Origin of the sequence: Pseudomonas sp. B21-021 (genome assembly GCF_024749205.1) — a bacterium.
GTDB lineage: Bacteria > Pseudomonadota > Gammaproteobacteria > Pseudomonadales > Pseudomonadaceae > Aquipseudomonas > Aquipseudomonas paraglycinae.
Genome location: NZ_CP087192.1, coordinates 5746514 through 5801499 on the forward strand (window position 1 = coordinate 5746514; position 54986 = coordinate 5801499).

Genomic DNA, 54986 nt, shown 5'->3' on the forward strand with positions numbered 1-54986 from the left:
CGGCGCATCACGGCAAACCGGCGCGCAGTTTTCCCGCGCGCCTGCCGCTGCTGCGCCTGGACCGGATCTACGTACGCAACCTCAAGGCCAGTCAGCCCAAAGTGCTGGCGAACCGTCCCTGGTCACACCTTTCCGACCACGCGCCGCTGTCGGTGGAGATAGAACTATGAGCAGTGCACCGTTGGAGAAATCCGCCGTGGAGCCGGTCAGCATCACCCCGCCCGTGCGCGAGCCTGGCACCGTCGATGTCGAGTATCGCTGGCAGGGCAACAACCGGCTCGAGCTGCTGGAAAACGGCGAGGAATATTTTCCCCGGGTGTTCGAAGCGATGCGCGCGGCGAAAAGCGAAATCCTGTTGGAGACCTTCATCGTCTTCGAAGACAAGGTCGGCAAGGAATTGCAGGAGATCCTGATCGATGCCGCCCGGCGTGGCGTACGCACCACCGTCAGCCTCGACGGCTTCGGTTGTGGCGAATTGAGCACCGGTTATCTGACCGCGTTGAGCGATGCCGGCGTGCATTTGCAAATCTTCGATCCGGCCCCGAAACGCTTGGGCATTCGCACCAACTGGTTCCGCCGCCTCCACCGCAAGATCGTGGTGGTCGACGGGTTGATTGCGTTCATCGGCGGGATCAATTTTTCCGGCGATCACCTGGCCGATTTCGGTCCCGAAGCGAAGCAGGATTATTCGGTGGAAGTTCAGGGCCCGGCCGTGGCCGACATCCATCATTTCGCCCTGCTGCAAAGCGGCCGACCGGGACGCGCACGGTTCTGGTGGCAACGGCGCCGGCAGCGTCGTGCCGAGATGGCGTTCGATGATCACGACGGCCAGGTGCGGCTGGTGTTTCGAGATAACGACCGGCACAACACCGACATCGAAGACGTTTATTTGCAGGTACTGCGCCGCGCCCAACGGCGGGTGGTGATCGCCAACGCCTACTTCTTTCCCGGCTATCGCCTGCTGCGCGAAATCCGCAACGCGGCCCGGCGCGGAGTCGAAGTGCGGCTGATTCTGCAGGGCCAGCCGGACATGCTGGTGGCCAAACTCGCCGCGCGCATGACCTACGACTACCTGCTCAAGGCCGGGGTGCAGATTCACGAATATTGCGAGCGGCCACTGCACGGCAAAGTGGCGCTGGTGGACGAGGAATGGAGCACCGTCGGTTCGAGCAATCTCGACCCGCTGAGCCTGTCGCTGAACCTGGAAGCCAACGTGCTGATCCGCGACCGCGCCTTCAATCGCCACTTGTTCGAGCGCCTCGAAGACCTCAGCCACAACCATTGCAAGGCGATGGACGCCGCGAAGTCGCCGCGCGGGCGAATCTGGCACATGACCGTGGGCTTTCTGGTGTTTCACTTCCTGCGGCATTTCCCGGCGATGGCCGGCTGGCTGCCGGCGCACAAGCCACGGCTCAAACCCTTCACCCACGCCGCCGGGAGCGATCCGTCATGAGCCATTCCGAAGCCCACGCGGCGGTGCATCCGGCACCGGCGGGCAAGTCCCGCTGGAGCCGCTGGAAGCGTCCGCTGACCCTGCTGTTTTTCCTCGCGCTGATCGTGCTGCTGACGATGTTCGCCAGCCGCATCGAATGGGCCGAGGTGCTGCAAACTCTCGCCGACTTCAAGGTGCGCACGCTGATCATTGCCTCCAGCCTGACCCTGCTGAGCTTTCTGGTGTACGCCAGTTTCGACCTGATCGGCCGCACCTACATTCGTCAGGATCTGACCTGGAAACAGATTCTGCCGGTGGGCGTCATCAGCTACGCCTTCAATCTCAACTTGAGCGCATGGGTCGGCGGGATCGCCATGCGCTATCGCCTGTATTCGCGGCTCGGGGTGAGCAAAAGCAACATCGCCAAGATCCTCGGCCTGAGCCTGGCGACCAACTGGTTCGGCTACATGACCATCGCCGGCGTGGTGTTCGCTAGCGGGCTGGTGCGGATGCCACCGGGCTGGAAAATCAGCAGCGGTGCGTTGCAGGGCATTGGCGTGTTGCTGCTGTTGGTCAGTGTCGGCTATCTGGTCGCCTGCCAGTTTTCCCGGCGGCGCGAGTGGTCGATTCGCGGGGTAGAAATCAACCTGCCGTCGCTGCGCATGGCGGTCCTGCAATTACTGCTCGGGGCGCTGAACTGGTCGCTGATGGCGGCGGTGATTTTCACCTTGCTGCCGAGCAAGCTCGACTACCCGCTGGTTCTCGGGGTGCTGTTGATCAGCGCGATTGCCGGTGTCATCACCCACATTCCCGCCGGGCTCGGCGTACTGGAAGCGGTGTTCGTGGCACTGCTGCAACACGAGGCTTCGCGCGGCAGTCTGGTGGCGGGGTTGCTGGCGTACCGGGCGATCTATTTCCTGCTGCCGCTGCTGATCACCGTGCTGATGTACCTGGTGGTGGAAGCCAAGGCCAAGGCGTTGCGGATCGAGAAGAAACCCAAATCTGATCAGCGCGACTGAATGATGCTCAACCGCTCGCCCACCACCATTTCGGTGATCCAGTCGACCAGGATCGAGGTGTAGGCCTGCTGCGAGGTCGGATCGCTCAGGGCATGGTCGGCGCCATCGATGATGCGGTGAGTCAGCGAGTGGGTCTGCTGGCACGCGGCGCGGTAACTCATGATCGTCGCGTGGGGCACGTAGTCATCGGTTTCCGATTGCACCAGCAGCACGTCCCCGGTGAATTGCGAGCAGGCGTGTAAGGCGCGGTTGCTGTCGGCGCGCACCAGGGTGCCGCGATAATCGCGCAGGTCGGCCTTGTCCAGATCTCGCTTGGGCGTGTGCCATTGCTCGTCGCGGTACAACGCCGGCACCCGCAGCGCCAGCCAACGCACCGGGCGCAGCGAGGTGAGGATCGAGGCGAGATATCCGCCATAGCTGGTGCCCACCACCGCAATGGCCGAGGTATCCAGCGCCGGATGAGCGAGCAGTCGGTCGTAAGCCGCCAGCAAGTCACGCAGGTTATCTTCGCGGGTCACCCGGCTCAGCGGAATGCCGGTGCCGCCGGTGTGCCCGCGCAGGTCGAACGTCAGGCACACACAACCCAGGCCGGCGATACCTTTGGCCCGTTCCAGATCCCGCTCCTGACTGCCGCCCCAGCCGTGCACGAACAACACGCCGGGGACTTTCGATTTGGGACTGAGGAACGTCCCGCTCATCTGTTCATCATCAATGTCGATTTGAATGCTTTCGCTTCTAGCCGTCATAGGATTTGACCGTTACATATTTGAGGAGAAAGTCGCTGTTCTCGGCCGGCCCGCGATACACCTCGATGGCATCCGCCGGCAGGGCCTGATCGATATAGGTTTCCACCGACGACACGCGGATCGCGCGCATCGAGGGATCGTTGACGAAACTTTGCAGCGCCGCCACTTCCGCGCTGCTGGCGCCGCCCATGCGCCAGGACTGTTCGAGCACGCCACTGCGCGGCCGGCCTTCGCTGTCCAGGCCCTGGGCGATGTCGTAATTGCGCCGCGAGGCATAAAAACGCGGATAGGCTTCGTCCGCCGCCCGGTCGAAGACCTGCGCCTGCTGGATCGCCAGACGCACGTCGTCGGGCAGATCCAGCGTCAGCAGATCCTCATAACCGCCCTGCACCACGAGCAGGTTCGAGCCGCCGTACACTTCCTCGCCGTGGGCATCTTTGGTCAAGTATTGATCACCGCAGTAACTCAGCACCCGGTCGCCGATGAACGACTGGCCAACGCTGTGGGTGACCACCTGACTCAAATCCTGCTCCAGCACCACGCCATCGCTGAACAGTTCTCCGGCCTCGGGTCGGGCGAGGATTTCGTCGAACGCATCCAGGCTCTTGATTACTTCCTGACCGCGCCCGGCGCAGGCGTGGATCGGCTTGATCCGGATCGGCCCGCTGTACAACAGATGTTCGGCGGCGGGCCGTGCATCCTCCAGCGCAAAGACGCTGAGCCCGTCCAGCACCACGGTGCGCACCCGCTCGGAAAACAGCGGCGACCAGCCTTGCGGCGCATGGGCCTGATGGCTGCGCAAACCGTGGCTGATGGCTTTGGTGCAGATGAAATCGTGCTCGACGAAACCGCCCCACAGATCATCCGGACCGCTCACGCCCAGTTCGCGGGCCGCCGCGCCGACGAGGGTCTGGGTCGGCAACAGATAAATATCCCGGCCGCGATGCTTTTCGGCGTCGTAACTGCCGCCGAACTTGAGGCCAAGGATCTGCGCCAGCCATCGCGCGAGGGCTTTGTTGGTCTGCACTTCATGTTGTGGCGCGCCGGGTCGAACCGAGTGGGCGACGACCACTTTCCTGCGGGATGTCGGGGTCATGCGTCCCCCTTCCAACGGCGGGTTGAATGTAGGTCAGAGGGTGCAGAGATCAGGCCAACCGGGGCTTGCCTGAAACGCCCTGCAAATCAGCCACTTGAAAAACCCGTGCTGGCACCGCGCCTGTTTCAATCTGCACGACTGCACTGTGGGCTCCGGCATTTTGCACGACAGGTGCTTACTACTTCGCCACGGCCGGCGGCGGACTGACGCCGAATCGCGTGCGGTATTCACTCGGCGCCAGCCCGGTGATTTTCTTGAACGTCGCGCGAAAGGCTCCCGGATCCTGATAGCCCACCGTCCACGCAATGTTGTCGATGGTGCCGTTGGTGAACTCGAGCATTTCCCGGGCCTTGCCGACCCGCAGGTGCTGGCAGTATTCGGTGGGTTTCAGGCCGGTCGCCGCGCGGAAACGGCGCAGGAAAGTACGTTCTTCGAGGCCCGCGCGTTCGGCCATCGCCGTCAGCGAGACATCGGTCGCGCCATTGCCTTGCAGCCAGTGCTGAACCTTGAGAATCGCCCCGTCGCCATGATTGAGGATCGGGGCGAAATTGCTGCCGCAGGCACTGGCGCTGTCGCTGTGTTCCACCACCAGGAATCGCGCGGTCGCGCTGGCGATGCTCGGCCCGAGCAGACGATCGACCAGCCGTAGCCCCAGTTCCGACCAGGCCATCAAACCGGCCGTGGTGATCAGGTCGCCGTCATCGACAATCGGTGTGTCGGCTTTGAGTTTAATGTGTGGATATCGCTCCGCGAACGCCTTGGCTGACGTCCAGTGCGTGGTGGCGCTGCGGCCGTCGAGCAGACCGCTTTCGGCCAGCAGCAGAGAACCGACGCACACCCCGCCGAGGGTGGCGCCGCGGGCGTGTTGCTCGCGCAGCCAGTGAATCAGCCCGGTGGGCACCTGGGCTGCCGAAAAACCGCCAATGGACGGCGGAATCACGACCGCCACCAGACCCGCTTCGGCGCCAGGGTCGCTGTCGTGGACCCGCACCGGCGATTGATCGCCCTCGACCTGCCAATGGCTGACCCGCAAGCGCGGCAACTGCGCACTCTGGTGCTCGGCAGCGACCCGGTTGGCCACCGCGAACAGGTCGGTCAACCCATGCACCGCCGCCAGCTGCGCGCCGGGATAGATCAGCACACCCAGTTCGACGACTGCCGGTTTCGCGTCCATTGTCAGTTTTCCCCTGTGTATTGTCGGTGCGGCCAATCCTCGAAAACGTGGTCGGCGCCAATACTGAGCCCACACCCAACGTTCACTTCGAGGACACACCCATGGCCAAGCAAGCGCTCATCGTAGTCGATATCCAGAACGACTACTTCCCCCAAGGCAAGTGGCCGCTGGCCGGTGCCGACGCCGCCGCCGACAACGCCGCCCGGCTGATCGCGGCGTTCCGCGAGGCCGGTGATTCGGTGGTGCACATCCGCCACGAATTCACCTCGCCCGAAGCGCCGTTTTTTACTCCGGGCTCCGAGGGCGCCAAGCTGCATCCGAAAGTGCTCAACCGCGCCGACGAGCCGGTGGTGCTCAAGCATTTCGTCAACTCGTTCCGCGAAACCGAGCTGCAATCGATCCTCGACGAACAGGGCATCAAGGAGCTGGTGGTGGTCGGCAGCATGAGCCACATGTGCGTCGACGGCATCACCCGTGCGGCGGCAGATCTGGGCTACAGCGTCACGGTGATTCACGATGCCTGCGCCAGCCGTGACCTGGAATTCAACGGCCTGACCGTGCCGGCCGCCCACGTGCATGCGGCATTCATGTCGGCGCTGGGGTTTGCCTACGCCAGCGTGGTGTCCACCGACGAGTTCCTCGCTGCCAGCCGCTAAGCCCTGCTCTGATACAACCAGAAAAATCTGCGCCCGCCTCGCTGCGGGCGTTTTTTCGCGTGTCATAAAAATCTCACGCGTGAGCCATTGATGGCACTTTGAATTGGTTGTAGTGTTGCTCACGCGTGAGATGTTCATAACGGAGTCATCGCCATGAAAAGCCGCTCCCCTGCCACTAAGTCAGAGAGCCCAAAGGGAGTGCGCTCGACACCGTCCGCAAAAAAACCGTCGAGCTTCTATATGAAGCAGATGCGCGCGGGCCTGGCTGCCGCCGGTTATGTGAAACACGAAACTTGGGTGCTTCCGGAAAACCGAAGCTTGCTCAAGCAAATGGAGCAACAGCTACGCCAACCGATTCTGGCTGGCTCATTCATGTCGGAGAATTACATGAGCGCAGGCAACAACTGGAACATCGATAGCCTCTACAACGCTTTCAAGGCGCTGGACGAGGTGGCTTCGCAAGAGATCACGCTGTCTCTGATCCAGAGCTCCGAACCCAGCCTCAAGCTGGAAATGAACGAATTCGGCGGTCTGCCGATTCACATTGCCCTCGCCGGTCAGCAGATCATCGTCGACACCGTGCTGGTGGACATCGATTCGATCACCGACGTGCGCGCGTTCAACGACGCCGTGCTGCGCAGCCGGGAAATGTTCCCGCTGTCGTCGATCGGCATCGAGACCATGCCCAACGGCCAGACCGTCTACAACATGTTCGGTGCACTGAGTGCCGACTCGAGCCTGACCAACGTGGTCACCGAGGTGAAAACCCTGGTCGACAACGTGCAGCGCGCCAGCGAAGCCTTCGAACACTTCTTCAAGTAATCAACAGGGAATATCCAATGACTCAGTCCATCTGGAGCAAGTTGTTCACCGCGCTGCGCGGCGGCGCCAACGAAGTCGGCGAAGCGATCGCCGACCAACAGGCCCTGCGCATCCTCGATCAGGAAATCCGTGACGCCGACAGCGCGCTGTCCAACGCCCGTCGCGAACTGGTCACCATCATGGCCAAGCACAAACTGTCCGCCGACCGCGTGAGCGAGTACGAAGCCAAGATCAGGGACCTGGAAGCCAAAGCCGTTTCCGCCCTGAACGCCGGCCGTGAAGACCTGGCGCTGGAAGTGGCCGAAGCGATCTCGACTCTGACCAACGACCTGGGCGTCGAGAAGAAGCAGAGCGACGAGTTCGGCACCTACGCCGACAACATGCGCAAGGACATCAACAAGGCCGAAGCGCGGATCAAGAGCCTGCGCCAGCAAGTGGACATGGCCAAGGCCCGTGAAAGCGTGCAGAAAGCGCAGGTCAGCGCCTCGATCGCCAGCGGCGGCGCCAACGGCAAGCTGGAAACCGCTGTCGGCACCTTGAACCGTCTGCAAGCCAAGCAGCAGCAACGCGCTGCCGAGCTGAGTGCTGCCGACGAGCTGGCCGATGCTTCGACCGGCAACGATCTGGATCGCAAGCTGCGCGAAGCCGGCATCACGCCGAACGAAGGCAGCGCCAACGCTATCCTCGAGCGTCTGAAGCAAAAGTCCGCCCAGTAACGGCGGCGAGAAAAAAGAAGGGCACCGGGTGCCCTTCTTTTTTGCCTGCTCGTTCGCCACGAGGCCGGTACACTAGCGGCGTTTTGCCAACGAATATCTTCACCCGCTTCAAGGAATGTACCCATGGGATGGTTCAAAGATTTGCTCGGCACCAGCAACTGGCAGTCGGCCGCGCCGGCGTCAGAGTCTGCCGGCGGCCCGCTCGGACTGGCGCAGGGCAAGGCGATCCGCTTCGACACGACCCTCGGCCTGTTGCTCGACGGCAGCACTTCAGTGCGGGTTCCCGACGCTCAGGCCATCTGGAGCGCCGGCTGGATCGATCTCGGCCAGTCGAACAAACTGCATCGCTACTATCTGAACGACGAAGAATTCTGGGTACAGATCCATGTCACGGGCGACGACCAGATCGAGTCGGTGACGCTGTTCAATTACGTCAGCTATGTGACGGTCAACAGTGACGCCGAACTGCAGCGTCTGGCCGGTCCGAACAGTCAGATCGGCCTGCCGACCTATCGCCATGAAGGTGTCGAATACACCCGTGAATGGGGCACCGAACGCGGCCAGACCGAACTGGTGCCGCTCACCGAACAGGTGATCAACCCGGACGAGTCCTACACCATCAACCATCACTCGATGCTGTACGCCCGCGAGACCGGCCTGACCGATCGCCGCGAACTCTTGCTGTTCTCCGTCGAACAGGACGAAGAAGGCACTGTCAGCCTGAGCACCTCGCTGGGCATCTCGCTGTACACCACCGATTTGAGCACCATCTAAAAGGAAGTTTTCCATGCTGGAAGCGTTGTCCATTTCCCTGAACAAAGCCGCGCTGGTCGGTTTCGTTGCCTACCTGATCGGCGCCGTGCTGCTGTTCATGCTGTTTCAGTTCGTCTACACCCGCGTCACGCCGCACAAGGAATTCGAGCTGATCCGTTCCGGCAACGTCGCCGCCGCCATTGCCCTGTCCGGCGCGATCATCGGTTTCGCGATTCCGGCCAGCAACGTGATCGCTCATTCGATCAACGTCCTCGACTTCGTTCTCTGGGCAGTGATCGCGGCCGCGGTGCAATTGTTGGCCTTCCTGGCGACCGGTCTGGTGCTCAAGGGCACGTCCCAGCGCATCGCCAACGGTGAAATCGCCGCGGGCATCTATGTGGCGGCGGTGGCGATCAGCGTCGGCATGCTCAACGCCGCGTGCATGACCCCGTCCTACTGATCGGCAGGAAGCCTGAGATGAAACGAAGCAAGTACGTTCAACTGTCGCTGGCCGCTTCCGTGGCCCTGGCGATTTCCGGTGAAGTGGCCGCCCAGGAACAGCAACGCAACTTCCAGAGCGTCGAACAATGCGTCGACGCCGAAGTGGCGCCGGATGTCTGCTCGAACGCCTACGTCGCGGCCCTGGCCGAACACCGGCGAATCTCCCCGGCCTACGACGACAAGGCTGCCTGCGACGCGGACTTTGCCGCTGACTGGTGTCAGAAAAATTCCGCCGGCCGTTTCGTGCCGAAACTCGGTGGCTTCAAGGTGCCGCAGGACGGTGAGCCGGCGCAGAACCTCGATGCGATCGCCAATGCGCAGATGCCTGCCGGCGATGCGGCTGCCGTACAGAGCAATCAGACCAGCACTTCGCACTCGTCCAGCGGTGCAGGCAACGGCTGGCTCACCGGATGGCTGATCGGCAATGCCATGAGCAACAACCGCGCGAGCGACTCGCGGCCGGTTTATCGCGAGCGCAATACCCGCCAGACCTACGACACCTCGACGCTGAACCGTCGGATCGAGTCGGCACCGAGCCGCAGCCAGCGGGACTATGACAGCGATTACCGCAAACCGGTCAACGTGGCTTCGTCCACCTCTCGTGGCGGTTTCGGCAGCCAGTCCAGCGCACGCAGCGGTTGGGGCGGCTGGGGCCGTTCGAGCAGCTGACCATGAAGAAGATCCACTGCGCCGAGCGCCACGACTGGAAACAGACCGCCGAAAGCCTCGGTTTTCTGTTTCACACCATCGACGACGAGCCGTACTGGGACGAGCGCGCCTACTACCAGTTCACGCTCGCGCAGATCGAAAACGACCTGGAAGATCCGACCACCGAGCTGCATGAGATGTGCATGGACCTGGTCGACCGCGTCGTGCACAGCGAAGAACTGCTGGATCGTCTGAGCATTCCGGCGCCGTACTACGACATGATCCGAACGTCCTGGCTGGAAGGTCATCCGCATCTGTACGGGCGCATGGACTTCTCCTACAACGGCAACGGCCCGGCGAAGCTGCTCGAACTCAACTACGACACGCCGACCAGTCTTTACGAAGCGTCGGCGTTCCAGTGGGGCTGGCTGGAACAATGCATCGAGCGCGGGATGCTGCCGCGCCATGCAGACCAGTTCAACAGCATCGACACCCGGCTGCACGAAGCCTTTGCCCAACTGAAACTCACGCGGCCGTTTTACTTCGCCTCGATGAAAGACTCGGTGGAAGACAAGGGCACCACGGATTACCTGCGGTTGATCGCAGAGAAGGTCGGCATCGAATCGCGGCACATCGACATCGAAGACATCGGCCTGAGCGCTGAGGGTCGTTTCGTGGATCTCGAGGATCGCTGGATCCCGCACCTGTTCAAACTGCACGCCTGGGAGTTCATCTTCCACGAACCGTTCGGCGCGGCAATTGCCGAATGCGACACCCAGTTTTTCGAACCGGCGTGGAAGTCGATCCTCTCCAACAAGGGCGCCCTACCCCTGCTGTGGGAGTTGCACAAGGGCCACCCGAATCTGCTGGCCGCGCACCTCGATCCGAACCCGGGCAGTGCGGTGCCCAAGGGCTGGGTACGCAAACCGTACTTCTCCCGGGAAGGCGCCAACATCGAGTTGCAGACCGCCGAAGGTCTGATCGTCAAAGAGGATGGGCCCTACACCGATGCGCCCTTCATCCTGCAGAAATTTGCCCCTTTGCCGAAGTTCGACGACAGCTACACGTTGATCGGTTCGTGGGTAATCGGTGATCAGGCGGCGGGGATTGGTGTGCGGGAAGACAATAGTCTGATTACCAAGGATTCGAGCCGGTTTCTGCCGCATCTGATTCTTGACTGAAAAAACCTGCGCGCATGAAAAAGGCCCGTCGCATTCAGCGACGGGCCTTTTTTGTTTAACGTGTCTCGTCCTGAATAAGGTTTACACCTTCTGGCTTCTTATCAGGAGGATGCAATGGATTCGGGCGCAAAACGCAGTCAACGCGATTACACGCTGACTTTTAAATTGTCGGTTGTCGACCAAGTCGAAAAAGGCGAGTTGAGTTATAAAGAGGCTCAACGGCGCTACGGAATTCAGGGTCGGTCGACGGTGTTGGTTTGGTTACGCAAGCATGGTCGGCAAGACTGGAGCCAAGGCGCCTCCATTTCGTTCCCAAAGGAACCGACCGATGGACGAGCCCACTTTGCCCTTAACTCCCGAGCAGAGAATCAAAGAGCTTGAGGAGCAGTTGGCGCTGGCGAATCAGAAAGCCAAGTTTTTTGAAGACGTGGTGGATGTACTGAAGAACGACTACGGCGTCTCTGTCGTAAAAAAGCGGCCCGGCAAGTCGTTGCGCAAACCCAAACCCTGAGTGTCAGCAGGGCTTGCCAGTTTATGGGGATCAGTCGCCAAGCCTTTTACAAACGTAATCGCGTCTATCGGGCTCGCATCGAGCAAGATCAGAAACTCATCCAGTTTGTGCAGACAATCCGAGTACGCCAACCCTGCATTGGCGCCCGCAAATTGCACTCGTTGATGCACGCGGAGCGTGAGAAACAGGAGCTGCATGTCGGCCGCGATCGGTTATTGGCGGTCTTGCGTGATTACCGCCAACTGGTCCGCAGGAAGCGGGCTTATCACAAAACGACCGACAGTCATCATCACTTCCGCTGCCATCCCAATCTGCTCAAACCAGGCCCGTCGCAAGTTGTCGCTACCGGTCCGGAACAGGTTTGGGTGGCCGATATCACTTATCTGTCCACCAAACGTGACGATCCGGTCTATTTGAGTCTGGTGACGGATGCCTTCTCAAGAAAGATCGTCGGCTATCACGTGCATGGCAGCTTGCATGCCGACTCAGTGGCTCAAGCCTTGCGTATGGCCTTGAAGACGCGTCGAACACGCCAGAAACTGGTTCATCACTCGGATCGAGGTGTGCAGTACTGCTCGGCGCTATATCAAAAGCTCCATGCCAAACATGGCATCACGTGCTCAATGACTGATGGCTACGACTGCTACCAAAACGCCTTGGCAGAGCGGGTCAATGGCATCTTGAAGACAGAGCTCTTGCTCCATCGGCCAACAGACCTGGCGCAAGCGGAGCAAATGGTGCGGGAGGCGATCTTGATCTACAACCAAGAGCGCCCGCACCTGTCCTTAAAATACAAAACGCCCGATGCGGTGCATCGGGCGTTAGGGTGAAACAGGTGTAAACCTATTTCGGGACTAGACAACGCGGATACTGCAGCGAATCAGAACGGGGGTACCGATAAAAGCTATTAACAGATTGATCAGCAACGACTTTTCCTGAATTTATCGAGTTTTAGATCCAATTTTGTAAAGAAAACCTAGGAGAAATCAAGATGATAGATCGGCGTGAGAAACTGTAAAGCTACCATTTTCTCCCTCTGTAAAGATTGAGACTTAGACGCCAAACACGAAAATTGCCTGAAAAAGGCACTGATAAAACTTACTCGTAAAGCTTCGTGTAAAGCAGCAGTACGGCCATATGGCGGCAAAATGAGGGCCATTGAGGGGACAGCCAAACGGTGTCATCATCTGGCCATCAATCGGACAGGGATTTCTACGATGACGCCTTTCGGATCAACCGACTTTCAAGCCATTAGCGATGCCCGCTTCAATGGCTGAGCCTACGCTTCTCTGCCGCCATACCGGGCAGCAGATCCCCTATCAAATTAACCAGGGGTTGGTTCCCGCCTATGTGCTCCAGTTACAGGAGCAGTGGGAGGCCGAGAAAACCAAGATCGTGCGGCAGCTCTTGGCTGACTTCCCTGCGGCTGCTGCCGACCGGGATTTATTCTTTCAGCAGCTACCAAGCTATGGCCTATCGGATATCGGTTGGCGGTGGCTCGACAAAGCCATGGTTTTAAACACCGACGAGTATCACTGGTTTTTTCTCAGTGCCCAAGGACGCATCCAAGCGACTTGTGTGATCTACCATCCGAAGGAAAGCCGGATGGATGGTGAACGAATTTTCTATGTCGATTACGTAGCATCAGCGTACTGGAATCGAGATCGTCCGAATTATGTGAAGCAGTTTGGGAGCGTCAGCCGGATCCTGATAGCCCACGCTGCGCGCTTTGCAATGAATTCCCTAGGCTACCGACCAGGGTTCTGTCTGCATTCGCTTCCGACAGCCGAAGGCTACTACCGATTCCTCGGAATGGTTGAGTACGAAGCGGACGCCGACAAGGAAAACCTTCGCTACTTTGAGGCTCCCGCTCACGTTGCTGGGAAATTAGCTGGGGAGGCGCATCATGTCTGATGTCCCAAATGGCATCCCAGAAGATTTCGAGGTCTACCCATCCTCGCGGGCCGCTGCGGAGGACTTCACGGCAGCGCTCACAAGTCTGCGGCAAGCGTTGAAGCCAGCCGATGCTAAATCGCATGCACGACCTGGCGAAGCGTATGAAGACTTCATCATCCGGCTTGCCCTCAACGCGACCAGCAGCAATGCCGTGCTCTATCGAAAGAATGACTCCGCTGAAGAAACCAAGATCCAAGCTTGGTTGTCGCTGATCAGCGAGAAATCTAAGATCGCCGTCTTGAGCCGAGTCATCCCTCGGTTCCAAGGTTTGAGCTTAGAGCAGCTTCGTGAAATCGCGCTTATCAGTAAGGAACCTGACCGCATCACCACTCTTATCGATCACTTAGCCAGCGTTTATGGGGTTCTCTTGGTGGTGGAGCCTGGTTTCAAGTCTATGAAGATGGACGGTTGCACATTCAAACTCTCGGGAGGTACACCGGTTGTGGGAATAGCGATTCGATACAATCGCTATGACAATTTCTGGTTCACGCTTATGCATGAGTTGGCCCATGTTCATAAGCACTATGACTACCTAGATAGTCCTATCTTGGATAACCTGGAAGAGGATGCCGACTCTGATCGGGAGGTCGAGGCAAACATCATTGCTAAAGACAGCCTGATTTCCAGGCAGTATTGGCGGATGGCTTGGAATGTTAGGGCTGAAAAAAGACAGTTGCTGGATCTCTGTGGTAAAGCAGAAATTCACCCGGCTATCATGGCGGGTATGATTCGCCATCAGTCCAGAAACTATAAACTTTACCCTGAGCTGCATCACAGCATGGACGTTAAACGTGCTTTCGGGTTCGCCAATGATTAAGTATGTTCCATTTCTGAAGTTCAAGCAGAACGAAATTCAAGGAGTAGGAGTGCTCGATGATGCGATTCGTAATCAGATCGCACCAATGTACGACATTCCTCGCTCTCAGAAAGTAATGACTGAGACGGAGATTCTTGAACGTCTTAGAATTGCGGATAAGACTCTAAAGGCCACGCAGAAGGGAACTGTAGCCTACAAGTTTTTTGTCGACAATTTTGATGTCGATGACAGCATCGATTTGGGCGGTGTTCCCCAATATCGCACTATCCTGAGTAAACTTTCACATTTCCCAATCATGCCTGTTCTCGCTTTTGATCGTCATGCGGATCATAACCTTGCTGCCCTCGATTTCATTAAGTCACGGCCAAATTCTGAGGTTGGGATTCGGCTACAGATGGTGGACATTGATAGCTATAACCTTACGAAAAGCAACCTGCAGGCCCTGTGGGTTGACTTGTCCGCTGCCAAGCCTCAGTCAGTGATTTTGCTAATTGATTTGCGCATCATCGATGACCCTATTAACGCCAAGAAAAAAGTAGAAAAGTTCCTAGCTGGGTTCCAAAAAGATTTTCAGGTGACTGCTGCTGTCGTGAGTGGCTCAGTCGTTCCGGCCTCAATTGCGGGATTGGTCAAAACCAACGCTGAAGCTCATATAGATCGCGAGGAGTACAAGCTCTGGCGAGCTCTTAATTCGACCCCTGAATTCGACAAGGTTTTGTTTGGAGATTACGGAATAATTAGTCCGGAATATTCTGATCTGGATATCGAACCAGAACTGATAAGCGGCATGGCGGCCCCTAAGGTGTTCTATACCTACCACGAAAAATTCTTTATTGTTCGGGGAAGGCGGTTCAAAACTCACAAATACAGCCAATACTTTGATATCTCGGATAACATTGTTAGACAGGCTTTCTTCAGGCTTCCAGGGGACTCGTATGGGGAGCAATACATACATGACCGTAGCTTCAAGGCTGCGGTACGAGCGCCCAAGACGGGCAACCCTGGTACGTGGATCAAATGCTCAACGGCTGCTCACATCACATTCGTTGTCAATAATATTTGAACGCCTTTCCACGAGGGCGCTTTGGATTCCTGCCAAGGCGTCGTCGCGGCTCAGCTGAAAACTGATCTGCTCTGCAATCGTATCTCGGTTGAACGACTTTTTGAAAATAACCCTTGGATGTGCAGTTGCCAGGGCTGTCAGTTCTGCCTTCCAAAGCATAAGAAGTGCATCTTTCTTAGAGAACATGGGGTTGGTACCCGCTTTGCGGAGATAGCGTAAGGTTGTTCGGTCTTTTCCAGGTGCGGCGAGAATCACCCCCCAGTAGGTTGGAATTCTCTCCATCGCAAATCTAATATGATTTTCAGTAGTTACTAAGGTCAACTTAGGGAACGACCGAGAGTAAAATTCCGATTGCAATAAAACGCGTCGAACGTTGTCAGTTTCGCCTTTTATCTCGTAGCAATGCATTTGGCGGTAGCACGCAACCACATCAGCAATAGCATTACCATTATCTATGGTGAGCTCTTCGAGCACCCGAGCAGGTCTTGGCGACCGCTTCATCAGATGGTCAACTAAAGCGCTTCGAATTTCTTTATCTCTGAGCACTCTGAGCTCCAGGCGGATGCAAACGCAAGATTTTAGCCTATGAGCCCCACGGTTGGGAGCGTGATCAGTCTCGGTATTGCCCATTCCGACTGGCGACACCATGCGGAATGCAGGACGCTCTAGCAGTGTCGCCTGGATAAAGGACTTATCCAAATGAGTGAATCTCTAGGTCGTGCACGGTGGCCCGGGGTTACTCATTATGCGGGTTGGTGAGATGCCATGGTTTGGGCGCGCCCCTACCGGGGGCGGCTGTCGTAAACCAAGCCCACACGCAAGCGTTGGTCTTGGCGGTTGAAGGCTTACATCCGCACGTCACGCGCTCCGCTTATAGGCACTCGCGCAACAGGCCAAGCAAGCCCGACACGCGTCTGCCTACCCTCCACAGAGACCTGAATGAAGATCAGGGTTAGGGTCGCATCACCCACGCGTTTTCTTGCGATCTCGATACATTGCCAACCCTAAAAGCTCCTCGGAAAACTGTTTATGCACCCTCTCACGAATCGAGTCCTTACGGGTTTGCATTGCACTCGAAAGATGCTCGACCGTAAATTCATACTCCCCATAGCCTTGCGAGAGTTTTTGCATGGCATCCGAGATGGCAACAATCGAGCATGCCAACTGCCGGCAACCTTCAGGGGATGCTGCATTCCACGCAAAACGCGGCGAATAGCGGAGCATGGTATGGCATGACACCAGCTTTTCTATCGCAGGCCGTAACGTCAATCTATCCCGCGAAAGCTCCAGTATCGGCTCTGGCGAGTACCAAAGCCATTCGTCCACAGTTTCACCCACTAGAGGATTGATGAGCGCCTGAAAAGACTCGTGAGGGCGCTTGAAAAGGATTTCAGAGGCGGTGTCTGAATCTGTGAAAATCCGCATCCCTTTGCCCATCGTCTCGTAGGTAGCAGCCCGTGTCACAGCATCGCCAACAATGAAGGCACCAATAGAATGATCGATTTTGTTAGGCTCGTGGACATCTCCAAATGCAAGACCCCCGCGACATAATAAACCTGCCTCAATTGCTTCGTGCATCAAGAAGCGTCCCGCATCCGTTACCGCGCATATATCTTCTGACCAAAGAAATGCACAATCAGATAGTTGCGCCAGCTTCACCGCCTTAAACCGTCGGCCTGTTCGCATCAATGCCTTTCGAAAGGCCAACAAAATCTGCGCAGCGAGCAGTTGATGTGGAAATTTTCCTCCAGGCTTAATTTTCCATGGCATGTATTCTGACTCGGTCAGCTTGAGCCTCCCTCGAGTAAGGGCGCTGAATCCGAGCATATCTACAAACAGCACCGCTCCCTGAAAACTACGCATACATTCTTTCCTGCATTCTTGTGTTTTTGATAATTTGAGCGACCGATCTGGCGCAACATCACGCTCCAAGGCGGGCCTCAAATACTCTGGTTGGTCAAAACCCCAATGCTAGCCACTCCTCGAGCTAGACGTCTTCTGAAGTAGCCTAGGATTAACGTCAACCAATAGTTTTTTTGGATGTCATCTCCTATTTCCCTCCGCCGAATACAGGAACACGATGGACTCTTATTTGAATGCGACGCTGGGCACGTTCTTCACCCCACGTATGGAAATCAGACTATTCGACAAAGCAGAGAAATTTGCTGGGGACACTGCCACGAACGGCAGCGTGCTCACGTATTTTCATGAACACGTCCACTACTTCCAAACGCTATTCACTGGCTATGGACACATCCAGTGGAGCAGCTATCGACAAGCCACGGGATTCACTCACAGGATGTGGGAAAAGCTGCGCCAAGCCATGGGTGCACCAAGAATCCCCTTGTCTAACTGCAACACCCGACCGGACATCCACCAGTACGCCCAGTTTCTTGGACAGGTCTTTGCAGAGCAGAATAAGCTCAGCCAAGCTCGTTTCGTTAGCATCCCTGGCATCAAGACTTTAGATGCTCTCAAGCTGGTACTCATCAAAGAGCCATGGCAAATCAATCCTGTAATTGAATCAGCGAACGGCCAGCGAGAGCTCTGCACGAAGGATATTTTGGAAGGTCACGCGTTTTTTCTAGAACGTTCCTTCGCGGAAAATCTGCTCTCATTTCCTGAAGCCGCCGCTTGGGTCAGAGAAGGGATATCTGACGTCTACACTGCTGCTTACGACTGGTTCATTACGGAGTGCGGGCAGGACACCAGGAGTCTTTTCCCAGTCATCTGCGATCTATCACTGCAGATCAGCTGGAAACCCGTGAGTCCAACCACAGCTCATGAATGGCAAGCATCTAACCCTTCGTGGCGATTTTATCTGCTTACCAAGGCACTAGCTGCTGCGCCGGAAATCGCCGCCGAAATGAACAGCGATTGGAGTAAAAGCTACCTAGCAATCTGTGATCGGCTGCTGCACGCATGTAATTTCATAGGTCTCAGCCAAATTCTGGCAGAACGGCTTCAAGCGCTCTTGGATCTCGAGCAGTCCCCTGGATTATCCCCAATGCAGCACATCATGAAGAGGGCAATGGAGCAGAGGGTTCAGCAGCCCTGGATATCGGTGAACCCGATGCAAAACACTGCAGAGCTCGAGATGCTATTTAATGAGTTCCGCATACCCGCAGTATTGGTCGAAGGGCGGTACCAAGCTCAATCAACCCTTGACGACGCTGTCGTTACCGAATTGATAGGCGAGCTCCACTACCAAGCGTTCATGGATCAATTGCTCGGCAACCCATCTTCATTCGCACGCAACACTAACAGCCTTGAATGTGGATTCGCGAAGTATGGGGTACACAATGGCTGTCCTCACCAGGTTAGTGGCGAATGCATCGGACGCTTTGATCCGAAAGAAGGGCTACCTATGCCCATGCTCATCGATGAACATGGAAATATCGATGGGTGTACTTTTGGTGCGTTCTTCAAATTCTCTGGCATGAACGTAGAGGAGCTGGTCGTTGATTACGATGCAAAATTCTTGAAATGATTTCCTCCATTTCCAATGGCAGATAACCATCATCTGCACGCCCCTCGGTGACACATGAAATCAACATCTGCTTGTGAACATTGAGTATCTGCAAGGACTTTTGCCACCAGGTCACCGTCCGGCCAAGTCACATTTCGGCGCCAGAGGTCAATGACACGCATAGGGGGCAGGATAAAACCGCAAAAGACAGACAGCAGCGAGGGTCAGAACAGGACGGAGCAAGGTGCACCGTCCCATAGCCCTCCTCTCCGGATATGCGAAACACTGACCCAAGTGCCAGTGATCCGCATCGCCTTCACACCCAGATGACCCTGCCCTCTCGCAGCCAAAAATGCGACTTACAGCCATTTTTTAGCCACACTGATGGGTGCAGCGTTGGCCGTCCTAAGAAATCGGTACTGCATGTCCACCTTGGCGTCACATCTTGCGGCAGTGATAGCTCTATCGTCCGACCACAACCGCATGGACATCTGAACCCAACGCACCAATCCTCCGAGCCATCCTGAACTAGAGTTAGGGTGCGAAAAGGCAACCGGCTAGGCAGGACATCGCCCTGAACCACCTGTAATTTCCTAGCGGGCAGCAAGCCATCGACCCAGCGATACAGAGCTCTTTTTACGGCTTTGAGCATCACACACCACCTGCCAAGTCAGCGATCCCGAGCAGCGGCTCAGCGGCGCCAAGCGCAAGCCCTGGATCTGAGGTCTTCGGAAAGTCATTTTCAGCGGTGAACTCCTGCTCCGCTTCTCTGAACTTAATCAAGGTTCGCGCGTAGTTGCAGTTTGGCTCTTCACGCATTGGAAATGCTCTGGCCAAAAACTCCATCACGCATGAAGATGCCGCGAGCATGTTCAGGGAAATCACAGCGGGAGCTTCCTCATGGAACCCTCGAATGTACCCATGCTGAAGCTGCTGCTGATAGGCGTCAGGATTCGCAGCCAGAAGACTCTCGGCGCGAAGCGATTCACCGGTGTAGACCTCACGATCAGAGAGGGATGATCCACCAGGCTGCACGTAATCTATGCGGCCATAAACTCCTGCGATCATCACTCCCAACTCATCTTTCATCGTAGGAATGAGCACGCCAACATCAAGGAGCGGGATGAGAAAACGGCTAGCGATTCGATCAGCGATCATCCTGGCGTATCGCGTGTCCACACAGCAGAAGAGAATGTCCGCATCAGCGGCCGCTAATACTGCCTCACGAGTCCCAATCGATTTTGCAATCGGGCGGGCCACTCCTTTACCCCGCACACGTTCGATGGAGCTCGCGAACATCTCCACCTTGGATACCGAGGAGGCCGCGTCCTCCAGGGTGCTGTTGAGTATCCGGTTGAGATTGCGCTCCTCAACGCGATCATGGTCAATCAAGATGATCTCGCCAAAGCCCAAACGGGTAACTTGCTCGGCCACAACTGAGCCCGTGCCAGAGACCCCGATGACGGCCACACTCAGCTTCGCCAACGCCTGAGTCATTTCAGAAGTGAATGCCATCGGCGCTCCAGATCTATCGTCCAGGACTGCATGGCCTTCGACTCCGTCGAAATACAACCGTATGTCGTCACCGATTACTGAGACCAGCCGTACATTGGTAGGGCGTTGCGAATCATCGTACGTACGAGCCACCACCCTGCCGTCTGGGATCATGACACCAGAGCCATGGATGACCTCCACTCCAGCGTACAGCGATCGCATGGTGATTTGATCGCTTTCATCATCCAGTTCTGAAAAGCCCAAGAAGCCGCCTGGGTGAGAATGGACGAGCATGATTGAAGATTGAGTTTCCTCACTCTGCGCTATAGCAAGTTCAAGGTACTCGCCAGGCCAATTCAGAAAATCCTTCTCCCTGACGCACGCTCCATGGGGTACCGGGATCACAGATTTAGCGAGCAACTTGGTGCGTTCACCTTCGTGTCGCGTGCAGATAAGGATGGCCGCTGCTTCCAAACCGTCCCCCGGGAACAGATGTTCCCGGAGTACGGAGTGCAGGGCTTCGGTCATTACGAGCGTCGCCCCAGTTTTCATTGACCAACCTCCTTGTGAAGGCAGCCTTCGACCAGAGCCAGTTGCGAAATGATGTTATCGGCATGCGGATTCCACGGGACAGTTGTCCGGTGACGTGACCACCCCTGGAAGCCCAAACCATCGATCTGAGCCGTCAGTTGCACGTTGGGAGGGAGCACACCTGTGGCCAGCGACACATGGGGGTACAAGTAGAAGCTGTCCAACGGCTCGACCGGGTAACCTGCCAGGACTTGAATTGCCAGCTGGACATATTGGTGGTTGTAGCCCGTCGGCAGTTCATAGTCGTGGATCACCAAATAACGCAGACCATCTGTGCCGATGCAGGTTTCCCAGCGCAAGCCAAGCTGGTCAAGGTACACCGTGTCAGCTGGCAGCAAGTTGAAAACACGACGGGCCGCTGTTGCGACTTCACCGTTCCCAACATCCTTAGGAGTGAACCGCAGCTTCTCAATGCCCGGAGCGCTGAGGTCAACAATCGCGTCCATGCTAGTCAGTTCGGAATGATGCCCTGCAGCCGTGAGGGTAATCTTCCAATGCTGGGAGACATCCAGCCCAGCGCGCAAAGCAGCTTCACGAACACTGATCTGTGGCTTGTCGAACTCCAAGGTACGACCTTGGATCTTGAGCTTCCAGATTGCCTTACGGATGACAAAGCGCTCAATGCCCTCCTCACCCAGGTTGATAACGTCAGCGTCTGCGATTTCACGATCAGCTTCTTCTTCCAGCTGCTGCACTAAGCGCATGTTCTCAGCAATCTGTGCCAGCTTCCGCACTGTGTGGCCATTGATGATCTTGCACGGCCATTCGTAACGCTGACCATCGACCGCGAAGAAGTAGGAGCGATCGGATTCGACCACGATGAAGCGGCGCGACGTTGCAGCCAAATCCACAAGCTCGTCCGGGCGAACATCTTCGAAAGCCCCGGATGGAAGTGCCTGAAGAATCGTAGGCATCTGATCGGGGAGAAACCCTCCTGCACGGGCAATCTGTGTACCGATCGGCGTCTCGTCGTTGAGGGGAACTGGTTTGAACTCGAGATCCAAACCAGCGATGAAAATATGATTCTGAGTAAATTCGTTCATACGTATCTCCACACGCCTTTTCTCAGGCGTGGACAGGTGCCCTGACGGGCGTCATGAGTGCGTCAGAGCATCGAGTAGCCTTGACTACCCGACGGCGCATGAAGATACTGAATTTGTGCTTGCATTCTTCACGCACTCGCTGGGGCGCAATTGCAGTTGCGTTTCCCAGCACCTCCGACTCGGTTATCGGTTAGGTTCTTTCTTCGCTAGTCCATTCGTTCCCCCCTTGATTCCCCTTCCGTCGTAGCGTCTCCGCTCATCCGGGCGTTAAGCCTATTCTCATTGTCATACGGTCAAGCTGACCGATTACACGCTTCGGCTTGCCTAAACATAGAGCTCAATCCAACAATATTGCCAAGCTCTACATCCCTTCCCACCGAACGCTGGCATATCAGGCCACCGAACGACGACCTCACTGTGCGCCTGATCAAGCCACCCTGTCAACAGGGTTTTTTTCGTTCGGTACAGTGGTACACTCACCGAACGACTTAGGAGGTGATTACGGTGGCATCAAGCCTTGGAATGAAAATCGGCGCCAGGAGGCGAGAGCTCGGCATATCATTGGAGCGACTTGCGGAGCTAACGGACTCCAGTAAAAGCTACCTGTGGGAGCTCGAGAACCGAGACAAACCTAATCCGTCAATGGACAAGGTGAACAAGATTGCACTCGCGTTGAATCTCGCGCCTGAAACACTGCTCGGAAGCGCAACAGAAACTTCCCAAGATGTGGAAACCGACAGCGCTTTCTTTAGGAAATATCAAGCGCTTGACGAAGGTGACAAGAAGCGCCTTCGAAAAATCGTGGACGATTGGTGGGAAGACTGACGATGCAAAAGAACCCGAAGAATGAAGCAAACAAAATCACGAAGGTTCTACGTACTGCTGGATTCGACCAGTTCCCGATCAAGGTTAGGGAGGTTGCGCTCGAGTACTCGAAAGCTGTGTGCCCTGAAGCACCTATTTCGGCTATCAAGCCGGTACCTATCCCTAGCTTTGAAGGCATGCTCAAAAAAAACCCCAAGGGGGACAAGTGGATCATTGGCGTCAACGAAGATGTGGCGTCATCGGGGCGGATTAACTTCACGATCGCTCATGAGTTCGCTCACTACATTCTTCATCGCGATCTGCAGCAGGATTTCCAATGCGCCCCCAAGGACATGCACACCTGGGATGCACTTGGGAAGAAAATTGAAGCAGAGGCAGACGTATTTGCCTCCTATCTCCTCATGCCCGCTGACGACTTCCGTAGCCAAGTGTCCGGTCAGGAGCTTTCCATAGATTTGCTCAGACATTGTGCGGATCGATATGACGTATCTCTCACCGCTGCAGCCCTCAAGTGGCGGGAGATTGCTCCTGGGCGGGTAGTCGTACTTGCCGCCAAGGATGGGTTCCTTGATTGGTCATCTTCGAATGATCGGGCATTCAAAAGCGGAGCCTACTTAGCTACCTCGAAGCATCTCATCGAAGTGCCAGCGACATCAGTGCTTGCACGCTCTATTCGATCAGCGTCGGGAGATAAGGCGCGAATTGATGCGCGAGCTTGGTTCCCGAAAGAGCCCGAAGGGCTGGAAATCATAGAGCACGCATTTGTGGTAGAGGGGGATGGGTACAACTACGCCCTGGGAATCTTGACTCTGCCCGGGCGGGATCGCGAGGCGGATGACGAAGAAGATTTACTGGTCCCTCTGACGGGAGAACCTACATTTCGCTGATACTGGCATGCCATTTTCTAGACAGAGGGCATGACCGCGCTAACCTGAAAATTCGAGTACCTGAATCGAGCGGTCGGTACGCATAGGCGAAAGCTTCAGGTTGCTTTACCTTCTCCTTGCACGCATTTCGACGATAGTCAGCGGGCAACCGACACCTTGACGCTTTGGAGAAGTGCTATGCGCGTTCCAATTCATCCAGACGATCTAAACCCGAAGTACGGCTTCAAACGCATCGCTAAAAACTGCAGCGAGAGTGGCCTGGATTCAGCCCAATCCGACTTTCTTACGCTCGTGAGATTCTTTCCAAAGGATTAGGCTACCGCGACTACCACGATGTAGTGCAGTCATCAAAAAAATTGCAACCCGAAGCTGTCCCCTCCTCCAAAGAAGAGGTGAACGTTGCCCTCATGTCGGCGATTTCAGCCGCGATTCAGGTCGACCATAAGCTCGTGCAAGCCGACTCAAACCTCCTGGCTCTCGTGCGGTCTTTACCTGCATACGTTAGTAGCTCTGAGAGGTGATCAATCGGACAAAGCTAGTGATTATCCACTTCTCGAAGCATCAAATCCCTACTTCAATATTCCATTGAGCGTTGCTTTCGTTGCTACCAAAATTGGTGTTTGCAGCAATATTTTCCATGGCAAAACTTGTGAAAGTCATTGGAGCTGCGGAATTTGCCCAAACTACTCCTGGTCGAGCGACTGGCACGCTTGATCGAGGATCGCCGGAGTTAACTGCTCCACTCCCCGGTTCCTCGCAGTCGCTCGACCAGGCTGGTTATCTCAGCTTCAGTAAATTGCCGCCCAGACCGCAGACGCTCATAAAGATCAATTCTCCTAGCTCTCGCCCAGTCATGAACAACTAACAGCTCTTGCATGTAGCGTGACTGCGTGGCGAAGGCGCGTTGGCGGCGTGACAACATCCAGTCACAGGCCTCAGGTACCGGCAAGTCTTGATCGTCCAAGAGCATGGGCAACCGATCACCAGTGGGAAAGATCACTTGTTCTACGCGCATGACCTACCTCCGAATCCTTTACATTCGGTTTAGCGCGTTTCCTTTGCTTGTCAAAAACCGTTTATCCGGTTTTCAGAGTCGTGCTTTACAGTCACAAAAAGAAAGCCCCCAGGTTTCTTTACAAACCTGAGGGCTTCCTATTTTAAATCTTAGTAAAAACAGCTAGTTATATAAAATTCTTTACATAACTAGGTTTTATCCGGGCTAGAACGGAATGTCGTCATCGAAGCTGTCAAAATCCGGAGCCGGTTGCGGTGCGGCCTGCTGTGGAGCCGGGGCCGGACGCTGCTGAGGTGCCGACTGCTGCGGACGCGGAGCCTGTTGGCGTGGCGCCTGCTGCTGATAGTTGTTGCCACCGCCTTGTTGGTCGCCCTGTTGTGGACGGCCGCCGAGCAGTTGCATGGTGCCTTGCATGTCGACCACGATTTCGGTGGTGTAACGCTTGATACCGTCTTTTTCCCACTCACGGGTCTGCAGCTTGCCTTCGATGTAAACCTGCGAACCCTTGCGCAGGTATTCGCCGGCGATTTCGGCAACCTTGCCGAACATCGATACGCGGTGCCACTCGGTCTTCTCGACCTTCTGACCGGTCTGCTTATCGGTCCACTGCTCGCTGGTCGCCAGACTCAGGTTGGTCACGGCGTTACCGTTGGGCAGGTAGCGTACTTCGGGATCCTGGCCGCAAGTACCGACCAGAATGACTTTGTTAACCCCACGGGCCATAACGTTCTCCTAGGCTTCGCACGCAGTCTGCGCCGGGTTGTTCACCAGGCGTTCGAGAGTGGTGCGATCCATTAATTCGGTGTCCAGTTTGATGTAGATCGCCGCTTCATCAGCGACTATCACCGCATCAGTTACCCCTACGAGGGCCTTGAGACGCTCGACCAGACCCGCTTCGCGGATCGCTTCGGGCGACAACGGCAGGCGCAGGCTCGTCACGTAGGGAGGTTCGCGCATGGTAACAGCAAAGGCCAGCCAAAGTGCAGCCAGCCCGGCACATCCGAGGAACACAACCGACAGACCGCCATGCTGGAACATCCAGCCGCCGAGAATCCCGCCGAGTGCCGAACCGAGGAACTGACTGGTGGAGTACACGCCCATGGCCGTGCCCTTGCCACCTGCCGGTGAAACCTTGCTGATCAGCGACGGCAGCGATGCTTCCAGCAGATTGAACGCGGTGAAGAACACCACCGTCCCGATCACCAGAGCCCGCAGGCTGTCACCGAACTGCCAGAAGAATAGCTCAGTGAGCATCAGCGTCATCACGGCGCCGAGCAAAACTCGTTTCATTTTGCGTTTCTTCTCGCCGTAGATAATGAACGGGATCATGGCGAAGAAAGAAATCAGCAGCGCGGTGAGGTAGACCCACCAGTGTTGCTCCTTGGGCAGACCGGCTTTTTCAACCAGTGCCAGGGGCAGTGCGACGAAGCTCGACATCAACATCGCATGTAACACAAAAATGCCCAGGTCCAGCCGCAGCAGATCCGGGTGCTTGAGCGTCGGCATCAACGCCTGGCGCGCGACGCCGGACTCCCGATGACTCAGCGGCCCGGTGGATTTCGGCACCATGAACATCACGATCACGATCCCGACCAGTGCCATGCCCCCGGTGGCGAGGAACAGGCCGGACAAGCCGAACGCACGGGTCAGCAGCGGGCCGACCACCATCGCCACGGCGAACGACAGGCCGATGGTCATGCCGATCATGGCCATGGCTTTGGTGCGGTGCTGTTCGCGGGTCAGGTCGGAAAGCAAGGCCATGACCGCTGCGGAAATAGCGCCGGCGCCCTGCAGGATCCGCCCGGCAATCACGCCCCAGATCGAATCGGCCTGAGCCGCCAGCACGCTGCCAAGGGCGAAGACGATCAGCCCAAGGTAAATCACCGGACGCCGGCCGATGCGGTCGGAAATGATCCCGAACGGAATCTGGAAAATCGCCTGGGTCAGGCCGTAAGCGCCGATCGCCAGCCCGATCAGGGCCGGGGTCGCTCCCGCCAGATCCATGCCGTAGGTCGCCAGTACCGGCAACACCATGAACATGCCAAGCATACGGAAGGCGAACACCAGGGCCAGACCGCTCGCCGCGCGGGTCTCGCTGCCACTCATGCGTTCGCTGTGGGGATCGTGCATGGAAAAACCTCGTGTGAACCGGCGGCGATTCTACCAGTCCCATCGAGAGACGGGGTATATCGCGACGCTTTGACGCGTACAGATGAAACTCTCTTCATGTAAGGCAAAAAACCCTTCATTTGATAGTGTGCATCCATCCAGTATTTGGCCGTATACTCCTGTGTTTTCGACGCCCGCCGAGCGAGGCCATTTTGGACAAGATCCTGATTCGTGGGGCCCGCACCCACAACCTGAAGAACATCGACCTGACCCTGCCACGGGACAAACTGATCGTCATCACCGGCCTGTCCGGATCCGGCAAGTCGTCCCTGGCCTTCGACACGCTGTACGCCGAAGGTCAGCGCCGCTATGTCGAATCCCTGTCGGCCTATGCCCGGCAGTTCCTGTCGATGATGGAAAAACCCGACGTCGACACCATCGAAGGCCTGTCGCCGGCGATCTCCATCGAACAGAAGTCGACCTCGCACAACCCGCGCTCCACGGTCGGCACCATCACCGAAATCTACGACTACCTGCGTCTGCTTTATGCACGCGTCGGTACGCCGCGCTGCCCGGATCACGACATTCCGCTGGAAGCCCAGACCGTCAGCCAGATGGTCGACCTGGTGCTGGCCCAGCCGGAAGGCAGCAAGCTGATGCTGCTGGCGCCGGTGATCCGCGAGCGCAAGGGCGAGCACCTGTCGGTATTCGAAGAACTGCGCGCCCAGGGCTTTGTCCGGGCCCGGGTCAACGGCCGGCTCTGCGAGCTGGACGAACTGCCGAAACTGGATAAACAGAAGAAGCACACGATTGAAGTCGTGGTCGACCGCTTTAAGGTTCGCGCCGACCTGCAGCAGCGTCTGGCGGAATCCTTCGAAACCGCACTGAAGCTGGCCGACGGCATCGCGCTGGTGGCGCCGATGGACGACGAGCCGGGCGAAGAGATGATCTTCTCCGCGCGCTTCGCCTGCCCGATCTGCGGCCACGCGATCAGCGAGCTGGAACCCAAGCTGTTTTCCTTCAACAACCCGGCCGGCGCCTGCCCGACCTGTGACGGTCTGGGCGTGAAGCAGTTCTTCGACATCAAGCGACTGGTCAACGGTGAGCTGACCTTGGCCGAGGGCGCGATCCGCGGCTGGGACCGGCGCAACGTCTATTACTTCCAGATGCTCGGCTCACTGGCCGCGCACTACGGTTTCAGCCTGGAGCAGCCGTTCAACGAGCTGCCGGCCGATCAGCAGAAGTTCATCCTGCACGGCAGCGGCTCGCAGAACGTCGACTTCAAATACCTCAACGACCGGGGCGATATCGTCAAGCGCTCGCACCCGTTCGAAGGCATCGTGCCGAACCTCGAGCGTCGCTACCGCGAAACCGAATCGGCGAGCGTGCGCGAAGAACTGGCGAAGTTCCTCAGCACCCAGTCCTGCCCGGATTGCCGTGGCACCCGCCTGCGTCGCGAAGCGCGGCACGTGTGGGTCGGCGAGAAAACCCTGCCGGCGGTGACCAACCTGCCGATCGGCGACGCCTGCGATTACTTCGGCGCGCTGAAGATGACCGGGCGCCGTGGCGAGATCGCCGACAAGATTCTCAAGGAAATCCGCGAGCGCCTGCAATTCCTGGTCAATGTCGGTCTCGACTATCTGTCGCTGGATCGTAGTGCCGACACGCTATCTGGCGGCGAGGCACAGCGGATTCGTCTGGCCAGCCAGATCGGCGCGGGCCTGGTGGGTGTTCTCTATATCCTTGATGAACCGTCCATTGGTCTGCACCAGCGCGACAACGATCGCCTGCTCGGCACCCTCAAACACCTGCGCGACATCGGCAACACGGTGATTGTGGTCGAGCACGACGAAGACGCGATCCGTCTGGCCGACTATGTAGTGGATATCGGCCCGGGCGCCGGCGTTCATGGCGGACAGATCGTCGCCGAAGGCACGCCGGACGAAGTCATGGCGCATCCAGATTCGCTGACCGGTAAGTACCTGTCGGGCCGGGTGAAGATTGAAGTGCCGGCCAAGCGCACACCGCGCAACAAGAAGCAGGTGCTGTCGCTCAAGGGTGCGCGGGGCAACAACCTGCGCAACGTCGACCTGGAAATCCCGATCGGCCTGCTGACTTGCGTGACGGGTGTTTCCGGTTCCGGCAAATCGACGCTGATCAACAACACGCTGTTCCCGCTGAGCGCAACGGCACTCAATGGCGCGACCACCCTGGAAGCCGCAGCCCACGACAGCATCAAAGGCCTGGAACATCTGGACAAGGTCGTCGATATCGACCAGAGCCCGATCGGCCGTACGCCACGCTCCAACCCGGCGACCTATACCGGGCTGTTCACGCCGATCCGCGAACTGTTTGCCGGGGTTCCCGAGTCCCGCTCCCGTGGTTACGGCCCGGGGCGGTTCTCGTTCAACGTCAAGGGCGGTCGTTGCGAAGCCTGCCAGGGCGACGGTCTGATCAAGGTGGAAATGCACTTCCTGCCGGACATCTACGTTCCGTGCGATGTGTGCAAGAGCAAGCGCTACAACCGCGAAACCCTGGAGATCAAATACAAGGGCAAGAGCATCCACGAAACCCTCGAAATGACCATCGAGGAAGCGCGGGTGTTCTTCGACGCGGTGCCAGCGCTGGCGCGCAAGCTGCAAACGCTGATGGATGTGGGCCTGTCGTACATCAAGCTCGGGCAGTCGGCGACCACGCTGTCCGGTGGTGAGGCCCAGCGGGTCAAGTTGTCTCGCGAGCTGTCCAAGCGCGATACCGGCAAGACCCTGTATATCCTCGACGAGCCGACCACCGGTCTGCACTTCGCGGATATCCAGCAATTGCTCGACGTACTGCATCGCCTGCGCGACCACGGCAACACCGTGGTGGTGATCGAGCACAACCTCGACGTGATCAAGACGGCCGACTGGCTGGTGGATCTCGGCCCCGAGGGTGGTTCGAAAGGTGGGCAGATCATCGCCACCGGTACACCGGAGGAAGTGGCCGAGATGAAGCAATCTCACACCGGGCACTACCTCAAGCCGCTGTTGATCCGCGATCGGGCCTGATCGGCGGGCATGAAAAAGCCCCTGTCACTTCGTCAGTGACAGGGGCTTTTTTGTATCGGCTGTCTCGTCCTGAATAAGGTTTACACCTTCTGGCTTCTTATCAGGAGTGTGCAATGGATTCGGGCGCAAAACGCAGTCAACGCGATTACACGCTGACTTTTAAATTGTCGGTTGTCGACCAAGTCGAAAAAGGCGAGTTGAGTTATAAAGAGGCTCAACGGCGCTACGGAATTCAGGGTCGATCGACGGTGTTGGTTTGGTTACGCAAGCATGGTCGGCAAGACTGGAGCCAAGGCGCCTCCATTCGTTCCCAAAGGACCCGACCGATGGACGAGCCCACTTTGCCCTTAACACCCGAGCAGAGAATCAAAGAACTTGAGGAGCAGTTGGCGCTGGCGAATCAGAAAGCCAAGTTTTTTGAAGACGTGGTGGATGTACTGAAGAACGACTACGGCGTCTCTGTCGTAAAAAAGCGGCCCGGCAAGTCGTTGCGCAAACCCAAACCCTGAGTGTCAGCAGGGCTTGCCAGTTTATGGGGATCAGTCGCCAAGCCTTTTACAAACGTAATCGCGTCTATCGGGCTCGCATCGAGCAAGATCAGAAACTCATCCAGTTTGTGCAGACAATCCGAGTACGCCAACCCTGCATTGGCGCCCGCAAATTGCACTCGTTGATGCACGCGGAGCGTGAGAAACAGGAGCTGCATGTCGGCCGCGATCGGTTATTGGCGGTCTTGCGTGATTACCGCCAACTGGTCCGCAGGAAGCGGGCTTATCACAAAACGACCGACAGTCATCATCACTTCCGCTGCCATCCCAATCTGCTCAAACCAGGCCCGTCGCAAGTTGTCGCTACCGGTCCGGAACAGGTTTGGGTGGCCGATATCACTTATCTGTCCACCAAACGTGATGATCCGGTCTATTTGAGTCTGGTGACGGATGCCTTCTCAAGAAAGATCGTCGGCTATCACGTGCATGGCAGCTTGCATGCCGACTCAGTGGCTCAAGCCTTGCGTATGGCCTTGAAGACGCGTCGAACACGCCAGAAACTGGTTCATCACTCGGATCGAGGTGTGCAGTACTGCTCGGCGCTATATCAAAAGCTCCATGTCAAACATGGCATCACGTGCTCAATGACTGATGGCTACGACTGCTACCAAAACGCCTTGGCAGAGCGAGTCAATGGCATCTTGAAGACAGAGCTCTTGCTCCACCGACCGACAGACTTGGCGCAAGCGGAGCAAATGGTGCGGGAGGCGATCTTGATCTACAACCAGGAGCGCCCGCACCTGTCCTTAAAATACAAAACGCCCGATGCGGTGCATCGGGCGTTAGGGTGAAACAGGTGTAAACCTATTTCAGGACTAGACAGGCTGCAATCAGGACGCGTGGGACTGCAGGTAGTTCTGGATACCGATCAGTTTGATCAGGCCCAACTGCTTTTCAAGCCAGTAGGTGTGATCTTCTTCGGTGTCATGCAACTGAAGCTTGAGGATATCGCGGCTCACATAGTCGCCATTCTTTTCACACAGCTCGATGCCTTTGCACAGTGCAGCACGAACCTTGTACTCAAGGCGCAGATCCGCTTCGAGCATGGTCTCTACCGTGGTACCGACATCCAGGTCATCCGGGCGCATGCGCGGAGTGCCTTCGAGCATCAGAATCCGGCGCATCAACGCATCGGCGTGACCGGCCTCTTCTTCCATCTCGTGGTTGATTCGTTCGTAGAGCTTGGTGAATCCCCAGTCCTCATACATCCGCGAGTGAACGAAATATTGGTCACGCGCGGCCAGTTCGCCGGTCAGCAACGTGTTGAGGTAATCGATAACGTCTGGGTGGCCTTGCATCGCCCTACATCTCCCTGCTTGAAAGTCTGTAGTTTGAACCAACCTGACTGGAAGGTCACTCACTTCACGCAATAAAAGCGAAGATATTCTGAGAAAAGCAGCCTAAATAACGCAAAAACCGCCCTAATGAGGGCGGTTCTGCTTCTCGTTTAGACTTCGTTAAGCTGTACGTTGAGCAGCTTTGCGATTGCTTCTCCGTACGCCGGGTCGGCCTTGTGGAAATGCTGCAACTGACGGTCGACGACATCACTCGACACACCCGCCATCGCGCCGGCAATGTTGCTGACCAACAACGCTTTCTGTTCGTCGCTCATCAAGCGGAACAGCGCACCGGCGTGGCTGTAGTAGTCGGTGTCTTCGCGGTGATCGTAGCGATCAGCCGCGCCGCTCAGGGCCAGCGCAGGCTCGGCATAATGTGGCGCTTGTTTCGGCGACTCTACGTAGCTGTTCGGCTCGTAGTTAGGCGCTGCACCACCATTGCTGCCAAAAGCCATCGAACCATCACGCTGGTAAGTATTCACCGGGCTGCGCGGAGCATTCACTGGCAGCTGTTGGTGGTTGGTGCCTACACGGTAGCGGTGGGCATCGGCGTATGCGAAGACACGACCTTGCAGCATGCGATCCGGTGACAGACCTACGCCAGGCACCATGTTGCTTGGACCGAACGCAGCTTGCTCGACTTCCGCAAAATAGTTGAGCGGATTACGGTTCAGTTCCAGCTCACCCACTTCAATCAGCGGGAACTCCTTCTGCGACCAGGTTTTGGTCACGTCGAACGGGTTCTCGTAGTGAGCAGCAGCCTGGGCCTCGGTCATGATCTGGATGCACACGCTCCATTTCGGGAAGTCACCACGCTCGATGGCTTCGAACAGATCACGCTGGGCGTAATCGGGATCTGTGCCCGCCAGACGTGCCGCGTCTGCCGGCGCGAGGTTCTTGATCCCTTGCTTGGTCTTGTAGTGCCACTTCACCCAGTGACGCTCGCCTTGAGCGCTGATCAGGCTGTAGGTGTGGCTGCCAAAACCGTGCATGTGGCGATAGCCGTCCGGGATACCCCGATCAGAAAACAGAATGGTGACCTGGTGCAGCGCTTCAGGCGAATGCGACCAGAAGTCCCACATCATCTGCGCACTTTTCAGGTTGCTCTGCGGCAGGCGTTTCTGGGTGTGGATAAAGTCAGGAAATTTCAGCGGATCGCGAATGAAGAACACCGGCGTGTTGTTGCCGACGATGTCCCAGTTGCCTTCTTCGGTGTAGAACTTGAGGGCGAAGCCACGCGGATCGCGCTCGGTGTCGGCCGAGCCACGCTCACCACCGACCGTTGAAAAACGCAGGAAGGTCGGCGTCTGTTTGCCGACAGCAGAGAACAGCTTGGCGCTGGTGTACTGCGTAATGTCGCGAGTGACCGTGAAAGTGCCATATGCGCCCGAACCCTTGGCGTGTACACGACGCTCGGGAATGTTTTCCCGGTTGAAGTGAGCAAGCTTCTCGATCAGGTGGAAATCATCGAGCAGCAACGGACCACGAGGGCCGGCGGAGCGAGAGTTCTGGTTATCAGCGACAGGTGCGCCACTGGCGGTCGTAAGCGTCTTGTTCTGGCTCATGCGATCTTCATCCTCTATCGGTCTTGAACTGCCGGCTAATCGGCTTGTTGGGGAGTATCGATCATCAATATGACAGCCACAAATTCATTAACTTATGGTCATCAATAGAGAAAAACTAACACCAAATCCCCGCACATAGTGCAGACCCAAACAGGGTAGAAGCTTGTACGAACCGCGCATTTCTTACAGGCACAAAAAACCGGGCACTAGGCCCGGTTCCTTGTTTCAGACTGATGTCTTACTCAGCGGATACAGCTTCACCGCCGACAGCACGATCAACCAGTTCGACGTACGCCATAGGCGCGTTGTCGCCAGCGCGGAAACCGCACTTGAGGATGCGCAGGTAGCCACCCTCACGGGTAGCGTAACGCTTGCCCAGGTCGTTGAAGAGCTTACCAACGATAGCTTTCGAACGAGTACGGTCGAAAGCCAGACGACGGTTAGCAACGCTGTCTGTCTTGGCCAGAGTGATCAGCGGCTCGGCAACGCGGCGCAGTTCTTTGGCTTTTGGCAGAGTAGTTTTGATCAGCTCGTGCTCGAACAGCGACACCGCCATGTTCTGGAACATGGCCTTGCGGTGCGAGCTGGTGCGGCTCAGGTGACGCCCACTTTTACGATGACGCATGGTTCATTCCTTACCAAACACTACGTTCGGTGATTACGACGATCAGGCAGTCGCCTTGTCGTCCTTCTTAAGACTTGCAGGCGGCCAGTTGTCGAGGCGCATGCCGAGGGACAGACCGCGGGAGGCCAGAACGTCCTTGATTTCAGTCAAGGATTTCTTGCCCAGGTTCGGAGTCTTCAACAGCTCTACTTCGGTACGCTGAATCAGGTCGCCGATGTAGTAGATGTTTTCCGCCTTAAGGCAGTTAGCCGAACGTACAGTCAGTTCCAGATCGTCAACCGGGCGAAGCAGGATCGGATCGATCTCGTCTTCCTGCTCGACAACCACTGGCTCACTGTCACCTTTGAGGTCGACGAACGCAGCCAACTGCTGTTGCAGAATGGTTGCAGCGCGGCGGATAGCCTCTTCAGGATCCAGAGTACCGTTGGTTTCCAGATCAATAACCAGCTTGTCCAGGTTGGTACGCTGTTCGACACGGGCGTTTTCCACCACGTATGCGATACGGCGAACCGGGCTGAACGAAGAGTCAAGCTGCAAGCGACCGATGCTGCGGCTTTCGTCTTCATCGCTCTGACGCGAGTCTGCTGGTTCATAACCACGACCACGAGCTACGGTGAGCTTCATGTTCAGGGCGCCGTTAGACGCCAGGTTAGCGATTACGTGATCGGGATTAACGATCTCGACATCATGATCCAGCTGAATATCGGCAGCGGTAACCACCCCCGAACCCTTCTTCGACAAGGTCAGCGTAACTTCGTCACGACCGTGCAGCTTGATGGCCAGACCTTTAAGGTTCAACAGGATTTCAATTACGTCTTCCTGTACACCTTCGATGGCGCTGTACTCGTGGAGCACACCGTCAATCTCGGCCTCGACTACTGCGCAGCCGGGCATTGAGGACAACAGGATGCGGCGCAGCGCGTTGCCCAGGGTGTGGCCAAAACCACGCTCGAGAGGCTCGAGAGTGATCTTGGCGCGGGTTGGACTGACAACCTGCACATCAATGTGGCGGGGTGTCAGGAACTCATTTACCGAAATCTGCATGGATGCACCTATTTTCTAGCCCTTACTTGGAGTAGAGCTCGACAATCAGGCTTTCGTTGATGTCGGCGGACAGATCACTGCGAGCAGGAACGTTCTTGAAAACGCCCGACTTCTTCTCAGTGTCTACTTCTACCCATTCTACGCGGCCACGTTGGGCACACAGATCGAGAGCTTGGACAATGCGAAGTTGGTTTTTTGCTTTCTCGCGAACAGCAACCACGTCACCAGCACGAACCTGGTAGGACGGAACGTTTACGGTCTGACCGTTAACGCTGATCGACTTGTGCGATACCAGCTGACGGGATTCGGCACGAGTCGAACCAAAGCCCATACGGTATACAACGTTGTCCAGACGGCATTCGAGCAGTTGCAGCAGGTTTTCACCGGTTGCACCTTTCTTGCCAGCAGCTTCTTTGTAGTAGCCGCTGAACTGACGCTCGAGAACGCCGTAGATACGACGGACCTTCTGCTTTTCACGCAGTTGGGTGCCGTAGTCGGACTGGCGACCGCGGCGTTGGCCGTGGATACCAGGTGCTGCTTCAATGTTGCACTTCGATTCGATCGCGCGCACGCCGCTCTTCAGGAAGAGATCGGTGCCTTCGCGACGAGCGAGTTTGCATTTTGGACCAATGTAACGAGCCATTCTTTACAATCTCCTGGATTACACGCGGCGCTTCTTCGGCGGACGGCACCCGTTGTGCGGGATTGGCGTCACGTCGGTGATGCTGGCGATCTTGTAGCCACAGCCGTTCAAAGCGCGGACTGCGGATTCACGACCTGGACCTGGACCCTTGACGTTCACGTCGAGGTTTTTCAGGCCGTATTCCAGCGCAGCTTGACCAGCACGCTCAGCAGCTACTTGAGCAGCGAACGGGGTGGACTTGCGGGAACCGCGGAAACCCGAACCACCGGAGGTAGCCCAGGAAAGAGCGTTACCTTGACGGTCGGTGATGGTCACGATGGTGTTGTTAAAAGAAGCATGGATGTGGGCGATGCCATCAACCACTGTCTTTTTAACTTTTTTACGAGGACGAGCAGCAGGTTTTGCCATGATTAAATTCCTGTCGATTCGCTGGGGCGATTACTTGCGGATCGGCTTACGCGGACCTTTACGGGTACGCGCGTTGGTCTTGGTACGCTGACCGCGTACTGGCAGACCACGACGATGACGCAGACCGCGATAGCAACCGAGGTCCATCAAGCGCTTGATTTTCATGTTGATTTCGCGACGCAGGTCACCTTCAGTGGTGAACTTCGCCACTTCGCCACGCAGCTGTTCAATCTGCTCGTCGCTCAGATCCTTGATCTTTGCGGCTGGGTTTACCCCAGTCTCTGCACAGATCTTCTGTGCAGTAGTGCGACCAACACCATAGATGTAGGTCAGCGAGATAACAGTATGCTTGTTATCTGGAATGTTAACGCCTGCAATACGGGCCATTCAGTGGGACTCCAATTGACAGCTACCTACGCCCCGGAAGCCAAGAAATAGGGCGCGAGATAATATCGCTGTAATAACAAATAATCAACCCGGTAGCGCACTAGCTACCGGGCTTGAAGCACAATCACACTCAGCCTTGGCGCTGTTTGTGACGCGGTTCCGCGCTGCAAATTACTCGAACAACACCTTCGCGGCGAATAATCTTGCAGTTACGGCACAGCTTTTTCACCGATGCACGAACTTTCATCACCAACTCCTCGAACCTTATGGGTACTCAGCGCAACATGCCGCTGCCGTAACCCTTCAGGTTGGCTTTCTTCATCAGGGATTCGTACTGGTGCGAAACGAGGTGCGATTGTACTTGGGACATGAAGTCCATCACAACCACGACCACGATCAGCAACGAGGTCCCGCCAAGGTAGAACGGAACGTTTGCTGCAACCACCAGGAACTGGGGCAACAAGCACACGGCCGTCATGTAAAGAGCACCGAACATGGTCAAGCGAGTCAAAACGCCATCAATATAGCGCGCGGACTGCTCACCTGGACGGATGCCCGGAATAAAGGCACCGGACTTCTTCAGGTTTTCCGCTACGTCTTTCGGATTGAACATCAACGCCGTATAGAAGAAGCAGAAGAAAATAATCCCTGCACTAAACAGCAGAATATTCAACGGCTGACCAGGAGCGATCGACTGCGAGATGTCCTGCAACCAGCCCATACCTTCAGACTGACCAAACCAGGCACCCAACGAAGCCGGGAACAGCAAAATGCTGCTCGCGAAAATAGCCGGAATAACACCGGCCATGTTCACCTTCAGCGGCAAGTGGCTTGTCTGCGCAGCAAAAACCTTGCGGCCCTGCTGACGCTTGGCGTAGTGAACAGCGATACGACGCTGACCACGCTCAATGAACACCACGAAACCGATAATCGCTACTGCCAGCAAACCGATGGCAACCAAAGCGAAGATGTTGATATCGCCCTGACGCGCAGACTCGAAAGACTGCCCGATTGCTCTCGGAAGACCGGCGACGATACCCGAAAAAATCAACATCGAGATACCGTTGCCTACACCACGCTCAGTAATCTGCTCACCCAGCCACATCATGAACATCGCGCCAGCCACAAACGTGGAGACCGCGACGAAATGGAAGCCAAAGTCACCAGTGAACGCAACGCCCTGCCCCGCCAGACCAATGGACATGCCAATGGCCTGAACGAGAGCGAGGACGACGGTGCCGTAGCGGGTGTACTGGCTGATCTTGCGACGGCCAGCTTCACCTTCCTTCTTCAACTGCTCCAGCTGCGGGCTGACGGCGGTCATCAGCTGCATGATGATCGATGCCGAAATGTACGGCATGATCCCCAGTGCAAAGATGCTCATCCGTTCCAGCGCGCCGCCGGAAAACATGTTGAACAAGCTAAGAATGGTCCCCTCATTCTGTCGAAACAGGTCTGCGAGTCGGTCCGGGTTGATACCTGGAACCGGGATGTGTGCGCCTATTCGGTAGACGATAATCGCCAGGAACAGAAAACGCAGACGAGCCCAAAGTTCAGACATACCGCCTTTGCCGAGCGCAGAGAGAGCACCTTGCTTAGCCATTTATTCCTCGAACTTGCCGCCAGCTGCTTCGATAGCCGCACGCGCACCTTTGGTGGCGCCGATTCCCTTGCCGATAGTGACAGCGCGAGTCACTTCACCGGACAGCATGATTTTCACACGCTGTACGTTGACGTTGATCACGTTGGCATCTTTCAGGGACTGCACGGTGACGATGTCGCCTTCCACTTTAGCCAGCTCGGACAGACGCACTTCTGCGCGATCCATGGCTTTCAGGGAAACGAAACCGAACTTCGGCAGGCGACGATGCAGCGGCTGTTGACCGCCTTCAAAGCCTGGAGCAATGGTGCCACCGGAGCGGGAAGTCTGACCTTTGTGACCACGGCCACCAGTCTTACCCAAACCACTACCGATACCACGGCCCGGACGATGCTTTTCGCGACGGGAACCCGGCGCTGGACTCAGATCATTGAGTTTCATCGATTAACCCTCGACACGCAGCATGTAGTAAGCCTTGTTGATCATCCCGCGATTCTCGGGAGTATCCTGGACTTCTACAGTGTGACCGATGCGACGCAGACCCAGACCCTTAACGCACAGTTTGTGGTTAGGGATGCGGCCGGTCATGCTTTTGATCAGCGTAACTTTAACGGTAGCCATGATTACTTGATCTCCTCAACACGCAGGCCACGTTTGGCTGCAATGGATTCAGGAGACTGCATGGCCTTCAGACCCTTGAAAGTGGCGTGAACCACGTTTACAGGGTTAGTCGAGCCGTAGCACTTGGCCAGAACGTTCTGAACGCCAGCAACTTCGAGGACAGCACGCATAGCGCCGCCAGCGATGATACCGGTACCTTCAGAAGCAGGCTGCATGTACACCTTCGAAGCGCCATGGGCAGACTTCATTGCGTACTGCAGAGTGGTGCCGTTCAGATCAACCTGGATCATGTTGCGGCGAGCAGCTTCCATTGCCTTCTGGATCGCAGCAGGCACTTCACGCGACTTGCCACGGCCGAAGCCAACACGCCCTTTACCATCACCAACCACGGTCAACGCGGTGAAAGTGAAGATACGGCCGCCTTTAACGGTTTTGGCTACGCGGTTAACTTGAACCAGCTTCTCGATGTAGCCTTCGTCGCGCTTTTGGTCGTTATTTGACATAACTTAGAACTCCAGCCCAGCTTCACGAGCAGCATCAGCCAGCGCTTTAACGCGGCCGTGGTACTTGAAGCCAGAGCGGTCGAAAGCCACCTGCGAGACGCCAGCGGCCTTAGCACGCGTAGCGACCAGCTGGCCAACCTTAGTGGCCGCGTCGATGTTGCCAGTGGCGCCATCACGCAGTTCTTTATCCAAAGTCGAGGCGCTTGCCAGGACTTTGTTGCCGTCGGCCGAAATGACCTGGGCGTAGATGTGCTGCGAAGAGCGGAACACGCAGAGACGCACGACTTCGAGTTCGTGCATTTTCAGGCGTGCTTTGCGAGCGCGACGCAGTCGAGTAACTTTTTTGTCGGTCATTTGCTATGCCCTACTTCTTCTTGGCTTCTTTACGACGGACGACTTCGTCCGCGTAGCGCACACCTTTGCCTTTGTACGGCTCTGGTGGACGGAAGTCGCGGATCTCGGCGGCCACTTGACCTACCAGCTGCTTGTCGATGCCCTTGATCAGGATATCGGTCTGGCTAGGAGTCTCAGCGGTGATGCCTTCCGGCAGTTCGTAATCCACTGGGTGCGAGAAGCCAAGAGCCAGGTTCAGCACCTGACCTTTTGCTTGCGCTTTGTAACCAACACCGACCAGCTGGAGCTTACGCTCGAAGCCTTGGCTTACGCCCTGGACCATGTTGTTTACCAACGCACGAGTGGTACCGGCCATTGCGCGAGTCTGTTGATCGCCATTGCGAGCAGCAAAACGCAGCTCACCGGCTTCTTCAACGACTTCAACGGACGAATGGACGTTCAGTTCAAGAGTACCCTTGGCACCCTTCACCGAAAGCTGTTGGCCTGCGAATTTTACTTCGACACCGGCTGGCAGCTTAACGGGGTTCTTAGCGACGCGAGACATGCTTATCCCCCCTTAGAACACAGTGCAAAGAACTTCGCCGCCGACACCGGCAGCGCGCGCAGCACGATCAGTCATCACACCTTTGTTGGTGGAGACGATAGACACACCGAGACCGCCACGTACTTTTGGCAGCTCTTCGACGGACTTGTACTGACGCAGGCCTGGACGGCTAACGCGCTTCACTTCCTCGATGACCGGACGGCCTTCGAAGTATTTCAGCTCGATGGACAGCAGTGGTTTGGTTTCGCTGCTGATCTGATAACCCGCGATGTAACCTTCGTCCTTCAGGACTTTTGCTACAGCCACCTTCAACGTGGAAGACGGCATGCTTACGACGGACTTTTCAGCCATCTGGGCATTACGGATTCGAGTTAGCATGTCCGCTAACGGGTCCTGCATACTCATGGGCTAGACGCTCCTAATACAGAAAAATTAGCCTTGCGGCTACTACTTGTCGCCGAGAAATTCCGGGTATAAAAAACACGGGCTCAGGCGAGCCGGTCATTCTAGACATACCCCAGAAATGAATCAAGCCCCAAAAGGGGCTTGATTCAAGTTCAAGGCCACCGATGGTCAGGTTCTTTCGACCCCGACCATCAAGGCTTTGACAGCAATTACCAGCTGGCTTTAACCAGACCTGGAACGTCACCACGCATTGCCGCTTCACGCAGTTTGTTACGGCCGAGGCCGAACTTGCGGTAAACGCCGTGCGGACGACCAGTCAGGCGGCAACGGTTACGCATGCGCGAAGCGCTTGCGTCACGTGGTTGCTTCTGCAGAGCTACGGTAGCTTCCCAACGCGCTTCTGGACTTGCGTTCAGATCAACGATGATAGCTTTCAGCGCTGCACGCTTGACGGCGTACTTGGCAACGGTGAGCTGACGCTTCAGCTCACGGTTTTTCATGCTCTTCTTGGCCATTTTCCTACTCCAATCAGTTGCGGAACGGGAATTTGAAAGCACGCAGCAGAGCGCGGCCTTCATCATCGTTCTTGGCAGTGGTGGTCAGGGTAATGTCCAGACCGCGGAGAGCATCGATCTTGTCGTAGTCGATTTCCGGGAAAATGATCTGCTCTTTCACGCCCATGCTGTAGTTGCCACGACCATCGAAGGACTTGGCATTCAGGCCGCGGAAGTCGCGAACCCGAGGCAGGGAGATCGACAGCAGACGATCCAGGAACTCGTACATACGCTCACGGCGCAGGGTCACTTTGACGCCGATCGGCCAACCTTCACGGACTTTAAAGCCAGCGATGGATTTGCGAGCGTAGGTCACAACGACTTTCTGGCCGGTGATCTTTTCCAGGTCAGCAACAGCGTGCTCGATGACTTTTTTGTCGCCGATCGCTTCGCCCAGACCCATGTTCAGGGTGATTTTGGTAACGCGCGGAACTTCCATCACGTTCGAAAGCTTAAGTTCTTCCTTAAGTTTCGGAGCGATTTCCTTCCGGTAAATCTCTTTTAGTCGTGCCATGGTCTTCTACCTAGCAGTGTTCAAGCATCAACCGCTTTTTGGGTCGACTTGAAGACACGAATTTTCTTACCGTCTTCTACTTTGAAACCAACGCGGTCAGCCTTGTTGGTTTCGCCGTTGAAGATGGCGACGTTGGAAGCGTGCAGTGGCGCTTCTTTCTCGACGATACCGCCCTGTACGCCCGACATCGGGTTAGGCTTGGTATGACGCTTGACCAGGTTCAGACCACCAACAACCAGACGGTTGTCAGCAAGAACCTTCAGCACCTTACCGCGCTTACCTTTGTCTTTGCCGGCGATCACGATGATCTCGTCGTCACGACGAATCTTTTGCATGTCGGATCTCCTTACAGCACTTCTGGGGCGAGCGAGACGATCTTCATGAACTTCTCAGTACGAAGTTCACGGGTCACTGGCCCAAAGATACGGGTGCCGATCGGCTCTTGCTTGTTGTTCAGAAGAACAGCAGCGTTGCCATCAAAGCGGATAATGGAGCCATCAGCACGACGTACGCCGTGACGAGTGCGGACTACAACAGCAGTCATCACTTGGCCTTTTTTCACCTTACCGCGAGGAATTGCTTCCTTCACGGTAACTTTGATGATGTCACCGATACCAGCGTAACGACGATGGGAGCCACCCAGCACCTTGATGCACATAACGCGGCGAGCGCCGCTGTTATCGGCCACATCGAGCATGGATTGAGTCTGAATCATATAATTTCTCCGACCCCTAGCCCTTAGACTTCCACAGCGCGTTCGAGAACATCAACCAGCGCCCAAGACTTGGTCTTGGCCATCGGACGAGTTTCACGAATAGTGACTTTGTCGCCGATGTGGCACTGATTGGTTTCGTCGTGCGCGTGCAGCTTAGTCGAACGCTTAACGTATTTACCGTAGATCGGGTGCTTAACGCGACGCTCGATCAGAACGGTGATGGTTTTGTCCATCTTGTCGCTGACAACACGGCCAGTCAGCGTACGGACAGTTTTTTCGGCTTCAGCCATGATCACTTACCTGCCTGCTGGTTGAGCACAGTCTTCACGCGAGCGATGTCACGCTTAACTTGCGAGAGCAGATGAGACTGCCCCAACTGGCCAGTTGCTTTCTGCATGCGCAGATTGAACTGGTCGCGCAGCAAGCCGAGCAGTTGCTCGTTCAGCTGCTGTGCGGATTTTTCACGAAGTTCATTCGCTTTCATCACATCACCGTCCGTTTAACAAAGGAGGTGGCGAGCGGCAGCTTTGCAGCAGCCAGGGCGAAAGCCTCACGCGCCAGCTCTTCAGAAACACCCTCGATTTCATACAGGACTTTGCCTGGCTGAATCTGGGCAACCCAGTACTCCACGTTACCCTTACCTTTACCCATACGAACCTCGAGAGGCTTCTTGGAGATCGGCTTGTCCGGGAATACACGGATCCAGATCTTGCCGCCACGTTTTACGTGACGGGTCAGAGCGCGACGCGCTGACTCGATCTGACGAGCGGTGAGACGACCACGAGCTACAGACTTCAGCGCGAACTCGCCGAAGCTGACTTTGCTACCGCGCAGTGCCAGACCACGGTTGTGGCCGGTCATCTGCTTGCGGAACTTCGTACGCTTAGGTTGCAACATTTGGCGTACCCCTTACTTAGCAGCTTTTTTACGAGGCGCTGGTGCTTGTGGCTTCAGCTCTTCTTGGCGACCACCAATTACTTCGCCTTTGAAGATCCAAACCTTTACACCGATCACACCGTAAGTGGTGTGAGCTTCGTAGTTGGCATAGTCGATGTCGGCACGCAGGGTGTGCAGTGGCACACGACCTTCGCGATACCATTCAGTACGTGCGATTTCAGCACCGCCGAGACGACCGCTCACTTGGATTTTGATGCCTTTGGCACCAATGCGCATGGCGTTCTGTACAGCGCGCTTCATGGCGCGACGGAACATTACACGACGCTCCAGCTGCTGAGCTACGCTCTGCGCAACCAGCATACCGTCGAGTTCCGGCTTGCGGATCTCTTCGATATTGATGTGCACAGGCACACCCATTTGCTTGGTCAGGTCCTGACGCAGTTTCTCAACATCTTCACCTTTCTTCCCGATAACGATACCTGGACGAGCGGTGTGGATGGTGATGCGTGCAGTTTGGGCCGGACGATGGATATCGATACGGCTTACGGACGCGCTTTTTAGTTTGTCTTGGAGGTATTCACGCACCTTCAGATCAGCGAACAAGTAGTCCGCATAAGTCCGACCGTCTGCGTACCAGACGGAGGTGTGCTCCTTGACGATTCCCAGGCGAATGCCAATGGGATGTACTTTCTGACCCATCTCTTCGACTCCGTTACTTGTCAGCAACCTTGACAGTGATATGGCAAGACCGCTTGACGATGCGATCAGCACGGCCTTTGGCACGTGGCATGATGCGCTTCAGCGAACGCCCTTCGTTGACGAAAACGGTGCTGACCTTCAGGTCATCAACGTCTGCGCCTTCGTTATGCTCGGCGTTGGCTACGGCCGACTCCAGCACTTTTTTCATGATCTCGGCGGCTTTCTTACTGCTGAAAGCCAACAGGTTGAGCGCTTCGCCCACCTTCTTCCCGCGGATCTGGTCGGCGACCAAGCGGGCTTTCTGGGCGGAGATTCGAGCGCCCGACAACTTAGCGGCTACTTCCATTTCCTTACCCCTTAACGCTTGGCTTTCTTGTCTGCCACGTGCCCGCGATAAGTGCGGGTACCGGCGAACTCGCCCAGTTTGTGGCCGACCATGTCTTCGTTTACGAGAACTGGGACGTGCTGACGACCGTTGTGTACAGCGATGGTCAAACCGACCATTTGTGGCAGGATCATCGAACGACGCGACCAAGTCTTAATTGGTTTGCGATCGTTCTTTTCCGCCGCCACTTCGATCTTCTTCAGTAGGTGAAGATCAATAAAAGGACCTTTTTTCAGAGAACGTGGCACTGTCGTATCCCTCTATTTACTTGCGACGACGGACGATCATTTTGTCGGTACGCTTATTACCACGAGTCTTCGCGCCCTTAGTCGGGAAGCCCCATGGCGATACCGGATGACGACCACCAGAGGTACGACCTTCACCACCACCATGTGGGTGGTCAACCGGGTTCATGGCAACACCACGAACGGTTGGGCGAACGCCACGCCAGCGCTTGGCACCAGCTTTACCCAGCGAACGCAGGCTGTGCTCGGAGTTCGAGACTTCGCCCAGGGTCGCACGGCACTCAGCCAGTACTTTACGCATTTCACCGGAACGCAGACGCAGGGTCACGTAAACGCCTTCACGAGCGATCAGCTGAGCCGAAGCACCAGCGGAACGAGCGATCTGTGCGCCTTTACCTGGCTTCAGTTCGATGCCGTGTACGGTAGAACCGACTGGAATGTTGCGCAGTTGCAGAGCGTTACCTGGCTTGATTGGAGCCAGGGCACCTGCGATCAGCGTGTCGCCAGCACTCACGCCTTTAGGGGCGATGATGTAGCGGCGCTCGCCGTCTGCGTAGCAGAGCAGTGCGATGTGAGCAGTACGGTTTGGATCGTATTCGATACGCTCGACAGTGGCGACGATGCCATCTTTGTCGTTGCGACGGAAATCGACCATACGGTAATGCTGCTTATGACCACCACCGATGTGACGGGTGGTAATACGGCCATTGTTGTTACGACCACCAGACTTCGATTTTTTCTCGAGCAGCGGTGCGTGAGGAGCGCCTTTATGCAGCTCCTGGTTGACCACCTTGACCACAAAACGGCGGCCAGGGGAAGTCGGTTTGCATTTAACGATTGCCATGATGCACCCCTTCCTTACTCAGCACTGCTGCTGAAATCGAGATCTTGGCCTGGCTGAAGGGAGATAACTGCCTTCTTCCAGTCATTACGCTTGCCCAGACCGCGAGCGGTGCGCTTGCTCTTACCCAGAACGTTCAGGGTAGTAACACGCTCAACTTTCACGCTGAACAGGCTTTCGACGGCCTTCTTGATTTCCAGCTTGGTTGCGTCAGTAGCAACCTTGAAAACGAACTGGCCTTTCTTGTCTGCCAGAACCGTAGCCTTCTCGGAAACGTGCGGGCCAAGCAGAACTTTAAATACGCGTTCCTGGTTCATCCCAGCAGCTCCTCGAATTTCTTCACGGCCGACACGGTGATCAACACCTTGTCGTATGCGATCAGACTAACTGGATCGGAACCTTGCACGTCACGTACATCTACGTGTGGCAGGTTGCGAGCAGCCAGGTACAGGTTCTGATCAACAGCGTCCGACACGATCAGAACGTCGGTCAGGCTCATGTTGTTCAGTTTGCCCAGCAGGTCTTTGGTTTTCGGAGTTTCAACTGCGAAATCCTGAACCACGACCAGACGATCAGTACGCACCAGCTCAGCAAGGATGGAACGCATTGCTGCGCGATACATCTTCTTGTTCAGCTTCTGGGAGTGATCCTGTGGACGAGCTGCGAAAGTGGTGCCGCCGCCGCGCCAGATTGGGCTACGGATAGTACCGGCACGAGCACGGCCAGTACCTTTCTGACGCCATGGGCGCTTACCGCCACCACGAACGTCGGAACGGGTCTTTTGCTGCTTGCTACCTTGACGGCCGCCGGCCATGTAGGCCACGACTGCTTGGTGAACCAGCGTCTCGTTGAATTCGCCGCCAAATGTCAGTTCGGAAACTTCGATCGCTTGAGCGTCATTTACATTTAATTGCATGTCAGCTTCCCCTTAACCGCGAGCCTTGGCTGCTGGACGTACAACCAGGTTGCCGCCAGTAGCGCCAGGAACAGCACCCTTGACCAGCAACAGATTGCGTTCAGCGTCCACGCGCACTACTTCCAGGGACTGCACGGTCACGCGCTCAGCGCCCATATGACCGGACATTTTTTTGCCCTTGAATACACGACCAGGAGTCTGGCACTGGCCGATAGAGCCTGGGACGCGGTGGGATACGGAGTTACCGTGGGTGTTATCTTGCCCGCGGAAATTCCAACGCTTGATCGTACCCTGGAAGCCTTTACCTTTGGACTGACCGGTTACATCAACCAGTTGACCAGCAGCGAAGATTTCAGCGTTGATCAGATCGCCGGCCTGGTACTCGCCTTCTTCAAGGCGGAATTCCATTACGGTACGACCAGCGGCAACGTTCGCCTTGGCGAAGTGGCCAGCCTGAGCAGCTGTTACACGGGAAGCACGACGCTCGCCGACAGTGACTTGCACTGCACGATAGCCATCGGTTTCTTCAGTTTTGAACTGGGTGACGCGATTCGGCTCGATCTCAATGACCGTGACCGGAATGGAGACACCTTCTTCGGTGAAAATACGGGTCATACCCGCTTTACGACCGACTACACCAATAGTCATGTTGTAAACCTCATGAGTGTACGGGGCTTTCACCCGCTATGGCCGCCCATTTCAGAGCGTTACACGACCAAGACCGAGTCTTAGCCGAGGCTGATCTGCACTTCCACACCGGCCGCAAGATCAAGCTTCATAAGTGCATCAACGGTTTTATCCGTTGGCTGGACGATGTCCAGAACGCGCTTATGAGTGCGGATCTCGTACTGGTCACGCGCGTCTTTGTTGACGTGCGGAGAAACCAGAACGGTGAACCGCTCTTTACGGGTAGGCAGTGGAATTGGACCACGCACTTGAGCACCAGTACGTTTCGCGGTTTCCACGATTTCCTGGGTTGATTGGTCGATCAGGCGATGGTCAAAAGCCTTCAACCTGATACGGATTTGCTGATTTTGCATTGGATTTCAGACTCCGGCTGCTATTCCCACCGGGCGCAATACGCCCGTTAAAAGGAGGCGCAATTCTATAGACGCCCCAGATAGGTGTCAACCCAATAAAAAAGCCCCCGCTAAGCGGGGGCTTTTTCAACTCATCAAAGCTGACTCAATAAAGAGATCACTCGATGATTTTAGCTACGACGCCAGCACCAACGGTACGGCCGCCTTCACGGATTGCGAAACGCAGACCGTCTTCCATCGCGATGGTTTTGATCAGGGTAACAGTCATCTGAATGTTGTCACCTGGCATTACCATTTCAACGCCTTCTGGCAGCTCGCAGTTACCAGTCACGTCAGTAGTACGGAAGTAGAACTGTGGACGGTAGCCTTTGAAGAACGGAGTGTGACGGCCGCCTTCTTCCTTGCTCAGAACGTAAACTTCTGCGGTGAACTTGGTGTGTGGCTTAACCGAACCCGGCTTAACCAGAACCTGACCACGCTCAACGTCGTCACGCTTGGTGCCACGCAGCAGAACGCCGCAGTTCTCGCCAGCACGACCTTCGTCCAGCAGCTTGCGGAACATCTCAACACCGGTGCAGGTGGTGGTGGTGGTGTCACGCAGACCAACGATTTCCAGGGCGTCTTGAACGCGAACGATACCGCGCTCGATACGACCGGTCACAACAGTACCGCGACCCGAGATCGAGAACACGTCTTCGATTGGCATCAGGAAAGGCTTGTCGATAGCACGCTCTGGCTCTGGGATGTAGCTGTCCAGAGTTTCCACCAGCTTCTTGACAGCGGTGGTGCCCATTTCGTTGTCGTCTTTGCCTTCCAGCGCCATACGAGCCGAACCGATGATGATCGGAGTGTCGTCGCCTGGGAAGTCGTAGGTGGACAGCAGGTCGCGAACTTCCATCTCAACCAGTTCCAGCAGCTCAGCGTCGTCTACCAGGTCAGCCTTGTTCAGGAAAACCACGATGTACGGAACGCCTACCTGACGGGACAGCAGGATGTGCTCACGGGTTTGCGGCATCGGACCATCAGCGGCCGAGCAAACCAGGATCGCGCCGTCCATCTGCGCAGCACCAGTGATCATGTTCTTCACGTAGTCAGCGTGACCTGGGCAGTCAACGTGAGCGTAGTGACGAATGTTCGAGTTGTACTCAACGTGCGCGGTGTTGATGGTGATACCGCGAGCTTTTTCTTCTGGAGCGCTGTCGATCTTGTCGAATTCAACTACGGCCGAACCGAAAACTTCGGAGCAGACGCGAGTCAGAGCAGCGGTCAGAGTGGTTTTACCGTGGTCAACGTGGCCGATGGTGCCAACGTTTACGTGCGGTAGGGAACGATCAAATTTTTCTTTAGCCACGACAATTAACTCCTAGCCTAAAGGGGCTGAATCAGCCTTGTTTTTTGGTAACGGATTCGACGATGTGCGACGGAGCCGTATCGTATTTTTTGAATTCCATAGAGTAGCTTGCGCGACCCTGGGACATGGAACGAACGTCGGTCGCATAACCGAACATCTCACCCAGTGGAACTTCGGCACGGATAACCTTGCCGGACACTGTGTCTTCCATACCCTGGATCATGCCGCGACGACGGTTAAGGTCGCCCATCACATCACCCATATAGTCTTCAGGCGTAACAACCTCTACCGCCATGATCGGCTCGAGCAACTCACCACCACCCTTCTGGGCCAGTTGCTTGGTCGCCATGGAAGCAGCCACTTTAAACGCCATCTCGTTGGAGTCGACGTCGTGGTAAGAACCATCGAACACGGTAGCCTTCAGGCCGATCAGCGGATAGCCGGCAACAACGCCGTTCTTCATCTGCTCTTCGATACCCTTCTGGATAGCCGGGATGTATTCCTTAGGAACCACACCACCCACTACTTCGTTCAGGAATTGCAGACCTTCCTGACCTTCGTCAGCAGGAGCAAAGCGAATCCAGCAATGACCGAACTGGCCACGACCGCCGGACTGACGAACGAACTTGCCTTCGATTTCGCAGTTCTTCGTGATGCGCTCACGGTACGAAACCTGCGGCTTGCCGATGTTGGCTTCGACGTTGAACTCACGGCGCATCCGGTCAACCAGGATGTCCAGGTGCAGCTCGCCCATGCCGGAGATGATCGTTTGACCAGTCTCTTCATCAGTTTTAACGCGGAAAGACGGGTCTTCCTGAGCAAGTTTGCCCAGAGCGATACCCATTTTTTCCTGGTCATCCTTGGTCTTAGGCTCTACGGCAACCGAAATAACCGGCTCCGGGAAGTCCATGCGAACCAGGATGATTGGCTTGTCAGCGTTGCAGAGGGTTTCACCAGTGGTGACGTCCTTCATGCCGATCAGGGCCGCGATGTCGCCAGCGCGCACTTCCTTGATCTCTTCACGGGCGTTTGCGTGCATTTGCACCATACGACCCACGCGCTCTTTTTTGCCTTTAACCGAGTTGATCACGCCGTCGCCGGAGTTCAACACGCCCGAGTAAACGCGGACGAAGGTCAAGGTACCCACAAATGGGTCGGTAGCGATCTTGAACGCCAGGGCCGCGAACGGCTCGTCGTCGCTTGCATGACGCTCCATCTCTTCTTCCTCGTTATCAGGGTTGGAACCCTTGATAGCAGGAATGTCGGTCGGAGCAGGCAGGAAGTCGATAACGGCGTCGAGAACCAGGGGAACGCCCTTGTTCTTGAACGAAGAACCGCAAACAGCCAGAACGATTTCGCCGGCGATAGTACGTGCACGCAAAGCAGCCTTGATCTCTTCGATCGACAGCTCTTCACCTTCCAGGTACTTGTTCATCAGGTCTTCGTTGGCTTCGGCGGCGGCTTCAACCATGTTGTTGCGCCACTCTTCAGCCAGCTCGAGCATGTCCGCAGGGATTTCCTTGCGAACCGGAACCATACCCTTGTCAGAGTCGTTCCAGTAGACAGCTTGCATGTTGATCAGGTCGATCTGGCCCTGGAAGTTGTCTTCCGAACCGATAGCCAGCTGGATCGGCACCGGAGTATGACCCAGACGCTGTTTGATCTGACCGATCACGCGCAGGAAGTTGGCACCAGCACGGTCCATCTTGTTTACGTAAACAAGACGTGGAACGCCGTATTTGTTGGCCTGACGCCATACGGTTTCCGACTGAGGCTCAACACCCGAAGTACCGCAGAACACAACGACAGCGCCGTCGAGTACGCGCAGGGAACGTTCTACTTCAATGGTGAAGTCTACGTGGCCCGGGGTATCGATTACGTTGAAGCGATGCTCGTGTGGGTACTGCTTCTCGGAACCTTTCCAGAAGGCGGTAATGGCAGCAGAAGTAATGGTAATACCACGCTCCTGCTCCTGAACCATCCAGTCTGTGGTCGCGGCGCCGTCATGCACCTCGCCCATTTTGTGACTTTTGCCAGTGTAAAAAAGGACGCGCTCGGTGGTGGTGGTTTTACCAGCATCCACGTGAGCGACGATACCGATGTTACGGTAGCGACTAATCGGAGTAGTACGAGCCATAAAGCCCTCGCAAAATTAGTGAAGCTAAAATTAGAAGCGGTAGTGCGAGAAAGCTTTGTTAGCTTCGGCCATACGGTGCACGTCTTCACGCTTCTTAACAGCAGCACCTTTACCTTCAGCAGCATCCAGCAGCTCGCCAGCCAAGCGCAGAGCCATAGACTTCTCGCCGCGCTTGCGGGCGAAGTCTACCAACCAGCGCATTGCCAGAGCGTTACGACGGGACGGACGAACCTCGACCGGAACCTGGTAAGTAGCACCACCAACGCGGCGCGACTTCACTTCGACCAGCGGAGCGATGGCGTCGAGTGCTTTTTCGAAGAGTTCCAGGGGATCGGTGCCGGTCTTGCGAGCCGCAACGGTTTCCAGGGCACCATAAACGATACGTTCGGCAACGGCTTTCTTGCCGCTTTCCATAACGTGGTTCATGAATTTGGCGAGGATTTGGCTTCCGTATTTCGGATCGTCCAGAATCTCACGCTTTGCTGCTACGCGACGTCTTGGCATTGATAAGCCCTCAAACGGTCTTCAGGTTAGCTCGGGACAGATCCAGTGGATGCGCGCCCGACCTTACTCTTATCGACTCAATAAAATGAAAATCTGCAAAACGGCCGATTACTTCGGACGCTTGGTACCGTACTTCGAACGACCTTGGTTACGACCTTTAACACCGGAAGTATCCAGGGAGCCGCGAACGGTGTGGTAACGAACACCTGGCAAGTCTTTTACACGACCGCCGCGGATCAGTACCACGCTGTGCTCTTGCAGGTTGTGGCCTTCACCACCGATGTACGAGGAAACCTCGAAACCGTTGGTCAGACGCACACGGCATACTTTACGCAGTGCCGAGTTAGGTTTTTTCGGCGTAGTGGTGTACACACGGGTGCACACGCCACGACGTTGCGGGCAGTTCTGCAGCGCAGGCACGTCGGATTTCTCGACGATACGCTTACGCGGCTGACGTACCAGCTGGTTGATAGTTGCCATCTACTAGCTCCACTGTTGTCTTGCGACGCTATTGTCTTGCAAGAAAAGCAAAATGGCAGGAACGAATTCCCGCCAAATTTAGGGGATCAAGAGTCTAAAGAGGATCTTGTCCCCAGTCAAGGCAAGGCCCCGACCTCCCCGCTCGTCGAACCTCGACAAATTGTCTCGATTCGATGAACGGCTTGATCAGGGCCTCAGCTCATTTTTCGCAGAACTCAGTTACCGCTCGAGTTCAGCGCTTCGGTCAGTGCAGCTTCCACTTCACTGGCGCTTACGCGCAACGGCTTGTCTGCATCACGACGACGCTTGCGCTCGCTGTGATAAGCCAGACCGGTACCGGCCGGGATCAGACGACCCACGACCACGTTTTCTTTCAGGCCGCGCAGGTAATCGCGCTTGCCGGTTACGGCCGCTTCGGTCAGTACGCGGGTGGTTTCCTGGAAGGAAGCCGCCGAGATGAACGATTCGGTCGACAACGACGCCTTGGTGATACCCAGCAGAACGCGGGTGAACTTGGAGACAAACTTGTCTTCCGCATTCAGACGCTCGTTCTCTACCAGAACGTGAGTCAGTTCCATCTGGTCGCCCTTGATGAAGCTGGAATCGCCGGACTCGGAGATCTCAACTTTACGCAGCATCTGACGCAGGATGGTCTCGATGTGCTTGTCGTTGATCTTCACGCCTTGCAGACGGTAAACGTCCTGGATCTCGTTGACGATGTACTTGGCCAGCGCGCTCACACCCAGCAGACGCAGGATGTCGTGCGGATCGCTCGGACCGTCGGAGATAACTTCGCCGCGGTTTACCTGTTCGCCTTCGAACACGTTCAGGTGACGCCACTTCGGAATCAGCTCTTCGTACGGATCGCTACCGTCGTTCGGGGTAATGACCAGACGGCGCTTGCCTTTGGTCTCTTTACCGAACGCGATGGTGCCGCTGACTTCAGCCAGAATCGACGCCTCTTTCGGACGACGGGCTTCGAACAGGTCGGCAACACGCGGCAGACCACCGGTGATGTCACGGGTTTTCGAAGTTTCTTGCGGGATACGAGCGATAACATCACCGATCGCAATCTTCGCACCGTCCGCAACACCGACCAGGGCGTTGGCTGGCAGGAAGTACTGAGCGATAACGTCAGTGCCTGGCAGCAACAGATCCTTGCCGTTGTCATCAACCATCTTCACCGCAGGACGAATGTCCTTGCCGGCAGCCGGACGGTCTTTGGCATCGAGTACTTCAATGTTGGTCATACCGGTCAATTCGTCAGTCTGACGCTTGATCGTGATGCCTTCTTCCATGCCCACGTAGGTCACGGTACCTTTCATTTCGGTAACGATCGGGTGAGTGTGCGGATCCCACTTGGCCACGATTGCGCCAGCGTCGACCTTGTCACCTTCTTTAACCGAAATCACGGCACCGTACGGCAGCTTGTAACGCTCGCGCTCACGACCGAAGTCGTCAGCGATTGCCAGCTCACCGGAACGGGACACAGCAACCAGGTTGCCATCCACACGCTCAACGTGTTTCAGGTTGTGCAGACGGACGGTACCGCCATTCTTCACCTGAACGCTGTCGGCTGCGGAAGTACGGCTTGCCGCACCACCGATGTGGAACGTACGCATCGTCAGCTGGGTACCCGGCTCACCGATGGACTGGGCAGCGATAACGCCGACCGCTTCACCGATGTTCACCTGGTGACCACGAGCCAGGTCACGGCCGTAGCACTTGGCGCAAATGCCATAGCGGGTTTCGCAGCTGATCGGCGAACGCACGATCACTTCGTCGATGCTGTTCAGCTCGATGAACTCGACCCACTTCTCGTCTACCAGAGTGCCAGCAGGAACGATGACGTCCTCGGTACCCGGCTTGAATACGTCACGGGCAATGACACGACCCAATACGCGTTCACCCAACGGCTCTACAACGTCACCGCCTTCAATGTGCGGAGTCATCAGCAGACCGTGTTCGGTGCCGCAATCGATCTCGGTCACGACCAGATCCTGCGCCACGTCTACCAGACGACGAGTCAGGTAACCGGAGTTCGCAGTTTTCAACGCGGTATCCGCCAGACCTTTACGAGCACCGTGAGTCGAGATGAAGTACTGAAGTACGCTCAAACCTTCACGGAAGTTCGCAGTAATCGGCGTTTCAATGATGGAACCGTCCGGCTTGGCCATCAGACCACGCATACCGGCCAGCTGACGAATCTGTGCTGCGGAACCCCGCGCACCCGAGTCGGCCATCATGTACATCGAGTTGAACGATTCTTGCTCGACTTCGTCGCCGTGACGGTCGATGACTTTCTCTTTCGAGAGGTTGGCCATCATCGCCTTGGAGACTTCGTCGTTCGCTTTCGACCAAAGGTCGATCACTTTGTTGTACTTCTCGCCCTGGGTTACCAGGCCGGAGGCGTACTGGCTCTCGATCTCTTTCACTTCGTCGGTGGCAGCACCGATGATGCGGGCTTTTTCATCCGGGATAACGAAGTCGTTAACACCGATGGAAACGCCGGAGATGGTCGAGTAGGCAAAACCGGTGTACATCAACTGGTCAGCGAAGATCACGGTCTCTTTCAGACCAACCACGCGGTAGCACTGGTTGATCAGCTTGGAGATCGCCTTTTTCTTCATCGGCAGGTTGACGACGTCGAACGACAGACCTTTTGGCACAACCTGGAACAGCAGCGCACGGCCGACAGTGGTGTCGACGATACGGGTGTTGTTCACGCTGTTGCCGTCACGATCGTTCACGGTTTCGTTGATACGAACCTTGATCTTGGCGTGCAGTGCGGCTTCGCCGGCACGGAACACACGGTCAACTTCCTGCAGATCCGCGAACACACGACCTTCGCCCTTGGCGTTGATCGCTTCACGGGTCATGTAGTACAGACCCAGTACAACGTCCTGCGACGGAACGATGATTGGCTCACCGTTGGCTGGCGACAGAATGTTGTTGGTCGACATCATCAACGCACGCGCTTCGAGCTGGGCTTCCAGCGTCAGCGGTACGTGCACGGCCATTTGGTCGCCGTCGAAGTCGGCGTTGTACGCGGCGCAGACCAGAGGGTGCAGCTGGATAGCCTTACCTTCGATCAGTACCGGTTCAAACGCCTGGATGCCCAGACGGTGAAGGGTCGGTGCACGGTTGAGAAGAACCGGGTGTTCGCGAATCACTTCAGCGAGAACGTCCCAAACTTCCGGCAGCTCGCGCTCGACCATTTTCTTGGCCGCTTTGATGGTGGTAGCGAGACCACGCATTTCCAGCTTGCCGAAAATGAACGGCTTGAACAGCTCGAGAGCCATCTTCTTCGGCAGACCGCACTGGTGCAGACGCAGGGTCGGACCTACGGTAATTACCGAACGACCGGAGTAGTCAACACGCTTACCGAGCAAGTTCTGACGGAAACGACCTTGCTTACCCTTGATCATGTCAGCCAGGGATTTCAGAGGACGCTTGTTGGAACCTGTGATAGCGCGGCCACGACGACCGTTGTCGAGCAGTGCATCGACAGCTTCCTGCAACATACGCTTTTCGTTGCGCACGATGATGTCCG

At 56.3% G+C, this 54986-nt stretch carries 63 protein-coding genes and 1 pseudogene (2 of these 64 running past the window's edge); 19 read left to right on the forward strand and 45 right to left on the reverse strand.

Annotation, left to right across the window (positions count from 1 at the left end):
• The 3 genes in view from LOY31_RS25855 to LOY31_RS25865 are tightly spaced (each overlapping or abutting the next) and all read left to right on the forward strand, a layout consistent with a single transcriptional unit that may run on beyond the window.
• Positions 1-170 carry the 3' end of an endonuclease/exonuclease/phosphatase family protein gene (locus LOY31_RS25855; RefSeq protein ID WP_258712409.1) on the forward strand. The gene continues 628 nt to the left of window position 1, outside the view, so 170 of the gene's 798 nt are visible here — the last part of the coding sequence; the start codon falls outside the window, past its left edge; it ends in the stop codon at positions 168-170.
• Entirely contained in the window at positions 167-1453 is a 1287-nt protein-coding gene (gene clsB / locus LOY31_RS25860) for a cardiolipin synthase ClsB (protein WP_007955611.1), read from the forward strand. The genes LOY31_RS25855 and clsB overlap by 4 nt, the downstream gene beginning before the upstream one ends.
• On the forward strand, positions 1450-2451 hold the full coding sequence (locus LOY31_RS25865; RefSeq protein WP_258712410.1) for a lysylphosphatidylglycerol synthase domain-containing protein: 1002 nt from the start codon (positions 1450-1452) through the stop codon (positions 2449-2451). The genes clsB and LOY31_RS25865 overlap by 4 nt, the downstream gene beginning before the upstream one ends.
• Here LOY31_RS25865 and LOY31_RS25870 read toward each other — a convergent pair.
• The 3 genes from LOY31_RS25870 to LOY31_RS25880 form a co-directional block, all read right to left on the reverse strand.
• Positions 2439-3197 carry a S9 family peptidase gene (locus LOY31_RS25870; RefSeq protein WP_007955615.1) on the reverse strand — a complete coding sequence of 253 codons (759 nt, stop codon included), beginning with the start codon at positions 3195-3197 and terminating at the stop codon, positions 2439-2441. The two genes, LOY31_RS25865 and LOY31_RS25870, sit on opposite strands and share 13 nt — an antisense overlap.
• Positions 3187-4293, reverse strand: coding sequence for a DUF3182 family protein (locus LOY31_RS25875; protein ID WP_258712411.1), 1107 nt, complete (start codon positions 4291-4293; stop codon positions 3187-3189). The genes LOY31_RS25870 and LOY31_RS25875 overlap by 11 nt, the downstream gene beginning before the upstream one ends.
• A 178-nt stretch (positions 4294-4471) precedes the next feature.
• On the reverse strand, positions 4472-5467 hold the full coding sequence (locus LOY31_RS25880; protein WP_221535150.1) for a GlxA family transcriptional regulator: 996 nt from the start codon (positions 5465-5467) through the stop codon (positions 4472-4474).
• Positions 5468-5568: 101 nt separating this feature from the next.
• Here LOY31_RS25880 and LOY31_RS25885 point away from each other — a divergent pair, with 101 nt between their 5' ends.
• The 11 genes and pseudogenes from LOY31_RS25885 (at position 5569) to LOY31_RS25935 (ending at position 15091) form a co-directional block, all read left to right on the forward strand.
• The gene (locus LOY31_RS25885) at positions 5569-6123 is read left to right on the forward strand and encodes a cysteine hydrolase family protein (RefSeq protein WP_085609130.1); all 555 of its coding nucleotides are present in this window, start codon (positions 5569-5571) and stop codon (positions 6121-6123) included.
• 153 nt (positions 6124-6276) lie between these two features.
• Positions 6277-6945, forward strand: coding sequence for a YjfI family protein (locus LOY31_RS25890; protein WP_007955624.1), 669 nt, complete (start codon positions 6277-6279; stop codon positions 6943-6945).
• Positions 6946-6962: 17 nt separating this feature from the next.
• Positions 6963-7661, forward strand: coding sequence for a PspA/IM30 family protein (locus tag LOY31_RS25895; protein ID WP_103385518.1), 699 nt, complete (start codon positions 6963-6965; stop codon positions 7659-7661).
• 123 nt (positions 7662-7784) lie between these two features.
• Positions 7785-8435, forward strand: coding sequence for a DUF2491 family protein (locus LOY31_RS25900; RefSeq protein ID WP_011336162.1), 651 nt, complete (start codon positions 7785-7787; stop codon positions 8433-8435).
• Between the two features lie 13 nt (positions 8436-8448).
• Complete coding sequence (locus LOY31_RS25905; protein WP_074691674.1) at positions 8449-8874, forward strand: DUF350 domain-containing protein; 426 nt, start codon at positions 8449-8451, stop codon at positions 8872-8874.
• A 17-nt stretch (positions 8875-8891) separates the two neighbouring features.
• Positions 8892-9584 carry a DUF1190 domain-containing protein gene (locus LOY31_RS25910; RefSeq protein ID WP_007955628.1) on the forward strand — a complete coding sequence of 231 codons (693 nt, stop codon included), beginning with the start codon at positions 8892-8894 and terminating at the stop codon, positions 9582-9584.
• A gap of 2 nt (positions 9585-9586) precedes the next feature.
• Positions 9587-10744, forward strand: coding sequence for a glutathionylspermidine synthase family protein (locus LOY31_RS25915; protein ID WP_221535151.1), 1158 nt, complete (start codon positions 9587-9589; stop codon positions 10742-10744).
• A gap of 114 nt (positions 10745-10858) precedes the next feature.
• Positions 10859-12085 (forward strand): annotated as a pseudogene (locus tag LOY31_RS25920) (IS3 family transposase).
• Between the two features lie 439 nt (positions 12086-12524).
• Positions 12525-13169 carry a hypothetical protein gene (locus tag LOY31_RS25925; RefSeq protein WP_258712412.1) on the forward strand — a complete coding sequence of 215 codons (645 nt, stop codon included), beginning with the start codon at positions 12525-12527 and terminating at the stop codon, positions 13167-13169.
• Entirely contained in the window at positions 13162-14028 is an 867-nt protein-coding gene (locus tag LOY31_RS25930; protein WP_258712413.1) for an ImmA/IrrE family metallo-endopeptidase, read from the forward strand. The genes LOY31_RS25925 and LOY31_RS25930 overlap by 8 nt, the downstream gene beginning before the upstream one ends.
• Complete coding sequence (locus LOY31_RS25935) at positions 14021-15091, forward strand: beta family protein (protein WP_258712414.1); 1071 nt, start codon at positions 14021-14023, stop codon at positions 15089-15091. The genes LOY31_RS25930 and LOY31_RS25935 overlap by 8 nt, the downstream gene beginning before the upstream one ends.
• Here LOY31_RS25935 and LOY31_RS25940 read toward each other — a convergent pair.
• Together LOY31_RS25940 and LOY31_RS25945 are read right to left on the reverse strand one after the other, a co-directional pair.
• Positions 15050-15637 (reverse strand): sce7726 family protein, encoded by a 588-nt coding sequence (locus LOY31_RS25940; protein ID WP_258712415.1) that lies wholly within the window; start codon positions 15635-15637, stop codon positions 15050-15052. The genes LOY31_RS25935 and LOY31_RS25940 overlap by 42 nt on opposite strands.
• A gap of 417 nt (positions 15638-16054) precedes the next feature.
• A complete protein-coding gene (locus LOY31_RS25945; RefSeq protein ID WP_258712416.1) occupies positions 16055-16954 on the reverse strand; it encodes a hypothetical protein in 900 nt (299 codons plus the stop codon).
• Positions 16955-17171: 217 nt separating this feature from the next.
• Here LOY31_RS25945 and LOY31_RS25950 point away from each other — a divergent pair, with 217 nt between their 5' ends.
• Positions 17172-18581 (forward strand): hypothetical protein, encoded by a 1410-nt coding sequence (locus LOY31_RS25950; RefSeq protein WP_258712417.1) that lies wholly within the window; start codon positions 17172-17174, stop codon positions 18579-18581.
• A gap of 295 nt (positions 18582-18876) precedes the next feature.
• On the opposite strand, the gene LOY31_RS25955 is transcribed toward LOY31_RS25950, so the two are convergent.
• Genes LOY31_RS25955 through LOY31_RS25965 form a run of 3 tightly spaced genes read right to left on the reverse strand, consistent with a single transcriptional unit; the run spans position 18877 to position 21688 of the window.
• Positions 18877-19212 carry a DUF6527 family protein gene (locus LOY31_RS25955; RefSeq protein WP_258712418.1) on the reverse strand — a complete coding sequence of 112 codons (336 nt, stop codon included), beginning with the start codon at positions 19210-19212 and terminating at the stop codon, positions 18877-18879.
• Positions 19212-20582: a ThiF family adenylyltransferase gene (locus tag LOY31_RS25960; RefSeq protein WP_258712419.1), complete on the reverse strand. Its 1371-nt coding sequence runs from the start codon at positions 20580-20582 to the stop codon at positions 19212-19214. The genes LOY31_RS25955 and LOY31_RS25960 overlap by 1 nt, the downstream gene beginning before the upstream one ends.
• Before the next feature lie 20 nt (positions 20583-20602).
• Positions 20603-21688, reverse strand: a complete 1086-nt coding sequence (locus tag LOY31_RS25965) for a multiubiquitin domain-containing protein (protein WP_258712420.1) — start codon at positions 21686-21688, stop codon at positions 20603-20605.
• A 504-nt stretch (positions 21689-22192) separates the two neighbouring features.
• On the opposite strand from LOY31_RS25965, the gene LOY31_RS25970 reads away from it, so the two are divergent.
• Together LOY31_RS25970 and LOY31_RS25975 are read left to right on the forward strand one after the other, a co-directional pair.
• A complete protein-coding gene (locus LOY31_RS25970) occupies positions 22193-22513 on the forward strand; it encodes a helix-turn-helix domain-containing protein (RefSeq protein WP_160042032.1) in 321 nt (106 codons plus the stop codon).
• A 2-nt stretch (positions 22514-22515) separates the two neighbouring features.
• Positions 22516-23400 (forward strand): ImmA/IrrE family metallo-endopeptidase, encoded by an 885-nt coding sequence (locus LOY31_RS25975; protein ID WP_258712421.1) that lies wholly within the window; start codon positions 22516-22518, stop codon positions 23398-23400.
• 1219 nt (positions 23401-24619) lie between these two features.
• On the opposite strand, the gene LOY31_RS25980 is transcribed toward LOY31_RS25975, so the two are convergent.
• A complete protein-coding gene (locus tag LOY31_RS25980) occupies positions 24620-25138 on the reverse strand; it encodes a single-stranded DNA-binding protein (RefSeq protein WP_007966163.1) in 519 nt (172 codons plus the stop codon).
• A gap of 9 nt (positions 25139-25147) precedes the next feature.
• The gene (locus LOY31_RS25985) at positions 25148-26545 is read right to left on the reverse strand and encodes an MFS transporter (protein ID WP_007955631.1); all 1398 of its coding nucleotides are present in this window, start codon (positions 26543-26545) and stop codon (positions 25148-25150) included.
• A 191-nt stretch (positions 26546-26736) separates the two neighbouring features.
• On the opposite strand from LOY31_RS25985, the gene uvrA reads away from it, so the two are divergent.
• Both uvrA and LOY31_RS25995 read left to right on the forward strand, forming a co-directional pair.
• A complete protein-coding gene (gene uvrA, locus LOY31_RS25990) occupies positions 26737-29571 on the forward strand; it encodes an excinuclease ABC subunit UvrA (protein WP_258712422.1) in 2835 nt (944 codons plus the stop codon).
• A 113-nt stretch (positions 29572-29684) separates the two neighbouring features.
• A protein-coding gene (locus tag LOY31_RS25995; RefSeq protein WP_408980453.1) for an IS3 family transposase occupies positions 29685-30910 on the forward strand; the annotation gives its coding sequence in 2 pieces (ribosomal slippage) (positions 29685-30036 and positions 30036-30910; 1227 coding nt in all).
• 39 nt (positions 30911-30949) lie between these two features.
• On the opposite strand, the gene bfr is transcribed toward LOY31_RS25995, so the two are convergent.
• The 35 genes from bfr to rpoC all read right to left on the reverse strand — a co-directional run.
• Positions 30950-31417 carry a bacterioferritin gene (gene bfr, locus LOY31_RS26000; protein WP_007955633.1) on the reverse strand — a complete coding sequence of 156 codons (468 nt, stop codon included), beginning with the start codon at positions 31415-31417 and terminating at the stop codon, positions 30950-30952.
• A 149-nt stretch (positions 31418-31566) separates the two neighbouring features.
• Positions 31567-33021 (reverse strand): catalase, encoded by a 1455-nt coding sequence (locus LOY31_RS26005; RefSeq protein WP_007955634.1) that lies wholly within the window; start codon positions 33019-33021, stop codon positions 31567-31569.
• 238 nt (positions 33022-33259) lie between these two features.
• Positions 33260-33646 carry a 50S ribosomal protein L17 gene (gene rplQ, locus LOY31_RS26010; RefSeq protein WP_007955635.1) on the reverse strand — a complete coding sequence of 129 codons (387 nt, stop codon included), beginning with the start codon at positions 33644-33646 and terminating at the stop codon, positions 33260-33262.
• A 42-nt stretch (positions 33647-33688) separates the two neighbouring features.
• Positions 33689-34690, reverse strand: a complete 1002-nt coding sequence (locus LOY31_RS26015) for a DNA-directed RNA polymerase subunit alpha (RefSeq protein ID WP_003186012.1) — start codon at positions 34688-34690, stop codon at positions 33689-33691.
• A 22-nt stretch (positions 34691-34712) separates the two neighbouring features.
• Complete coding sequence (rpsD, locus tag LOY31_RS26020) at positions 34713-35333, reverse strand: 30S ribosomal protein S4 (protein ID WP_003176404.1); 621 nt, start codon at positions 35331-35333, stop codon at positions 34713-34715.
• Between the two features lie 18 nt (positions 35334-35351).
• Complete coding sequence (rpsK, locus tag LOY31_RS26025) at positions 35352-35741, reverse strand: 30S ribosomal protein S11 (protein ID WP_002555466.1); 390 nt, start codon at positions 35739-35741, stop codon at positions 35352-35354.
• A gap of 30 nt (positions 35742-35771) precedes the next feature.
• Positions 35772-36128, reverse strand: a complete 357-nt coding sequence (gene rpsM, locus LOY31_RS26030; protein ID WP_009045849.1) for a 30S ribosomal protein S13 — start codon at positions 36126-36128, stop codon at positions 35772-35774.
• A 130-nt stretch (positions 36129-36258) separates the two neighbouring features.
• Positions 36259-36375, reverse strand: coding sequence for a 50S ribosomal protein L36 (rpmJ, locus tag LOY31_RS26035; protein WP_002555468.1), 117 nt, complete (start codon positions 36373-36375; stop codon positions 36259-36261).
• Between the two features lie 27 nt (positions 36376-36402).
• Positions 36403-37731 (reverse strand): preprotein translocase subunit SecY, encoded by a 1329-nt coding sequence (gene secY, locus LOY31_RS26040; RefSeq protein WP_003228718.1) that lies wholly within the window; start codon positions 37729-37731, stop codon positions 36403-36405.
• Positions 37732-38169, reverse strand: coding sequence for a 50S ribosomal protein L15 (gene rplO, locus LOY31_RS26045; protein WP_003228720.1), 438 nt, complete (start codon positions 38167-38169; stop codon positions 37732-37734). It abuts the gene before it with no gap.
• 3 nt (positions 38170-38172) lie between these two features.
• The gene (gene rpmD / locus LOY31_RS26050; RefSeq protein ID WP_003176408.1) at positions 38173-38349 is read right to left on the reverse strand and encodes a 50S ribosomal protein L30; all 177 of its coding nucleotides are present in this window, start codon (positions 38347-38349) and stop codon (positions 38173-38175) included.
• 2 nt (positions 38350-38351) lie between these two features.
• Positions 38352-38852 (reverse strand): 30S ribosomal protein S5, encoded by a 501-nt coding sequence (rpsE, locus tag LOY31_RS26055; RefSeq protein ID WP_007955637.1) that lies wholly within the window; start codon positions 38850-38852, stop codon positions 38352-38354.
• Positions 38853-38855: 3 nt separating this feature from the next.
• On the reverse strand, positions 38856-39206 hold the full coding sequence (gene rplR, locus LOY31_RS26060) for a 50S ribosomal protein L18 (protein ID WP_003186037.1): 351 nt from the start codon (positions 39204-39206) through the stop codon (positions 38856-38858).
• Positions 39207-39216: 10 nt separating this feature from the next.
• On the reverse strand, positions 39217-39750 hold the full coding sequence (gene rplF / locus LOY31_RS26065) for a 50S ribosomal protein L6 (protein WP_011336170.1): 534 nt from the start codon (positions 39748-39750) through the stop codon (positions 39217-39219).
• Between the two features lie 12 nt (positions 39751-39762).
• Positions 39763-40155 (reverse strand): 30S ribosomal protein S8, encoded by a 393-nt coding sequence (gene rpsH / locus LOY31_RS26070; RefSeq protein WP_011336171.1) that lies wholly within the window; start codon positions 40153-40155, stop codon positions 39763-39765.
• 209 nt (positions 40156-40364) lie between these two features.
• Positions 40365-40670, reverse strand: a complete 306-nt coding sequence (gene rpsN, locus LOY31_RS26075) for a 30S ribosomal protein S14 (RefSeq protein WP_007955639.1) — start codon at positions 40668-40670, stop codon at positions 40365-40367.
• A gap of 13 nt (positions 40671-40683) precedes the next feature.
• Complete coding sequence (gene rplE, locus LOY31_RS26080) at positions 40684-41223, reverse strand: 50S ribosomal protein L5 (protein ID WP_003210069.1); 540 nt, start codon at positions 41221-41223, stop codon at positions 40684-40686.
• Positions 41224-41243: 20 nt separating this feature from the next.
• A complete protein-coding gene (gene rplX, locus LOY31_RS26085) occupies positions 41244-41558 on the reverse strand; it encodes a 50S ribosomal protein L24 (RefSeq protein ID WP_003186046.1) in 315 nt (104 codons plus the stop codon).
• 11 nt (positions 41559-41569) lie between these two features.
• Complete coding sequence (gene rplN / locus LOY31_RS26090; RefSeq protein WP_002555479.1) at positions 41570-41938, reverse strand: 50S ribosomal protein L14; 369 nt, start codon at positions 41936-41938, stop codon at positions 41570-41572.
• 23 nt (positions 41939-41961) lie between these two features.
• On the reverse strand, positions 41962-42228 hold the full coding sequence (gene rpsQ / locus LOY31_RS26095) for a 30S ribosomal protein S17 (protein ID WP_003194644.1): 267 nt from the start codon (positions 42226-42228) through the stop codon (positions 41962-41964).
• Between the two features lie 2 nt (positions 42229-42230).
• Complete coding sequence (rpmC, locus tag LOY31_RS26100; protein ID WP_002555481.1) at positions 42231-42422, reverse strand: 50S ribosomal protein L29; 192 nt, start codon at positions 42420-42422, stop codon at positions 42231-42233.
• Positions 42422-42835, reverse strand: a complete 414-nt coding sequence (rplP, locus tag LOY31_RS26105) for a 50S ribosomal protein L16 (protein ID WP_003228729.1) — start codon at positions 42833-42835, stop codon at positions 42422-42424. The genes rpmC and rplP overlap by 1 nt, the downstream gene beginning before the upstream one ends.
• 12 nt (positions 42836-42847) lie before the next feature.
• The gene (gene rpsC, locus LOY31_RS26110; RefSeq protein WP_003176422.1) at positions 42848-43534 is read right to left on the reverse strand and encodes a 30S ribosomal protein S3; all 687 of its coding nucleotides are present in this window, start codon (positions 43532-43534) and stop codon (positions 42848-42850) included.
• A 13-nt stretch (positions 43535-43547) separates the two neighbouring features.
• Positions 43548-43880: a 50S ribosomal protein L22 gene (rplV, locus tag LOY31_RS26115; protein ID WP_003103908.1), complete on the reverse strand. Its 333-nt coding sequence runs from the start codon at positions 43878-43880 to the stop codon at positions 43548-43550.
• 11 nt (positions 43881-43891) lie between these two features.
• Positions 43892-44167 (reverse strand): 30S ribosomal protein S19, encoded by a 276-nt coding sequence (rpsS, locus tag LOY31_RS26120; RefSeq protein ID WP_003228731.1) that lies wholly within the window; start codon positions 44165-44167, stop codon positions 43892-43894.
• Positions 44168-44183: 16 nt separating this feature from the next.
• On the reverse strand, positions 44184-45008 hold the full coding sequence (gene rplB / locus LOY31_RS26125; RefSeq protein ID WP_007955640.1) for a 50S ribosomal protein L2: 825 nt from the start codon (positions 45006-45008) through the stop codon (positions 44184-44186).
• Positions 45009-45022: 14 nt separating this feature from the next.
• Complete coding sequence (gene rplW, locus LOY31_RS26130) at positions 45023-45322, reverse strand: 50S ribosomal protein L23 (protein ID WP_002555488.1); 300 nt, start codon at positions 45320-45322, stop codon at positions 45023-45025.
• Positions 45319-45921 (reverse strand): 50S ribosomal protein L4, encoded by a 603-nt coding sequence (rplD, locus tag LOY31_RS26135; RefSeq protein WP_003228735.1) that lies wholly within the window; start codon positions 45919-45921, stop codon positions 45319-45321. Before rplD ends, rplW begins: the two co-directional genes overlap by 4 nt.
• 12 nt (positions 45922-45933) lie before the next feature.
• Positions 45934-46569 (reverse strand): 50S ribosomal protein L3, encoded by a 636-nt coding sequence (gene rplC, locus LOY31_RS26140; protein WP_007955641.1) that lies wholly within the window; start codon positions 46567-46569, stop codon positions 45934-45936.
• A gap of 80 nt (positions 46570-46649) precedes the next feature.
• Positions 46650-46961, reverse strand: coding sequence for a 30S ribosomal protein S10 (rpsJ, locus tag LOY31_RS26145; RefSeq protein WP_003186070.1), 312 nt, complete (start codon positions 46959-46961; stop codon positions 46650-46652).
• 157 nt (positions 46962-47118) lie between these two features.
• Positions 47119-48312: an elongation factor Tu gene (tuf, locus tag LOY31_RS26150; RefSeq protein ID WP_010220303.1), complete on the reverse strand. Its 1194-nt coding sequence runs from the start codon at positions 48310-48312 to the stop codon at positions 47119-47121.
• Positions 48313-48343: 31 nt separating this feature from the next.
• Positions 48344-50449: an elongation factor G gene (fusA, locus tag LOY31_RS26155; protein WP_039772423.1), complete on the reverse strand. Its 2106-nt coding sequence runs from the start codon at positions 50447-50449 to the stop codon at positions 48344-48346.
• Positions 50450-50479: 30 nt separating this feature from the next.
• Positions 50480-50953 carry a 30S ribosomal protein S7 gene (gene rpsG, locus LOY31_RS26160; protein WP_007957592.1) on the reverse strand — a complete coding sequence of 158 codons (474 nt, stop codon included), beginning with the start codon at positions 50951-50953 and terminating at the stop codon, positions 50480-50482.
• A gap of 108 nt (positions 50954-51061) precedes the next feature.
• Positions 51062-51433: a 30S ribosomal protein S12 gene (gene rpsL, locus LOY31_RS26165; protein WP_003186084.1), complete on the reverse strand. Its 372-nt coding sequence runs from the start codon at positions 51431-51433 to the stop codon at positions 51062-51064.
• Between the two features lie 215 nt (positions 51434-51648).
• A protein-coding gene (gene rpoC, locus LOY31_RS26170; RefSeq protein WP_007957594.1) for a DNA-directed RNA polymerase subunit beta' crosses the window boundary here: on the reverse strand, positions 51649-54986 show its 3' portion. It continues 862 nt past the right edge of the window; only the last 3338 of its 4200 coding nucleotides appear in the window; its start codon lies off the right edge, out of view; its stop codon occupies positions 51649-51651.

What these genes read in the sequence shown, in the direction of transcription:
- rpmJ (WP_002555468.1), bottom strand. Translation starts at nt 36,375, where the DNA reads ATGAAAGTTCGTGCATCGGTGAAAAAGCTGTGCCGTAACTGCAAGATT.
- LOY31_RS25890 (WP_007955624.1), top strand. Translation starts at nt 6,277, where the DNA reads ATGAAAAGCCGCTCCCCTGCCACTAAGTCAGAGAGCCCAAAGGGAGTG.
- LOY31_RS25985 (WP_007955631.1), bottom strand. Translation starts at nt 26,545, where the DNA reads ATGCACGATCCCCACAGCGAACGCATGAGTGGCAGCGAGACCCGCGCG.
- fusA (WP_039772423.1), bottom strand. Translation starts at nt 50,449, where the DNA reads ATGGCTCGTACTACTCCGATTAGTCGCTACCGTAACATCGGTATCGTC.
- rpsC (WP_003176422.1), bottom strand. Translation starts at nt 43,534, where the DNA reads ATGGGTCAGAAAGTACATCCCATTGGCATTCGCCTGGGAATCGTCAAG.
- rpmC (WP_002555481.1), bottom strand. Translation starts at nt 42,422, where the DNA reads ATGAAAGCGAATGAACTTCGTGAAAAATCCGCACAGCAGCTGAACGAG.
- rplC (WP_007955641.1), bottom strand. Translation starts at nt 46,569, where the DNA reads ATGACTATTGGTGTAGTCGGTCGTAAAGCGGGTATGACCCGTATTTTC.
- LOY31_RS25930 (WP_258712413.1), top strand. Translation starts at nt 13,162, where the DNA reads ATGTCTGATGTCCCAAATGGCATCCCAGAAGATTTCGAGGTCTACCCA.
- rpsH (WP_011336171.1), bottom strand. Translation starts at nt 40,155, where the DNA reads ATGAGTATGCAGGACCCGTTAGCGGACATGCTAACTCGAATCCGTAAT.
- rpsL (WP_003186084.1), bottom strand. Translation starts at nt 51,433, where the DNA reads ATGGCAACTATCAACCAGCTGGTACGTCAGCCGCGTAAGCGTATCGTC.
- rpsJ (WP_003186070.1), bottom strand. Translation starts at nt 46,961, where the DNA reads ATGCAAAATCAGCAAATCCGTATCAGGTTGAAGGCTTTTGACCATCGC.
- clsB (WP_007955611.1), top strand. Translation starts at nt 167, where the DNA reads ATGAGCAGTGCACCGTTGGAGAAATCCGCCGTGGAGCCGGTCAGCATC.
- rplO (WP_003228720.1), bottom strand. Translation starts at nt 38,169, where the DNA reads ATGAAACTCAATGATCTGAGTCCAGCGCCGGGTTCCCGTCGCGAAAAG.
- LOY31_RS25955 (WP_258712418.1), bottom strand. Translation starts at nt 19,212, where the DNA reads ATGCTCAAAGCCGTAAAAAGAGCTCTGTATCGCTGGGTCGATGGCTTG.
- rplN (WP_002555479.1), bottom strand. Translation starts at nt 41,938, where the DNA reads ATGATTCAGACTCAATCCATGCTCGATGTGGCCGATAACAGCGGCGCT.
- LOY31_RS25935 (WP_258712414.1), top strand. Translation starts at nt 14,021, where the DNA reads ATGATTAAGTATGTTCCATTTCTGAAGTTCAAGCAGAACGAAATTCAA.
- LOY31_RS26005 (WP_007955634.1), bottom strand. Translation starts at nt 33,021, where the DNA reads ATGAGCCAGAACAAGACGCTTACGACCGCCAGTGGCGCACCTGTCGCT.
- LOY31_RS25900 (WP_011336162.1), top strand. Translation starts at nt 7,785, where the DNA reads ATGGGATGGTTCAAAGATTTGCTCGGCACCAGCAACTGGCAGTCGGCC.
- rpsN (WP_007955639.1), bottom strand. Translation starts at nt 40,670, where the DNA reads ATGGCCAAGAAGAGCATGAAAAACCGTGAGCTGAAGCGTCAGCTCACC.
- rpsE (WP_007955637.1), bottom strand. Translation starts at nt 38,852, where the DNA reads ATGTCAAATAACGACCAAAAGCGCGACGAAGGCTACATCGAGAAGCTG.
- LOY31_RS26015 (WP_003186012.1), bottom strand. Translation starts at nt 34,690, where the DNA reads ATGCAGATTTCGGTAAATGAGTTCCTGACACCCCGCCACATTGATGTG.
- rplD (WP_003228735.1), bottom strand. Translation starts at nt 45,921, where the DNA reads ATGCAATTAAATGTAAATGACGCTCAAGCGATCGAAGTTTCCGAACTG.
- LOY31_RS25915 (WP_221535151.1), top strand. Translation starts at nt 9,587, where the DNA reads ATGAAGAAGATCCACTGCGCCGAGCGCCACGACTGGAAACAGACCGCC.
- LOY31_RS25875 (WP_258712411.1), bottom strand. Translation starts at nt 4,293, where the DNA reads ATGACCCCGACATCCCGCAGGAAAGTGGTCGTCGCCCACTCGGTTCGA.
- rplV (WP_003103908.1), bottom strand. Translation starts at nt 43,880, where the DNA reads ATGGAAGTAGCCGCTAAGTTGTCGGGCGCTCGAATCTCCGCCCAGAAA.
- LOY31_RS25870 (WP_007955615.1), bottom strand. Translation starts at nt 3,197, where the DNA reads ATGACGGCTAGAAGCGAAAGCATTCAAATCGACATTGATGATGAACAG.
- rplP (WP_003228729.1), bottom strand. Translation starts at nt 42,835, where the DNA reads ATGTTGCAACCTAAGCGTACGAAGTTCCGCAAGCAGATGACCGGCCAC.
- LOY31_RS25965 (WP_258712420.1), bottom strand. Translation starts at nt 21,688, where the DNA reads ATGAACGAATTTACTCAGAATCATATTTTCATCGCTGGTTTGGATCTC.
- rpsD (WP_003176404.1), bottom strand. Translation starts at nt 35,333, where the DNA reads ATGGCTCGTTACATTGGTCCAAAATGCAAACTCGCTCGTCGCGAAGGC.
- rplB (WP_007955640.1), bottom strand. Translation starts at nt 45,008, where the DNA reads ATGGCAATCGTTAAATGCAAACCGACTTCCCCTGGCCGCCGTTTTGTG.
- secY (WP_003228718.1), bottom strand. Translation starts at nt 37,731, where the DNA reads ATGGCTAAGCAAGGTGCTCTCTCTGCGCTCGGCAAAGGCGGTATGTCT.
- LOY31_RS25895 (WP_103385518.1), top strand. Translation starts at nt 6,963, where the DNA reads ATGACTCAGTCCATCTGGAGCAAGTTGTTCACCGCGCTGCGCGGCGGC.
- LOY31_RS25975 (WP_258712421.1), top strand. Translation starts at nt 22,516, where the DNA reads ATGCAAAAGAACCCGAAGAATGAAGCAAACAAAATCACGAAGGTTCTA.
- bfr (WP_007955633.1), bottom strand. Translation starts at nt 31,417, where the DNA reads ATGCAAGGCCACCCAGACGTTATCGATTACCTCAACACGTTGCTGACC.
- rplX (WP_003186046.1), bottom strand. Translation starts at nt 41,558, where the DNA reads ATGCAAAAGATTCGTCGTGACGACGAGATCATCGTGATCGCCGGCAAA.
- rplF (WP_011336170.1), bottom strand. Translation starts at nt 39,750, where the DNA reads ATGTCTCGCGTCGCTAAGAACCCCGTTAAGCTGCCAGCCGGTGTCGAA.
- LOY31_RS25960 (WP_258712419.1), bottom strand. Translation starts at nt 20,582, where the DNA reads ATGACCGAAGCCCTGCACTCCGTACTCCGGGAACATCTGTTCCCGGGG.
- rpsK (WP_002555466.1), bottom strand. Translation starts at nt 35,741, where the DNA reads ATGGCAAAACCTGCTGCTCGTCCTCGTAAAAAAGTTAAAAAGACAGTG.
- LOY31_RS25925 (WP_258712412.1), top strand. Translation starts at nt 12,525, where the DNA reads ATGGCTGAGCCTACGCTTCTCTGCCGCCATACCGGGCAGCAGATCCCC.
- rplQ (WP_007955635.1), bottom strand. Translation starts at nt 33,646, where the DNA reads ATGCGTCATCGTAAAAGTGGGCGTCACCTGAGCCGCACCAGCTCGCAC.
- rplE (WP_003210069.1), bottom strand. Translation starts at nt 41,223, where the DNA reads ATGGCACGACTAAAAGAGATTTACCGGAAGGAAATCGCTCCGAAACTT.
- rplW (WP_002555488.1), bottom strand. Translation starts at nt 45,322, where the DNA reads ATGAACCAGGAACGCGTATTTAAAGTTCTGCTTGGCCCGCACGTTTCC.
- rpmD (WP_003176408.1), bottom strand. Translation starts at nt 38,349, where the DNA reads ATGGCTACCGTTAAAGTTACGCTGATCAAAAGCATGACCGGCCGCATC.
- rpsQ (WP_003194644.1), bottom strand. Translation starts at nt 42,228, where the DNA reads ATGGCTGAAGCCGAAAAAACTGTCCGTACGCTGACTGGCCGTGTTGTC.
- LOY31_RS25905 (WP_074691674.1), top strand. Translation starts at nt 8,449, where the DNA reads ATGCTGGAAGCGTTGTCCATTTCCCTGAACAAAGCCGCGCTGGTCGGT.
- rplR (WP_003186037.1), bottom strand. Translation starts at nt 39,206, where the DNA reads ATGACCGACAAAAAAGTTACTCGACTGCGTCGCGCTCGCAAAGCACGC.
- LOY31_RS25865 (WP_258712410.1), top strand. Translation starts at nt 1,450, where the DNA reads ATGAGCCATTCCGAAGCCCACGCGGCGGTGCATCCGGCACCGGCGGGC.
- LOY31_RS25945 (WP_258712416.1), bottom strand. Translation starts at nt 16,954, where the DNA reads ATGCGTAGTTTTCAGGGAGCGGTGCTGTTTGTAGATATGCTCGGATTC.
- LOY31_RS25880 (WP_221535150.1), bottom strand. Translation starts at nt 5,467, where the DNA reads ATGGACGCGAAACCGGCAGTCGTCGAACTGGGTGTGCTGATCTATCCC.
- LOY31_RS25885 (WP_085609130.1), top strand. Translation starts at nt 5,569, where the DNA reads ATGGCCAAGCAAGCGCTCATCGTAGTCGATATCCAGAACGACTACTTC.
- LOY31_RS25950 (WP_258712417.1), top strand. Translation starts at nt 17,172, where the DNA reads ATGGACTCTTATTTGAATGCGACGCTGGGCACGTTCTTCACCCCACGT.
- LOY31_RS25910 (WP_007955628.1), top strand. Translation starts at nt 8,892, where the DNA reads ATGAAACGAAGCAAGTACGTTCAACTGTCGCTGGCCGCTTCCGTGGCC.
- rpsG (WP_007957592.1), bottom strand. Translation starts at nt 50,953, where the DNA reads ATGCCAAGACGTCGCGTAGCAGCAAAGCGTGAGATTCTGGACGATCCG.
- rpsM (WP_009045849.1), bottom strand. Translation starts at nt 36,128, where the DNA reads ATGGCCCGTATTGCAGGCGTTAACATTCCAGATAACAAGCATACTGTT.
- LOY31_RS25980 (WP_007966163.1), bottom strand. Translation starts at nt 25,138, where the DNA reads ATGGCCCGTGGGGTTAACAAAGTCATTCTGGTCGGTACTTGCGGCCAG.